This is a genomic window from Bacillota bacterium (genome assembly GCA_013178045.1).
Classification (GTDB): domain Bacteria; phylum Bacillota; class Ch66; order Ch66; family Ch66; genus Ch66.
The window spans coordinates 1-45,971 of record JABLXP010000014.1; the positions used below are offsets into that span (position 1 = coordinate 1).

Annotated in this window: 35 protein-coding genes and 1 riboswitch; of the genes, 31 read left to right on the top strand and 4 right to left on the bottom strand. The window is 50.9% G+C overall.

From position 1 onward, the window contains the following. Positions 1-411 precede the first annotated feature (411 nt). Positions 412-2,004 (top strand): PAS domain S-box protein, encoded by a 1,593-nt coding sequence (locus HPY81_07685; protein ID NPV27306.1) that lies wholly within the window; start codon positions 412-414, stop codon positions 2,002-2,004. Between the two features lie 49 nt (positions 2,005-2,053). Continuing rightward, a complete protein-coding gene (locus HPY81_07690; protein ID NPV27307.1) occupies positions 2,054-2,779 on the top strand; it encodes an N-acetylmuramoyl-L-alanine amidase in 726 nt (241 codons plus the stop codon). Here the strand turns inward: HPY81_07690 and HPY81_07695 are convergent. From HPY81_07695 to HPY81_07705, 3 genes are all read right to left on the bottom strand, one after another. Continuing rightward, complete coding sequence (locus HPY81_07695; GenBank protein NPV27308.1) at positions 2,776-3,555, bottom strand: PAS domain S-box protein; 780 nt, start codon at positions 3,553-3,555, stop codon at positions 2,776-2,778. The genes HPY81_07690 and HPY81_07695 overlap by 4 nt on opposite strands. A gap of 552 nt (positions 3,556-4,107) precedes the next feature. Next, entirely contained in the window at positions 4,108-4,650 is a 543-nt protein-coding gene (locus HPY81_07700) for a hypothetical protein (protein ID NPV27309.1), read from the bottom strand. A gap of 33 nt (positions 4,651-4,683) precedes the next feature. Then, complete coding sequence (locus HPY81_07705; protein ID NPV27310.1) at positions 4,684-5,811, bottom strand: HD-GYP domain-containing protein; 1,128 nt, start codon at positions 5,809-5,811, stop codon at positions 4,684-4,686. A gap of 200 nt (positions 5,812-6,011) precedes the next feature. Beyond that, positions 6,012-6,094: riboswitch (cyclic di-GMP riboswitch) on the top strand. Between the two features lie 38 nt (positions 6,095-6,132). On the opposite strand from HPY81_07705, the gene HPY81_07710 reads away from it, so the two are divergent. The 20 genes from HPY81_07710 (at position 6,133) to glmS (ending at position 31,123) form a co-directional block, all read left to right on the top strand. Further along, the gene (locus HPY81_07710; protein ID NPV27311.1) at positions 6,133-7,626 is read left to right on the top strand and encodes an HD domain-containing protein; all 1,494 of its coding nucleotides are present in this window, start codon (positions 6,133-6,135) and stop codon (positions 7,624-7,626) included. Positions 7,627-7,635: 9 nt separating this feature from the next. Continuing rightward, a complete protein-coding gene (locus HPY81_07715; protein NPV27312.1) occupies positions 7,636-7,785 on the top strand; it encodes a hypothetical protein in 150 nt (49 codons plus the stop codon). Between the two features lie 137 nt (positions 7,786-7,922). Then, positions 7,923-8,765 (top strand): diaminopimelate epimerase, encoded by an 843-nt coding sequence (locus HPY81_07720; GenBank protein ID NPV27313.1) that lies wholly within the window; start codon positions 7,923-7,925, stop codon positions 8,763-8,765. Positions 8,766-8,797: 32 nt separating this feature from the next. Then, positions 8,798-9,970 (top strand): LL-diaminopimelate aminotransferase, encoded by a 1,173-nt coding sequence (locus HPY81_07725; GenBank protein ID NPV27314.1) that lies wholly within the window; start codon positions 8,798-8,800, stop codon positions 9,968-9,970. Positions 9,971-10,014: 44 nt separating this feature from the next. Continuing rightward, the gene (locus tag HPY81_07730) at positions 10,015-12,096 is read left to right on the top strand and encodes a hypothetical protein (GenBank protein ID NPV27315.1); all 2,082 of its coding nucleotides are present in this window, start codon (positions 10,015-10,017) and stop codon (positions 12,094-12,096) included. A 450-nt stretch (positions 12,097-12,546) separates the two neighbouring features. Then, positions 12,547-13,431, top strand: coding sequence for a branched-chain-amino-acid transaminase (ilvE, locus tag HPY81_07735; GenBank protein ID NPV27316.1), 885 nt, complete (start codon positions 12,547-12,549; stop codon positions 13,429-13,431). Positions 13,432-13,492: 61 nt separating this feature from the next. Continuing rightward, entirely contained in the window at positions 13,493-15,154 is a 1,662-nt protein-coding gene (ilvD, locus tag HPY81_07740; GenBank protein NPV27317.1) for a dihydroxy-acid dehydratase, read from the top strand. A gap of 37 nt (positions 15,155-15,191) precedes the next feature. Beyond that, the gene (gene ilvB / locus HPY81_07745; GenBank protein NPV27318.1) at positions 15,192-16,865 is read left to right on the top strand and encodes a biosynthetic-type acetolactate synthase large subunit; all 1,674 of its coding nucleotides are present in this window, start codon (positions 15,192-15,194) and stop codon (positions 16,863-16,865) included. A gap of 4 nt (positions 16,866-16,869) precedes the next feature. Next, complete coding sequence (gene ilvN / locus HPY81_07750; protein NPV27319.1) at positions 16,870-17,358, top strand: acetolactate synthase small subunit; 489 nt, start codon at positions 16,870-16,872, stop codon at positions 17,356-17,358. A gap of 71 nt (positions 17,359-17,429) precedes the next feature. Next, positions 17,430-18,440: a ketol-acid reductoisomerase gene (gene ilvC / locus HPY81_07755; protein NPV27320.1), complete on the top strand. Its 1,011-nt coding sequence runs from the start codon at positions 17,430-17,432 to the stop codon at positions 18,438-18,440. A gap of 104 nt (positions 18,441-18,544) precedes the next feature. After that, a complete protein-coding gene (locus HPY81_07760) occupies positions 18,545-20,065 on the top strand; it encodes a 2-isopropylmalate synthase (protein ID NPV27321.1) in 1,521 nt (506 codons plus the stop codon). Positions 20,066-20,134: 69 nt separating this feature from the next. Then, positions 20,135-21,397: a 3-isopropylmalate dehydratase large subunit gene (gene leuC / locus HPY81_07765; protein NPV27322.1), complete on the top strand. Its 1,263-nt coding sequence runs from the start codon at positions 20,135-20,137 to the stop codon at positions 21,395-21,397. Next, on the top strand, positions 21,398-21,898 hold the full coding sequence (gene leuD, locus HPY81_07770) for a 3-isopropylmalate dehydratase small subunit (GenBank protein NPV27323.1): 501 nt from the start codon (positions 21,398-21,400) through the stop codon (positions 21,896-21,898). After that, positions 21,891-22,955 (top strand): 3-isopropylmalate dehydrogenase, encoded by a 1,065-nt coding sequence (leuB, locus tag HPY81_07775; protein NPV27324.1) that lies wholly within the window; start codon positions 21,891-21,893, stop codon positions 22,953-22,955. The genes leuD and leuB overlap by 8 nt, the downstream gene beginning before the upstream one ends. 130 nt (positions 22,956-23,085) lie before the next feature. Beyond that, entirely contained in the window at positions 23,086-23,667 is a 582-nt protein-coding gene (locus HPY81_07780) for a DUF3841 domain-containing protein (GenBank protein NPV27325.1), read from the top strand. Between the two features lie 90 nt (positions 23,668-23,757). Continuing rightward, a complete protein-coding gene (locus HPY81_07785; GenBank protein NPV27326.1) occupies positions 23,758-24,597 on the top strand; it encodes a TIGR00159 family protein in 840 nt (279 codons plus the stop codon). Then, positions 24,598-25,788, top strand: coding sequence for a hypothetical protein (locus tag HPY81_07790; GenBank protein NPV27327.1), 1,191 nt, complete (start codon positions 24,598-24,600; stop codon positions 25,786-25,788). A 29-nt stretch (positions 25,789-25,817) separates the two neighbouring features. Beyond that, positions 25,818-27,494, top strand: a complete 1,677-nt coding sequence (locus tag HPY81_07795) for a hypothetical protein (GenBank protein NPV27328.1) — start codon at positions 25,818-25,820, stop codon at positions 27,492-27,494. A gap of 49 nt (positions 27,495-27,543) precedes the next feature. Beyond that, positions 27,544-28,881 carry a phosphoglucosamine mutase gene (locus HPY81_07800; GenBank protein NPV27329.1) on the top strand — a complete coding sequence of 446 codons (1,338 nt, stop codon included), beginning with the start codon at positions 27,544-27,546 and terminating at the stop codon, positions 28,879-28,881. 409 nt (positions 28,882-29,290) lie between these two features. Beyond that, positions 29,291-31,123, top strand: a complete 1,833-nt coding sequence (gene glmS, locus HPY81_07805) for a glutamine--fructose-6-phosphate transaminase (isomerizing) (protein ID NPV27330.1) — start codon at positions 29,291-29,293, stop codon at positions 31,121-31,123. A gap of 819 nt (positions 31,124-31,942) precedes the next feature. On the opposite strand, the gene HPY81_07810 is transcribed toward glmS, so the two are convergent. Further along, complete coding sequence (locus HPY81_07810) at positions 31,943-33,742, bottom strand: sigma 54-interacting transcriptional regulator (protein NPV27331.1); 1,800 nt, start codon at positions 33,740-33,742, stop codon at positions 31,943-31,945. Positions 33,743-34,346: 604 nt separating this feature from the next. On the opposite strand from HPY81_07810, the gene HPY81_07815 reads away from it, so the two are divergent. The 9 genes from HPY81_07815 (at position 34,347) to HPY81_07855 (ending at position 45,809) form a co-directional block, all read left to right on the top strand. After that, positions 34,347-35,120 carry an SDR family oxidoreductase gene (locus tag HPY81_07815; protein NPV27332.1) on the top strand — a complete coding sequence of 258 codons (774 nt, stop codon included), beginning with the start codon at positions 34,347-34,349 and terminating at the stop codon, positions 35,118-35,120. A 209-nt stretch (positions 35,121-35,329) separates the two neighbouring features. After that, positions 35,330-35,524: a hypothetical protein gene (locus tag HPY81_07820; protein ID NPV27333.1), complete on the top strand. Its 195-nt coding sequence runs from the start codon at positions 35,330-35,332 to the stop codon at positions 35,522-35,524. 20 nt (positions 35,525-35,544) lie between these two features. Next, entirely contained in the window at positions 35,545-36,975 is a 1,431-nt protein-coding gene (locus HPY81_07825; GenBank protein NPV27334.1) for a sodium:solute symporter family protein, read from the top strand. 394 nt (positions 36,976-37,369) lie between these two features. Then, positions 37,370-38,803 (top strand): aromatic ring hydroxylase, encoded by a 1,434-nt coding sequence (locus tag HPY81_07830; protein NPV27335.1) that lies wholly within the window; start codon positions 37,370-37,372, stop codon positions 38,801-38,803. 135 nt (positions 38,804-38,938) lie between these two features. Then, complete coding sequence (locus HPY81_07835; protein ID NPV27336.1) at positions 38,939-40,276, top strand: butyryl-CoA:acetate CoA-transferase; 1,338 nt, start codon at positions 38,939-38,941, stop codon at positions 40,274-40,276. A 127-nt stretch (positions 40,277-40,403) separates the two neighbouring features. Beyond that, positions 40,404-42,794 (top strand): 3-hydroxyacyl-CoA dehydrogenase, encoded by a 2,391-nt coding sequence (locus HPY81_07840; GenBank protein NPV27337.1) that lies wholly within the window; start codon positions 40,404-40,406, stop codon positions 42,792-42,794. 38 nt (positions 42,795-42,832) lie between these two features. Next, on the top strand, positions 42,833-44,017 hold the full coding sequence (locus tag HPY81_07845) for a thiolase family protein (GenBank protein ID NPV27338.1): 1,185 nt from the start codon (positions 42,833-42,835) through the stop codon (positions 44,015-44,017). Between the two features lie 143 nt (positions 44,018-44,160). Next, positions 44,161-44,904 carry a 3-oxoacyl-ACP reductase FabG gene (gene fabG, locus HPY81_07850; GenBank protein ID NPV27339.1) on the top strand — a complete coding sequence of 248 codons (744 nt, stop codon included), beginning with the start codon at positions 44,161-44,163 and terminating at the stop codon, positions 44,902-44,904. A 110-nt stretch (positions 44,905-45,014) separates the two neighbouring features. Then, positions 45,015-45,809, top strand: coding sequence for an enoyl-CoA hydratase (locus HPY81_07855; protein NPV27340.1), 795 nt, complete (start codon positions 45,015-45,017; stop codon positions 45,807-45,809). Positions 45,810-45,971 lie beyond the last annotated feature (162 nt).

Consider the following 45,971-nt stretch of genomic DNA (forward strand, 5'->3'; position numbering starts at 1 on the left):
GTGACTTCACTCCTTTATGGGGTTTTCGGTTTGGTTACTTGAAAACTTCTCCAAATTGGGGTGAAGTCCTTTTTTATGGCCCTAAAATCCTTAGTAAATCAAGTGTTGGAAAATTGCAAAAGGCTCATACTAGATAAACCGTAACTTTGCAACTTCCAAGATGTCCTCCTTGAACCCAAGTGAGTATATGCAAAAGAATTTTACCATTCTACATACTTCGACCGTTAATTCACCCAAAGGCATGTTATTCTAAATTATGTGGAATTACCTGTCATTATACTTGATGGCCGCAAAGAATGAGCCTAGTGACAGCAAGGGAAGTGGATGAAAATGATGTTGGTCAATATCAGGAATAAAATTTTTTCTCTTTTGACCACCAGTCAAAGCATCTCTACAAAACAAACTGAACGAATGACTGTGAACTTAAGTCAGACGGAACCGCCAGCAAAACTGATTAGCGACGTCGAGCCGCAGAGCTATCTACTCGAACAGATCCTCTCTAAATTTTCCGACTGTATCTTTTTGTTTGACCACCATGGGACATGCCTTCATGCCAATGCCGCCGGTTCGCCGACGTTAAATCTAGCCGAAATGATCGGCAAAAATTGGCATGAATTTGACTTCCCGCCCAAAATGGCTGAGTCTTTTGCCCAGAGTTTTGCCGGGGGCAGCCGCGACAAACGAGTCTTGACCGGTGAAACCTGCGTTTCCTTTGTATTCAGCAACCGGTGTTTTGAGTATACCCTGTACCCAATTCATTCCTTGGATGGCAACCTCAGATTTGTGGTTACAACGATTAAAGACATTACTGCGCGTAAATGGAACGATGAGGAGTTAAAGGTTTACCGTGAGCAGCTGGAGGAACTGGTGAAAGGCCGTACTTATGATTTAATCAGGACCAATAACAAACTGCAGCAGGAAATTATTCAGCGCCGGCAAGCAGAAGAAGAGGCGCGGCGGAGTGAGGCTCGGCTGCGCCGGATTACCAATGCCATGCAGGATATGATCTGTCAGGTTGATCGCGCCGGGATTATCGAATACGCGAGTCCATCCTACCAGAGGGCGGTGGGATATGCGCCCGATTACATGATTGGTCAACCTTTTCTTGAGTTTGTCCATCCCGAAGATCAAGAAAAAGTAAAAAAGACTATGCAAGCTGCGCTTGAGACTCGGTTAGCGGGGAGCATTGAGTTTCGTCACCTTCACGCCAGTCAGGAATACTTGTGGGTGGAAACACTTGGTAATTACTTGTATGACGAGCAAGGGAAAATTGGCGGAATAATTTTCTGTACCCGTGACATCACCGAACGCAAGCGGTTGGAAAATGAGATGGCTAAACTTGATCGCATGAATCTGGTGGGAGAAATGGCGGCTAGTATCGCTCACGAGATCAGAAACCCGATGACCACGATTCGTGGTTTTCTGCAAGTTCTTAAGGTTAAAGATGGGTGTCGCCAATACCGGGAAAGCTTTGAACTAATGATTGAAGAGCTGGATCGGGCCAACGCGATCATTTCCGAATACCTTTCCCTGGCTAAAGGCAAGGTTGTCAACTTGGAAAAGCGTGATCTCAATGCCATAATTCATGCCCTGGCCCCACTGCTTCGGTCTGATGCCATCACCGCTGATAAGTATGTGCACATAAATTTGGGCCAAATTCCGGAATTGCTTCTGGATGAAAAGGAAATCCGACAACTGATCATTAATCTTGTCCGCAACGGATTGGAGGCTATGACGGCGGGTGGTAGCCTGACGATCCAAACATTTATGGATGGTAACGAGGCGGTTTTAGCCATTAAAGATGAGGGGACGGGGATTGCTCCGACGGTGCTGGAGAAATTAGGGACGCCTTTCTTTACCACGAAAGAAAATGGAAATGGTCTGGGGTTACCAGTTTGCTACAGCATTGCCGCGAGGCACAATGCCACTATTAAAGTTGAAACCGGGACTTCGGGAACAACCTTTTTTGTCCGGTTCGCTGTAAATCCTTCCAGAATGAATTGAACATTCGAGAATTGCCGCGAATATAATAAACGACAAAGGAGGGGTGTGGATGCGTATTATGCTAGACCCGGGGCATGGTGGTTACGATACCGGAGCGATTGGCCCGACCAGCCTCCAAGAAAAGGAGGTCACTTTAGCGGTGGCGAGCGTCGTGGGCAGGCTGCTGGTCTGCGCGGGGCAAGAGGTGCGTCTGACCCGGAATGGGGACGAGGTGAGTTGGCCGTCTGATCTATGGCAAGACCTCCAAATGCGCTGCGAACTGGCAAACAACTGGCCGGCTGACTATTTTGTGAGCATTCATTGTAATGCGGCGAGTGATCCAGCGGCCCACGGTACAGAAACCTACTGTTATAAATTTGGTGGTCAAGGTGAAAGGTTGGCCAGGGCCATTCAAGCCGAGTTGATTCAAACAACCGGATTGACTGACCGTGGCGTTAAAACAGCCAACTTTTATGTTTTACGGAACACGAAGATGCCAGCGGTGCTTACGGAAATTGCTTTCATCTCGAATTCCCAGGAAGAGCAACTCCTGGCTGATCCCGGTTTTCAGGAGACCTGTGCTGTGGCTATTGCCACGGGGATAGCGGCTTTTTTGGGGATACAATTGCCCCCCAGCCTGCCTCCCGATGGTGTTTGGATAAACATTGGGGACCATATAATTGAAGGGAGAATCATTGATGGACGTGCCTGGGGTCCAGTTCGCCAGGTGGCAGAACTGTTAGGGAAAACGGTTCGTTGGGTTGAGGAAGAAAGGACAGTCATTATTGAATCTTAATTGAAATTAGCTTTAAGAGTATTCAATATGGTGGCATTGGCATCTGGCTCTTTAGTGATGATCAATAAAAGATCATTTCCTGCAATTGTGCCAAGCACTTCCGGAAAGTGCATACTCTCGATCACTAATGCCAGCGCATGGGCATAGCCCGGCGCTGTTTTGATTGTTAGGAAGGCAGACTTGTCGCTGAGCAAAAACACCTTGTTGTTGAGCAGTTCACGCAACTGCAGCTCGGCCTGCTGCTTTTCTTGTTCGTAATTTTCTCCTTTACACTGAGTTTGTTGCAGCAACTTTTCCGCTTTCTTTTGTTCAGTAATATCCATAATTGAGGCCAGACTTTTTTTAGTTCCCGGAATCATCGCGACGGTCATAAGGACATCTTTGACGTTACCATTTTTATCCACAAGTTGGGCTTCGTAGTTTCTGGGGGCCGCATTGGGAGAAATTCTTCGCAATTGATGATAGGTCAGCATTTTACTCACAGATTCAGGGGTGAATAATTGCGGCCATTTCATCTTCCCTTCGACTTCTTCTTTAGAATAGCCGGTTATTTTTTCATGTTCTGCGTTGACCATTGATATTGTCGTGTCTTCCTCAATTATACTTGTGGAAGAGCCTGTGTTTTCGAAAATGGTTCGATACATTTCTTCAGTTTTCTGCATTTCGTCTTTTAACACTTGACACTGGTTGATTGATGCTTCCAGCTGGGCGACTAATTGCTGCATTTCCTTCAGTTCACGGATCAACTGCTCTTTTGATTTTTCTTCATCGTTCATTCCGTGCCCCTCCCCACCTATTTACCAAATTTTTTATTTTAATGATTAGACAAATACATTCAATATCCCTGCCACATTAAACAGATTTATTTTTCAAATATACTAAACAGAGGGGCAAATTATTGATGATAATAATCGCAAAAACTGGCGGTACATAATTCACAGGCTGGTGTTGGAGGAGAGATGAGTGGGGCGAAATCGCCCTCACACATAGTTTCGATCATTCACCGACCACCCCGGCGAGGAATATTGTTTTCCAAGAAAATCACCTCCGGTGGTATATTTGTCCCAGAGGAAAAAAATTATTCAGCCTAAATAAAGAGAAAACCCCGTGTGTGATGGACGGGGAGATTGACATACGAAGTTTTAGGGTTTTTGCCGGGCGCGAAACACAACTAAATAAACATTCTGGTAGAAGACGTAAACCACCGCACTGCCGATTAACAGAAAAAGCAAGAGCGCCAACAACTTAGTGGTAGACACTTTGAAGCTTCACCTCCTGGCTTTAGTGTAACCAGGAAGCGACTCTCTATAACGCAGGATGATCAGGAATTAATCGCGGGGCTTGCAGATAATTTCTTTGACCCGCGTATCAAAGAATTGATGCGAGTGAGCGGGTTGAATAACAACCGCTGCGTCAGCCCCGGTCGCTGTCCCACCGATGGAAATAATTTCCTGGCCATAGGGGATTAAACCGGCGTCCAGGGCCATCACCGCGATTTCGATGGCCACTTTTACTCCCTGACCAAAAATTCGCAGGGTTTGCGCCATGATTTCTGCTGGGTAGACCCCGCCAAACTTGTTGCGAATCGCCCGGTCAACTCCGGCGAACAAATGGGTGGTAGTCAAAATCTTAACCCCTTGTTCTAGTAATTTCTGGCGCACTGCGGGATCCATTTCGTCGATGCCGGGTCCAGCGTAACCCACGTGGTGAGTCACACAAACGACGTTTAAGCCCTGATTGAGTAGTTTTTCAGCGGTGGAGCCGGTGTTCGATGCCACCACGACGTGTTGAATGTTTAATTCTTTAGCTCTTTTAATGGCTAAATCAATTGTGGCCTCTGTATTCACTTTACCTTTCTTTTCCCAATACATGTGCTAAACCTCCTTTGGCTTAAATAGTTTTTATTATTCCCTGACGTTGGACAACTTTAATCCTTCCCGTAACTGTTTAATTAAGAAGTAAGATTGCTCTTCACTAAAGGCGCGGACAATGTATACGGTAGAGAACTTGTCCAGATCGATTTCCTGATGTTTGGTTGCCGGTTGATTGAAACGGTCCAACAGGATTTTAATAATCGGTCTGGTTTGAGCGTCCCGGTTGACATCAATGACCATGCCGATTTCGCCGGTGTTTAATTGGACCAGACTGCCCACGGGATACACCGCCACGTTTTCCAGAAGCGCGGCCACGATTCGTGCGTCGAACTCTTTTGCTGAACCTTCACACATTATACGCATGGCTTCTGCTGGATGAAAACCCTGTCGGTATGGGCGGTCGGCTGTCAGTGCGTCGTAGGCGTCAGCAACGGCGGTAATGCGTGCATACTCGTGAATCTCATTGTCTTTTAGTCCCCGTGGATAACCTTGCCCATTCAGCCGCTCGTGGTGTTGAAAAGCGACGTGGGCGGACAGGAGCGAAATTTCCCGGTAGGTACGCAGGATTTCAAAACCGGCGGTAGTATGTTCCTGAACTAAATTATACTCCGCCGGGGTAAGTTTTTCCGGCTTGTTTAATATGGACTTGGGGATTTGCGTTTTGCCGATATCGTGCAGAATGGCCCCGACAGCCAGATCGCGGAGCTGCAAACTGTTGTAGTGCAAGGAAATTCCCGTCATGATCGACAGAATACAGACATTTACCGAATGCGCAAAAGTATAGTCATCTTGGGTTCGAATATCGACCAGGTTCACCATGATGTCTTGGTTGGCCACGATTTCATCGATAATTTGATTAACCGTACCTTTGATGCGGTCAACATCAAGTTTGCGGGCTGTTTCCAATTGGTAAAAGGTTTCTTTCAAGGTCTTGACCGTGGCTATCCGTGTTTTTTCTGAAACCGGCTCAGGAATATCCAGTTCACCAATACTCTCATCTTTGATGTAAAGGCTGGGAACTCCTAACTTTTCCAGGCGGCTGAGATAAGAACTGGTCAGGGTCATTCCTGCGGCCAGCAGCACGCGGCCATCACCGTTGTATATGTTTTTGGCAATGATCATTCCTGGTGATGCATATCCAAGAGGTATACGTCTCATTGGTTTACTTCCTTTCTACGAACATGACCTGTTGAATACTATATTCCGGTGACGTACTAATAATTCTATTTAAAGGTAGATAATTCCTTCTCGGTAATTATTCAGAAGCAAAACATGATAATAGAGAGCAGGAATTGTTGTTTTAATGTCGAAATACCAATCTCAACAGATTCAGTAAATGGGAAAATAACCCTGGGAAATATACATGCAAAGGTGATGAATCTCCGCCTGGATCTGGTCACTTGGGCGGTGAGGAACCAGTAGTGAACCCACTGCATGTCGAGCGGTGGATTTTTTATTGGTTGATCAGGAGGCGCCCGAATGACGCGTCAAGGTTTAAGTGAATTATCCAATTTAACTAATCTGCTCATTGATTATGCGATTCAACAGTTAAACATTTCTCAGTGGAAAATCAAATATGTTGGCCGGGATACGGAAAATGATCCATATATTACGGCCCTGATCCGCCGTCATTTGATCGATGAGAAAGACGTTGTTCTAGGTGTTGATCAGTCGGGTGATATTCTGGTGCTCCCTGAACTGGAGCATATTCTTAAATCCAGCAATGTGTCAGAAATTCTTCTGCCTTTTGAAACCAACGGCGAGTTAGCCGGCATCATGACTATCGACCGTTCTGAGCTAACCGGCCTTCCGCCGGCGCGGGCTAAAGATCTGGGCCGCTGGGTAATCGAAAGGGTAGAAAAACAGCTGACCAATTTAATTAAAGAAACTGTTATAATTGATCCTGAAACTAAAGTCTATGAACGGACTTACTTTGAGGAGAAACTGCGGGGAGTCATCGCCCGTGCCACGCTGGCCAATACCCCTGTCAACTTGCTGGTATGCGGCGTGGAAGTCTACGGCCGGGACGGGACAATCGCGACCACGGAGCAAGTGAAAAGGGCGGTTGTGGCCACGGCACAGGTCATAAGTCAAACTTGTCGGGAGCTTGATGTGGTCGGACGGCTCTCCGAACAGGTTTTTGCGCTGGCCCTGATTGGTCTAAGTAGCCAAGAAGTTCGCTGTTTTGGCGAACAGCTACAGGCTAGGATCAAGCAATTGGATATTTCCCAACAACTATTTATTCTTCCCTCGATTGGTGTTGCTTCATTTCCCCGTGATTGTTTTACGGCCGAAAAACTGCTCGACCTGAGTTATTGGACCTATCTGTATGCCCGGGGACAGGAGGCGGGGTCGATTCAGTTTTTTAGCTCTTACCAGGAAGAAAACACTCCTTATGACCAGCTCAAAGAACAACTCCTGGTGCATTCAGTCGAAGCCCTGGCGGCGGCGGTTGATGCCCGGGACCACTACACCGCCAAACACTCCCGGTTTGTGGCCGAGCTGAGTTCGGCGATTGCCCAGGCCCTTGGTCTAGTCAAGGAAGAGGCGTTTCAGGTGGGTATGGCCGGCCTGGTCCATGACGTGGGGAAGATTGGTGTTTCCGACAGTATTCTGAATAAGCAGGGTCCTCTGACGGTGGAGGAGAGACAGATTATTCAAACTCACCCGATTGTAGGCGGTAATATTATGCGGGAATTGCGCAACTTAAACCGGCTGGAACCCGCGATCGTTCATCATCACGAGCGTTTCGATGGCAAGGGTTACCCGGCTGGCCTAGCTGGCCAGGGTATTCCTTTACCGGCTCGGATCCTGGCAGTGGCGGATGCCTACCATGCAATGATTTCGGACCGGCCCTATCGCCGGCGTTTAACGAAGAGAGCCGCCTTGGCGGAACTTGAGGCCAATAAAAATACTCAGTTTGATTCGCGCGTTGTGGACGCTTTACTCAAGATTGAGACTGGGGGAATTTAGCCCAAAGCGCTGGATGAATTATCCCGGGATGAACTGATCCAAGAAGCGTTGGGGCCACACATTTATCAGCGGTTCATGGAAGCCAAGACGATTGAGTGGAACCGCTACCGGACGCAGGTCCACCACTGGGAGATTGACGAATACCTGACCAGGTTTTAACAGCCGAAATGCAAAAGTTTCGTCAAGATTGAAAAGCAATTATCAAGGCAAGCTTGCCCTTAATAATTGCTTTTTCTCAATTTTAAAGTTATATTAAATGTAAAATGTAATAACATTGTTTAAGTAGGTGGCCAAGGATGGAATTTACGAAAATGCATGGTTTAGGCAATGACTTTGTCATCGTCAACGGGTGCCGTGAAACCATCCCCAGTGATTATTGCACATTGGCGAAAAAGGTGTGTGACCGTCATTTTGGGGTCGGTGCCGATGGCCTTGTTTTTATTCTGCCTTCTGAGCGGGCAGATGTCCGGATGCGCATCTTTAACTCCGATGGCAGCGAAGCCGAGATGTGTGGCAATGTCATTCGCTGTGTGGCCAAATACCTTTACGAGCGAGAGATAGTCAAGGGTGTTTTTATTCGGGTTGAGACTCTAGCGGGGATCATGATGCCTGAAGTAATCCTGGAAAATGGGCGGGTAACCGGAGCTAGAGTCGACATGGGTGAGCCGATCCTGGAACGCCAGTTGATCCCGATGTTGGGCGACCCGGGGCGGGCTGTCAATGAGCCGATTATCGTCAATGGAAAAGAGCTACGGATTACTGCGGTTTCTATGGGTAATCCCCACTGTTTGGTGTTTGTTCCCCAACTGGATAAGATTCCATTCCGTGTTTGGGGGCCCGAGATTGAACACCACCCGTTGTTTCCCCGCAAAACCAATGTCGAGTTTATCGAAGTCATTAACCCGAACGAAATTCGGGTTAAGGTCTGGGAACGCGGGGTGGGCGAAACCCTGGCCTGTGGCACCGGGGCCTGCGCTTGTGTGGTTGGCGGGGTATTAAATGGCAAGACCGGCCGGGAGGTGGTGGTTCACCTTCCCGGTGGACGACTGAACATCGAGTGGGCTAAGAATGGCCGAGTCTACATGACTGGACCGGCGACTGAAGTGTTTAGTGGCACGTTATTTCTCGAAAATCTATAATATAAGATTTATTATTCGAAGGAGGAGATTAAATGCGAGAAGCCGTTCAACTGCAGAAACTTCCCCCGTATTTGTTTGCTCGTATCGAGCAGAAGGTCGCGGAGGCCCGGGAAAAGGGGATTGATGTGATCAACCTGGGGATTGGTGATCCTGACCGGCCTACGCCGGCGCACATCGTGGCCAAAGCGATGGAACAGGTACAAAATCCGCCTAACCATCGATATCCCACCTCGGTTGGGCTGTTAGAATACCGTCAGGCGGTGGCTGATTGGTACCGGCGGCGTTTTGGGGTGGAACTGAATCCCCGCAGTGAAGTGGTCTCCCTCATTGGTTCAAAAGAGGGGATCGCACACATCGCCTTTTGTTACTTAAACCCGGGTGACCTGACCCTGGTCCCTGATCCCGGCTACCCGGTTTACGGAATTGGTACCTTATTGGCTAATGGTGAGCCCTACATAATGCCGCTACGGGCGGAAAACGGATTTTTGCCGGAGCTGGACGCCATTCCGGCGGAAGTAGCCCGGAAGGCAAAGATCATGTACCTCAATTATCCGAATAACCCGACCGGCGCCCTGGCTGATGCGGAGTTCTTTGAGCGGGTGGTGGCCTTTGCCCGTAAATATGATATTCTGGTCTGTCACGATGCAGCCTATTCAGAGATTGCTTTTGACGGGGTTAAACCCTTAAGTTTCTTACAGATCCCGGGAGCGAAAGAGGTGGGCATTGAGTTCCACTCCGTATCCAAAACATACAACATGACTGGCTGGCGGATCGGCTGGGCGGTGGGAAATCCGCAGGCGATCGAGGTGCTTAGCCGGTTTAAGTCCAATGTTGATTCCGGCGTATTCCAGGCCGTTCAGTATGCGGCCGTGGCTGCTCTGAATGGACCGCAGGATTGTGTGGATGAGATGCGGCGGGTCTACCAGGAGCGCCGGGATGTCTTGATTGATGGCCTTAACGCCATGGGTTGGCAACTGGAGAAACCCAAGGCGACTATTTACGTTTGGATTCCGGTACCGAAGGGATATAACTCTACCGAATTTGCCGAGTTGGTCCTGGAAAAAGCAGCGGTAGTGATTACGCCCGGCATTGGCTACGGTGCCTTTGGTGACCGCTATTTCCGGGTTGCCTTGACGGTGGAAAAGGAACGGATTCAGGAAGCCGTAGAACGGATGAAAGCCACCCTGGGACAGATTGAGTTATAGGGCATGATTTTAATAAATAATGGTAAGTGACTTGGAGAACAAGAATGGCCAGAAGACCTAGTCAGAGATCCAAAAATAAAAGTACGGTACCGAAACGCCTACTGCAAAGTCTGGCGCAAGATATCGTGGCCATGATGGAGACCGAAGAGGGATATCCGCTGGCCATGGAAATAATTGACCAATTGCCCGAAGAGGTTCAAGCTCTGTTTATTGAGAGCCTATCGTCAATCCACGACCCGAAACTGGGTAAATTTTTCTGGCTTCTAACCCAGGAGTATGACGGTGAGGTACAGCGGGCGGCACAACGATGTTTAGAGAAATTCCGTCTGGCTGGCATCGAGTTCGAGGTACCGGTCAAACCGACTACCACCTGGCCGGATGAGTGTTTCTTTATGGCCATGGCCTCAAAAACCCGACTGCTGGGTCAGGTTTCTCTGGTTATGGCCTGGGAGAAACCGAGCGGTAACCTGGATGCCAAGTATTTTATTCTCTGTTTTAACCAGGACGGGATCAAGGATTACTTTCGGGTGCTGGATATCTCCAAGGCGAACTTTTTCGCGGAAAGCCAACCAGCGCAAGTGGAACTTGTTCAACTATCTTTTCGTGAAGCCATCTACCTGCTCCGGTCCGCTTACACGCAGAATCTTTACCACCAGAAGCGGCCGGCGCGCGGTTTCTTGCAGTATGGCGATTTACTCAAACGACCTGTCAATCTGACCGAGGAAGAAGAAGCGCGGCTCTTTCAGCGTTTAGGCCAGAGCGAGCTCCGTCCAGACCAGGTGGTTAATGCTTATTTCGTGGCCCTGCGTAATTGTGATTGGGCTCTTATGTATAACTTGTTGAGCCCGAAATCAACTGCCCGACGGCGAACCCGGGCAGAGTACGTGGCGGCGAAAGTTAAGAAGGAGAGTAAACAGCCGGCTTTGTTTCTTAAAACGACGATAGTTGACCAGGTTGTCCGGAAGAAAACGGCCGAGATCAAAGCGAACCTGGTCAGTGATGAAGATGAACACCTGATGATCACGGAGTACCAGTTTAAACTGACCAGAGGAGATGCGGGCTGGCTGATTTCTGGTGTGCGGGTATTAAACCAGCGGGAAGTGGGACCAGAAGACGAGGAGAACCCGTTAAACTATCGGGTCTTTTGCGTGGTGTACGACGTTGGGTCTTTTACCAAGGTCGAGTCATTATTGGAATCTCTGCCAGAGGTTGAGACCTTTACCGAGTTTGATTACGGGGTTCATTACCGCTGGGGGCAGCACCCCAATCCGATCAGTGAAGGAATCAATGTCTCCGAAACCATTTTCGCTGAATTCATCTTAACTGATGAGGAATTGATTGTATTCTCCCGTGAACAGCTCAACCTGGATTCTGTGTGCAGCCTGTTGGAAGACCGGCTGGCGCCCAAATCGATTTCTTTTAAGCACCAGTATTACCTGGATGTGACCCTGGTCTACGCGATCCTCAGCGGTGAGTTTAACTGCTTCGAGGAGATGCTTAGTGAGCTGGCCGAAGAAGAGGATGAGGAAGCCGAGCCTCTGTATGCGGCGACTTATGAGATTGAAGATCTGGCGCGGGTCTTGAAAAAACTTCATACATTCAACGTGGTGGAGTTTGACACCCCAGAAGGGGTCAAGGTCTTTTATGAGTTCGAGAACCTGCAGACCAAAGAGGATGGTAGTCAGGCCGGGCAGGGGTTTATCGCCGAGTATCGGCTGACCAATGATTACTTAATGGTCAGTGCTTTTGGCCACGACTATCTGGCTATAGTCTGTTCCGAACTGGAGAAAGGGATTAAAAAAGCCATCCGTCTCGTTGATGTTCAGCAGCGTGAAGAAGACCTATCAATTTTCATGGCTGAAGGAATTGAGATACCGCAGGAAGTCATGGAGCGGCTGCGCAAAAAAGAACTGAGCCGCTGGCTGGAGACAGAGATGCCGGCTTTGCATGGCATGACCCCCCTGGAGGCGAAAAAATCTCTGGAAGGGCGCAAACTGCTGTGGGAATTATTCAAGTCAATGAAGGACTTGCAAAAGGAATTAATCCGGAAAGGGTTGCATCCCCAGCTTGATTATCGAGAATATATCAAGGCGATTGGCCTGGAGAAAGACGGCCAGGTTAACTAAAAAATCATTGACAGACCCTGGGGGATTTTCTATACTAATTAATATAACAATATTGAGTAGCTGTTATAGAATAAAGGCGATGACGGGAGTCTGTTATATATCGTCCCTGGGTACAGAGAACTGGGGTAGCTGAAAACCAGTCCCACTACGGTATATGTGCGTCTCTCCCCCGAGCTGCGATCCGAACGGCTTTAGCTCAAGTAGGTGATGCCGGATGTATAGCGTCCGTTAACATGCTGGTGCCGCATCGGCACGACAAAGGAGGCCGCCAAGGTGCGCGGCAAACAGGGTGGTACCGCGGGAATACCCTCTCGTCCCTGACAGAAGAGAGACTGTCTGGGCGGGGGGGTTTATTTGTTGGGTGGGAGGTGAAGAAATTTACTCCCGAGAGTGGGTTATTGGAACAGTTACTAACGTTAATAACACCAAGAATATGGAGGGAAAAGTACGATGGGTCTAATTATTTACCTGAACGGGCAATTTGTTCCCGAAGAAGAAGCGAAGGTTTCAGTTTTTGAGCATGGCTTTCTATATGGCGATGGTGTTTTCGAGGGAATTCGGGCGTATCACGGCCGGGTATTCCGTTTGCGAGAACATATTGATCGGCTGTACGATTCGGCTAAGGCTATCACCCTAAATATCCCTTTGACTAAGGAAGAAATGACAGAAGTGGTCTTGGAGACTTTACGCCGCAATAATCTTAGAGATGCTTACATACGGCTGGTTGTTTCACGAGGAAAAGGTGATTTAGGGCTTGACCCGCGGAAATGTCCCCAACCAACCATTGTTAATATCGCCTCTTCGATTACTCTGTACCCGCCAGAACTTTATGAAAAAGGGATGGAAGTCATTACGGTACCAACCCGGCGGAATATCCCGGAGGGAGTTAACCCCCGCATCAAGTCGCTGAACTACCTGAACAACATTATGGCCAAAATTGAAGCCAATCTGGCTGGGGTAGCGGAAGCGATTTTGCTCAATCACGAAGGTTTTGTGGCCGAGGCCACGGGTGATAACGTCTTCATCGTGAAGAACGGCGTGCTAAAGACCCCGGCTCCTTACTGCGGGCTGTTGGAAGGGATTACCCGCAATGCAGTCATCGAACTAGCTAAGAAACGGGCTATTCCGGTGGAAGAGACGGTGATCCCGCGTTATGAACTGTTCGTAGCCGACGAATGCTTCCTCACCGGCACCGCGGCAGAACTGATCCCGGTGATCAAGGTGGATGGCCGGGTGATCGGCGACGGTAAGCCTGGCCCGATCTTTAACCAGTTGCTGGCCGATTTCCACGAATTGACGAAGGTTGACGGTCCAGAGATTTACCCGAGTAAGTAAGCAACCTATAAACTGTAATGTGAAGAATCTAACCTTAATATATAGATTGGGGAGAGAAGCATTGAAAAGTGACACCATCAAGAGGGGAGTGGAAAAGGCTCCTCACCGGTCGCTGATGAAGGCCCTCGGCCTGACCAACGAAGAAATCAACCGGCCTCTGATCGGCATTGTTAACTCCCAGAACGAAGTTATTCCCGGCCACCTGCATCTGGACACCATTGCTGAGGCCGTCAAGGCCGGGGTGAGGATGGCTGGTGGCACGCCGCTGGAGTTTACCACCATCGGCGTGTGCGACGGGATCGCTATGAACCACATCGGCATGAAGTATTCCCTGGCCAGCCGGGAACTGATCGCCGACTCCATCGAGATTATGGCGACTGCCCATGCCTTTGACGCCCTGGTGTTTATCCCGAACTGTGACAAGATTATCCCCGGGATGCTGATGGCGGCGGCGCGCCTTAATTTACCTAGTATTTTTGTCAGCGGTGGTCCAATGTTGCCAGGGAAATTTCAGAACCGGCCAGCCACGGTCAGCACCGTGTTTGAAGCGGTCGGTAGGGTGAGTGCTGGGCAGATGACAATGGAAGAACTGGCTGAGTTAGAAGATACCGCCTGCCCGGGCTGTGGTTCTTGTGCGGGTATGTTTACGGCCAACTCCATGAACTGTCTGACCGAAGCCTTGGGGCTGGGGCTGCCTGGCAACGGGACGGTGCCGGCGGTGAGTGCGGCGCGCATCCGACTGGCGAAGCAGGCGGGGATGCAGATCATGAAACTCCTGGAGCAAAACATTAGAGCTCGCGATATTTTAACCCCAGCGGCTTTCCAGAACGCCCTGGCAGTCGATATGTCCCTGGGTTGCTCGACCAATACCGTCCTGCATTTGACAGCGATTGCCCATGAGGCCGGGGTTCCGTTTGATCTCGACCTAGTGAGTGCCGTGAATGCCCGGGTACCACAGTTGTGCAAACTTGACCCGGCCGGTGACCACTTCCTGGTTGATCTCGACGAAGCCGGCGGGATCCAGGCGATCATGGGTGAACTGTACCGCTACGGGGTCTTGCATGGGGAAGCGCTGACCGTGACCGGGAAGACGGTGGCTGCCAACGTCGCCAATCGCCCGGTCCGCCGCCGCGATGTGATCAGGTCCGTGGACGATGCTTACAGCCCGACGGGTGGGATCGCGATCTTGCGCGGTAACCTGGCACCCGACGGGGCCGTAGTCAAGAAAGGCGCGGTAGCCCCCGAAATGCTGGTCCACTCTGGCCCAGCGCGGGTTTTCAATTCCGAGGAGGCAGCAGTCGAGGCTATCCTGGGTGGCCGGATTAAACCAGGGGATGTCATTGTTATCCGTTACGAGGGCCCCAAGGGTGGACCCGGGATGCGGGAAATGCTGACTCCCACCTCGGCCATCGCTGGGATGGGGCTCGACAAAGATGTGGCTTTAATCACTGATGGACGGTTCTCCGGGGCGACCCGTGGTGCTTCTATCGGACACGTTTCCCCCGAAGCCGCTGAAGGTGGGCCGATCGCCCTGGTGCAGGAGGGGGACATCATCAAGATCAACATCAACCAAGGGCAGCTGATCCTGGAAGTTCCGGCAGAAGAACTCAACAGACGACGTCAGGAATGGTGTCCGCTTGAGCCTAAGGTCAAATCGGGTTATCTTGCTCGTTACGCTCAACTGGTTTCCTCCGCCTCGAGCGGTGCCGTGTTCAAGAAATAGACATGCCAAAGAGTACATTCCCAAAGGAGGCGATACCGTGAAAATGACTGGCGCTCAGATCCTCATCGAATGCTTGAAGCGCGAAGGCGTTGAGGTAATTTTTGGTTACCCCGGCGGAGCGGTTCTGACAATCTACGACGAACTCTACCGAGCTGACATTAAGCATGTACTAACGCGGCACGAGCAGGGGGCCGCCCATGCTGCCGACGGCTATGCCCGGGTCACTGGCCGGCCGGGGGTTTGCATTACCACTTCGGGTCCAGGGGCGACGAACGCGGTCACGGGTATCGCTACAGCCTATATGGATTCTGTTCCCCTGATTGTGATTACCGGGCAGGTGGCAGTAGGTTTCTTGGGTCGGGATTCCTTCCAAGAAGCCGATATTACGGGGATCACTCTACCGATCACCAAGCATAATTACTTGGTTAAAAGGGTCGAAGACCTGTCCCGGGTTGTCAAAGAGGCCTTTTACATCGCGACGACAGGCCGGCCGGGGCCGGTGGTCATTGACCTGCCCAAGGACGTTACCAACCAGGAATGTGAGTTTAACTATCCCGAAACGGTAAACCTGCGGGGCTATCGGGTCTTAAAATCAGTAAACGCGCTGCAGGTGACCCAGGCCGCCCGGGCGATCATGGCCGCAGAACGGCCGGTGATTTACGCGGGGGGCGGAGTGGTTATTTCTGGTGCTCACCAGGAGCTGTGGGAATTGGCGGAGCGCCGGCAGATTCCGGTAACTACCACGCTGATGGGGCTGGGTGCTTTTCCCACGGCGCATCCTTTGTCACTCGGGATGCTGGGGATGCACGGGACCCGTTACGCGAACTATGCTGTTTCGGACTGCGACTGCTTGATTGCCATTGGCGCCCGTTTTGATGACCGGGTCACCGGGCGGATTGAAGATTTCGCCCCTAAGGCCCAGGTGATTCACATTGATGTTGATCCTGCTGAGATCGGTAAGAATGTTAGCGCACACATCCCGATTGTGGGCGACGTTAAGCAGGTTCTAACTGAGTTGTTACGAAGATTGGATACTTGCGCTGGTGAAACCCCCTGGGTTCGGCAGATTAAAGAGTGGAAGGAAACGTATCCGTTGACTTACGAACGGAGCGGGGAATTGATTAAACCCCAGTACGTGGTAGAGCAGATCTGTGAGGTTACCAATGGTGAAGCGATTATTACTACTGAGGTGGGGCAGAACCAGATGTGGGCGGCCCAGTACTACAAGTTTAAACAACCACGCACGATGGTCACTTCCGGTGGGTTGGGGACGATGGGATTTGGGTTCCCCGCCGCAATTGGAGCTCAGATCGGCTGCCCTGAGGCTGTGGTTTTCGACATCGCCGGCGATGGGAGTTTTCAGATGAACTCCCAGGAACTGGCCACAGCCGTCGAGTATAAACTGCCGGTCAAGGTGGCGATTCTCAACAACCAGTACTTGGGAATGGTCCGCCAGTGGCAAGAATTTTTCTACGGTGGCCGTTATTCCTACTCAGATATCAGCTGTGCACCTGACTTTGTCAAGCTGGCTGAAGCCTACGGAGCGGTTGGTCTACGGGCGACCAGACCTGATGAGGTCAGGCCAGTTCTGGAGCAAGCCATGGCGGTGAAAGACCGGCCGGTAATCATCGATTTTGTGGTTGACCGGACGGAAAACGTTTGTCCAATGGTGCCGCCAGGTGGCTCACTGACCAACATGATGGGGGGTTAGGCCGATGAAACACACCTTAGCCGTACTGGTGCACAATCATCCGGGGGTACTGACGCGCGTAGCGGGACTGTTTAGCCGACGCGGTTACAATATCGAGAGTCTAACGGTTGGTGTTACGGAAAACCCGGAGTTTTCCCGGATGACCATTGTCGTTGATGGCGATGACCAGGTGATCGAACAGGTCACCAAGCAGTTGAACAAACTGATTGACGTGATCAAAATCAGTGATATCACCAATGAAGAAGCGGTAGAAAGAGAACTGATCCTGGTTAAGGTCAGGGCTAACCCTGAGGTCCGCGGTGAAATCATGCAGATCGTTGAGATTTTCCGGGCGCGGATCGTCGATATCGGCCGCCGCTCTCTGATTATTGAGGCGACCGGTGATGAAAACAAGATTAAAGCCATTGAAAGCTCCCTGCGACCCTTTGGCATCATGGAACTGGTCCGTACGGGCAAGATCGCCATGGTGCGCGGAACAAAGGACAAAGGTTAATTTTTCAAATAAATTACATCCCGAATGTGTACAATAAGTTCAAATCAAATTACATAAGGAGGTCGTAAGAAATGGCCAAAATCTACTACGATGAAGATGCCGATCTAAAACTACTGGAAGGGAAAACCATCGGGGTACTGGGTTATGGCAGCCAGGGGCACGCGCAAGCCCAAAACTTGAAGGATAGCGGATTAAAGGTCCTAGTCGGCCTACGGCCGCCTACCACTGAGGAAACCAAAGCGGAGTGGCAGCTAGCCGAGAGCGCCGGTTTAACGGTGAAGACGGTGGAAGAGGTGGCGCAGGAAGCTGATATCATCCAATTCCTGGTTCCCGACGAGACCCAGGCCTGGCTGTACCGGGAAAAGGTGGCTCCTTACCTAAAACCAGGTAAAGCCCTATGTTTCTCGCACGGTTTCAACATTCATTTTAAGCAGATCGTCCCGCCGGCTACGGTTGATGTCTTCATGATCGCGCCGAAGAGCCCTGGCCACCTGGTACGGCGGATGTACGAACAAGGGGTTGGTGTACCCGCGCTAGTGGCGGTCGAACAAGACTACACCGGGCAGGCACTAGCCTTGGCCCTAGCCTACGCCAAAGGGATCGGCTCCACCCGGGCGGGTGTTATTCTGACCACCTTTAAAGAAGAGACCGAGACCGACCTCTTTGGCGAGCAATGTGTGCTGTGTGGGGGGGTTTCTGAACTAATTCGGGCGGGTTTTGATACCCTGGTTGAAGCTGGTTATCAGCCGGAGATCGCCTATTTCGAATGTCTCCATGAAATGAAACTGATCGTTGACCTGATTTACGAAGGCGGGATCAGCATGATGCGCTATTCGGTCAGTGACACTGCTGAATATGGCGATCTAATGGTAGGGAAACGGATCATCAACGAATACACCCGCGAAGAAATGAAACAAGTTTTAGCCGAAATCCAAAGCGGTGAATTCGCTAAACAATGGCTGTTGGAAAATCAGGTTGGCCGGCCGATGTTCAACGCTCTGCGCAAAAAGGACGCGGAACATTTGATTGAAAAGGTTGGTAAGGAACTGCGGGCTATGATGAAGTGGCTCCAGAAGAAGTAGCCAACCGTTCGCGGCGCAAGTCCATGGTCTACCAGCGGCGGCAGACGGCGAATGTCTTCGTGTATTGTTAGCCGCCGTTTACATTTTAAAGGAGGGAAAAGCGAATGCATAATAACCGAGTCTATATATTTGACACCACCCTGCGGGATGGTGAACAGTCACCTGGCGTCAGTTTGAATGCTCAGGAAAAGCTGGAGATTGCTCAGCAACTGGCTAAACTCGGTGTAGACGTGATCGAAGCGGGCTTTCCGATCACTTCTCCAGGCGATTTTGAGGCGTGTCGGCTGATTTCCCGACAGGTCAAGGGGCCGACGATCGCCGCTCTGGCGCGGACGGCCGAGGCTGACATCGACCGGGCTTGGGAGGCGATTAAAGAGGCGGAGAGACCCCGCATTCACACTTTCATTGCCACATCTGACCTGCACTTGAAATACAAGCTGCAGATGTCGCGCGAGCAGGTGTTGGAAGCGGCGGTCGAAGCGGTGAAGCGAGCGAAGCGATACACTCCAGATGTGGAGTTTTCCTGTGAAGATGCTTCCCGCAGCGATCTGGACTACCTCTGCCAGGTCTTAACGGCGGTGATTGAGGCCGGGGCAACCGTCGTCAACATTCCCGACACCGTTGGTTATGCCACCCCAGATGAATTCGGAGATTTTATTGCCCAGATCCGTCGCCAGGTTCCCAATATCGACCAGACGATCGTCAGCGTGCACTGCCACAACGACCTGGGGCTGGCGGTGGCTAATTCACTGGCGGCCATCGTCAATGGAGCGCAGCAGGTAGAGTGCGCGGTGAACGGCATCGGCGAGCGGGCGGGCAATGCCTCTTTGGAAGAAATTGTCATGGCCCTCTACACCCGCCGGTCCTACTATCAGCGGGAATTGGCCATCAATTACAGCGAAATCTACCGGACCAGCCGTCTGGTCAGCCGTCTGACGGGGATGCCAGTGCAGCCGAATAAGGCTGTGGTGGGTAAAAACGCCTTCGCCCACGAATCGGGCATTCATCAGGACGGGGTGTTAAAGGAACGGACGACTTATGAGATCATGAACCCGAAATTGATCGGGATTAACCAGAACGGGATTGTCCTGGGGAAGCACTCGGGCCGCCACGCCCTGCGTGAGCGATTAGAGCAGTTAGGATTTATTCTCGATGATGCTGATTTGAACAAAGCGTTCGCCCGGTTTAAGGCCCTGGCGGATAAGAAGAAAGAGATCACCAGCCAGGACCTGGAGGCTATTATCAAGGAGGAAATCCGGTCTATCCCCGAAAAATACCGGCTTGATTATCTGCATATCTCCAGCGGGACGCGGATTATCCCCACGGCTACTATTGGCCTGTATATAGATAATGAGCTGGTGGAAGAAGCGGCCTGCGGTGATGGGCCGGTCGACGCCGCCTTTAAGGCGATTGATAAAATAACTGACCTGGGAGCGTCGCTGATTGAATACTCGCTCAACGCCATCACTGGTGGTAAGGACGCTTTGGGTGAAGTTACGGTAAGAGTACAGTGTGGTGATAAGATCTACATTGGGCGCGGTGTCAGCACCGATGTGATTGAAGCTAGTGTCAAAGGATACATCAACGCCCTGAACAAGGTAGCCTATGATCGCGCGCAAACCTAGGGGGGCTAGATTAAATTAGGCGGAAGAAAGAAGCGAGAGAGTCAATTTTGCAGGATGGGGGGAAGACAAATGGGAATGACGATCACAGAGAAAATACTGGCTGCCCACGCCGGTAAGGAGCGGGTGGAACCAGGCGAATTGATCAACTGTCGACTGGATGGCGTCCTAGCCAACGACATCACCGCACCGGTGGCGATCAAGGAGTTCGCCAAACTGGAAATCGACGAGGTATTCGACCGCGACAAGATTTTTCTGGTTCCCGACCATTTTTCACCGAACAAGGACATCAAGTCTGCTGAGCAGTGTAAGGAAATGCGGGATTTTGCCCGCCGGCAAGGGATCACCAACTATTTTGAGGTCGGCCGGATGGGGATTGAACACTGCCTGCTTCCCCAGGAGGGGCTGGTCCTCCCCGGGGATGTCATCATCGGGGCTGATTCGCACACCTGTACCTATGGGGCGCTGGGGGCTTTCGCCACCGGCGTCGGTAGTACCGACGTCGCGGCGGGGATGGCCCTGGGAGAAGCCTGGTTTAAGGTGCCGGAGTCGATTAAGTTTGTCTATAACGGTGAGCTTCAGCCGTGGGTGTCAGGCAAAGACCTGATCCTCTACACCATCGGTGACATCGGTGTGGACGGTGCTCTTTACCAGGCGATGGAGTTCACCGGCGAGACCATCGCCAACCTCTCCATGGATGGCCGTTTCACGATGTGTAACATGGCTATTGAGGCCGGCGGTAAGAACGGGATCATTGCCCCTGACCAGATTACCCTGGACTATGTAGCGACCCGGGCCAAGCGGCCTTTTCAGGTGTATCAGAGCGATGCGGACGCGAAGTACGCCCGGGTGATCGAATACGACGTCACCCGGATCGAGCCACAGGTGTCTTTCCCCCATTCACCCGAGAACACCCGGCCGGTCAGTGAGGTGGGAAATGTAGAGATCGACCAGGTGGTAATCGGTTCCTGTACGAACGGCCGGCTGGACGACCTGCGAGTTGCCGCCAAGATTATGCAGGGTAGGAAGGTTCACCCGCACGTCCGAGCTCTCATTTTCCCGGGGACCCAGGAGATCTACAAACAGGCCATTAAAGAAGGCCTGATCGATATCTTCATTGATGCGGGGGCGGTCGTCAGTACCCCAACCTGCGGTCCCTGCCTGGGCGGTTACATGGGTATCCTGGCCGCCGGGGAGCGGGCTGTTTCAACGACCAACCGCAACTTTGTGGGTCGGATGGGCCATCCGGAAAGCGAAGTTTATCTAGCGAGCCCAGCCGTGGCCGCTGCCTCAGCGATTCTGGGCCGGCTGGGCGGACCCGAGGAGGTGGAGTAAATGGAACTGCGTGGTCGAGTCTGGAAATTTGGTGCTGATATCGATACCGATCTAATTATTCCTGCCCGTTATTTGAACACGGCTGATCCCGGCGAACTGGCTAAACACTGTCTGGAAGACCTGGAACCTGACTTTTGTCAGAAGATCGCCCCTGGCGACATCATCGTGGCGGACAAAAACTTCGGCTGCGGGAGTTCCCGGGAGCATGCCCCCATTGCCATCAAGGCTGCTGGGATATCCTGTGTCATCGCGAAGTCGTTTGCCCGCATTTTCTACCGGAATGCGATCAATATCGGCTTGCCAATCTTTGAGTGCCCGGCGGCCGCGGAGGGGCTTCAGCCGGGTGATCAGGTTGAGGTTGATCCGAAGAGCGGTCAGATCAAAAATTTAACCACAGGCAAAACATACCAGGCGGCTCCCTTCCCAGAATTCATGCAGCAGATCATGGACCGGGGTGGACTGATCAATTACGTCAAGGGAAGGGTGAACCGACGTGTATAAGATCGCAGTTTTACCCGGCGACGGGATTGGGGTGGAGATCATCCCTGAGGCTTTGAAGGTGTTGCGGGTAGTGGGACAGAAGTTCGGGCACCAGTGGCAGTTTACGGAAGGGCTGTTTGCGGGAGCAGCGATCGACGTTGTGGGTCAGGCGTTGCCGCCAGAGACGCTGGAGTTGTGCCGCACAAGCGACGCCATTCTCCTGGGCGCTGTTGGCGGCCCCAAGTGGGACAGTTTACCGGCAGCCCAGCGACCGGAATCTGCCGGCCTGCTGCCTTTGAGAAAGCAGCTCGGTCTGTTTGCCAATATTCGGCCGGTGAAGGTTTACCCGGTTCTGGTTGAGGCTTCGACGCTGAAACCTGAAGTCGTGTCCGGCGTGGACCTGGTGGTCTTCCGTGAATTAACCGGGGGTTTGTACTTTGGGGAGAAGCGGCGGGAGAAGACAGCCACCGGCGAAAAGGCGATCGACACCCTGACTTACACGACCGAAGAGATCGAGCGGGTGGCCAGACTGGCCTTTGCCGCCGCCCAGAAACGACGCCGAAAAGTCACGTCGGTTGACAAGGCCAATGTCCTGGAAAGCTCCCGTCTGTGGCGGGAAACGGTTAATCGAATCGCCACGGATTATCCAGACGTTGAGTTAGAGCATCTCTACGTGGATAACTGCGCGATGCAGTTGGTCCGTAATCCTAAACAGTTTGACGTTATTCTTACGGAGAATATGTTTGGAGACATTCTGACCGATCAGGCCTCGATGCTGGCGGGATCCATCGGTTTGCTGCCTTCGGCCAGTCTGGGCGGCCAGGTGGCCCTCTACGAACCGGCCCACGGCTCTGCCCCCGATATCGCCGGTCAGAAAAAAGCAAATCCGCTGGCGACGATCCTTTCCGTGGCCATGATGCTCCGGTATTCATTCAACCTGGAGGCGGAAGCGCGGGCCGTTGAACAAGCCGTGGTGGCGGTGCTGGAAGCCGGTTACCGCACCCCGGACCTTGCCGGGCCCGGTAAGCAAATAGTGAACACGGAGGAGATGGGGACATTGGTGGCGGAACGTATCTAATTCAGTCATAATTCAGTCACTATTTTTTAGAATGAGACAACAGGCCTCAGCGGATCGCGGTGGGCCTGTTTTCATGTGTGCTGCCGCTAAAAACGGTAAAGACTAGATCTACACGACCATTATACCGGAGGTGTCCACCATTAAAGAAAAGTCTATCCATCTCTGGACGGTCCAGCGGCATGAAGCCTGGAAAGTTTTTCAGCGCCTGGGAGTCCTGCGGGGAGACGGCCGGCGGGTTGACCGGTCCTTTCTCCCTGCGTACCACTGGATGATGGAACAAATGAAAAAGCGTCTGCCTGCTTATAAAGGGCGATTCCCGGTGTGGTCATGGTACCAACCGAAACCGGATCTGCGCTGCAAGGGGTTTCTGCCGGCCGGCAGCCGGGGAGTTCGGATTGAATTCGCCAAACCCCGGGAACAGGTGCTACTTTCCGATTTTGGCTCCTGGCACTGTATTTTAGACAATCATTACCTGCCGTTGACGGAGGCTGAGCAGCAGGAGTGGGAAATGCGCCTCCGTGAACGGGGTAGGAACGGCGCAGTCGTTCCACCCGACCTGCAGGAGATGATCACCCGGAGCTGGGAGCGGATCTTTGACCTGGAGGCGATCAACGCTTCAGAAATGATGGGACCAGTAACGGAGATCCAGGCCGTAGTGGAGGAGATCCTTCTCGACGAGGTAATCCGGGTAACGGAGTTCATCGCTCGTTAGCCTTAATTTCTGGCTTGTCTGGTTCAGGTAGAAAAGTTATTATTATAGGTAATAATGTAACTGAAAAATATAATTATTGGAAGCGATACTATGTTTGAAAAACTACAGTTCCTGGTCCCGTTTAGAAATATAAATGTCTTCTCGCTTAATATGCTTTTTGCCATCCTGGACGTGGCCATTGTGGCCTATGTTCTTTATAAGTTCTTTATGCTGATCAAAGGCACCCGGGCGGTCCAGTTGATCAAGGGACTGGTTATCCTGATGGTGTTTTCGACCTTGAGCAACTGGTTGCACCTGCAAACGGTTCACTGGATAATGCAGAAGACGTGGACCATGCTGTTTGTGGCCCTGCCGGTGGTGTTTCAGCCGGAACTGCGCCGGGCGCTCGAACAGTTAGGGCGGGGTAAGTTTTTTGCTCAGTCCATCACTACCCTGGGCGAAGAGGAAATGCAGCAGGTGATTGGTGAGGTGACCCGGGCAGTGCAGGTATTGGCGCGCAATCGTATGGGGGCGCTGATTATCATTGAACGGGAAACGGGCCTGGAGGAACATATTCAGACCGGGGTAAAAATCGACGGGGTGATCTCCGCGGAGTTTTTGGTCAATATATTTATTCCAAAATCGCCTTTGCACGATGGGGCACTGATTATCCGGGGCGACCGGGTGATGGCCGCAGGGTGTTTCCTTCCGCTGACTGATGACCCGGACCTGAGCAAGGAGCTGGGGACCAGACACCGGGCGGCGCTCGGGATAACGGAGATGTCGGATGCGGTGGCGGTGGTGGTGTCCGAGGAAACTGGCGTAGTTTCGATCGCGGAAGAAGGACGGTTAACGCGCTACCTGGATGACAAGACCCTGCGCGACATGCTGACCAAGCTCCTTCGTCCGCGGGTTCAGCACCCCACCTTTCTGTGGAATTGGAGGTCGTAGGTGGTGCCGAAGGATGACCGGTACAATCTAATTTTTAAAATTGTTTCCATTTTGCTGGCGATCTTGATGTACGTGTTTGTGGCCAACGAACGCGGCACTGACCTGGAGCGGATTTTTGATAACATGACCGTGCAGGTGCGAGGCATGGGGTCGGATCTAGTCCTCGTGCAGAAACCAGGTAATGTGCAGGTGTCGCTGCGCGGTCCGGTAGATACGCTTTCCCCGCAGGATATTGGGGTCTACGTTGATCTGAGTGGGGCCAAGCCGGGTGAGCACCTGCTTCCCGTCCAGGTGTCTGTCCCGAACGGGGTAACGGTGCTGAACGTCAAACCCGGTCGGGTCAAGGTGAAGGTGGACAACCGGGACGAAAAACAGGTCCCGGTGCAGGTCAATCTTTTGGGTAGCCCGGCCAGCGGGTTTATTGCCCTTGATCCAGTGCTTAAACCGTCCCAGATCGTGGTCAAGGGTGGGGCGTCGGTTTTACAGAACATCCAGCGGGTCTACGTGAATATCGATCTCCGGGGAACCGACCACAACCTGAGCGAAAATCTCCCGGTGAAACTCCTGGATAAACAGGGTAATGTCATCACTGACCCATCATTATCAGTTATCCCAGCCTCGGTCGATGTCCTGATCCCGGTGGTCAAAGACCTGCCCGCGAAGACAGTCCCCGTCAAGGTGGATGTGCAGGGGACACCGGCCAAAGGATATCAGGTGGGTCAGGTGATTGCCGAGCCGGCGATGGTGAAGATCATGGCCCAGCTGGCCAGCCTGAAGCCAATCGAGTACGTTTTGACTGAACCAATCGATCTGAGCCAGGCGAAAACCAGTGTGGCCAAAGAGGTGCCCGTACGAGTCCCGGCCGGCGTCAACTGGGTTCAACCCACTACTGTGCAAGTCGTGGTGCAGATTGGACCAGGCCAGGGGGAAATGGAGATCGCTGACGTGCCAGTGACCCTGACCAATGTCCCGGGCGAGCTGCAGGCGGTCGCCTCGCCCGCATCCGTAAACCTGCGGGTGGCCGGGCCCGGCGAGGTTATGGCCAGACTAACCCCCAGGGATGTTCGCGCTTACGTGGATCTCAGCGGGTTGGGAAAAGGTACCCACACGGTGGAGGTCAAGGTACAGACCCCGGAAAGAACAACCGTGACCGGTATTACTCCAGCGTCTGTAACCATTACCTTGAATTGATTTAGCGGGGAGGCAACGACCCAAATCCAATGAAAATTAGAATCAGCAACCTGAAACTGCCGGTCGGGCACAATCCAGACGATGTGCTCAAACTGGCGGTGAAGAAAGCAAAACTTCCCCTGAAGGTGGTGGTTGACCACCGTCTGGTCCGGAAATCCATTGACGCCCGGCGTAAACCGGAGATTTATTTTGTTTACACTGTTGATCTCGAAATAACAGAGGCGACCTCTTTGGCTAATAACATCAAACGACACCCGGATATCAAAATAGTGGTCCCCACTCCGCCGCTGACGATTAAGCGTGGGGATACTCCGCTTACGCATCCACCGGTGGTGGTGGGGATGGGACCAGCCGGGCTGTTTGCAGCCCTGGCTCTGGCCGAATGGGGGTACCGGCCGATTGTGTTGGAGCGCGGTCAGGAGGTCAACCGTCGGACCGAGACCGTCGAACGCTTCTGGGCAGACGGGGAATTCGACCCGCAGTCCAATGTGCAGTTTGGCGAAGGCGGGGCGGGGACGTTTTCCGATGGGAAACTGACGACTCGTATCAACGACCCCCGGGTGGAGCAGGTGCTGGAGCGCCTGGTGCAGGCCGGCGCTCCCCCGGAGATCCTCTACCTCCACAAGCCGCACATCGGGACGGACAAGCTCAGGACAGTGGTGCAAAACTTGCGGCAGATGATTATCAAGCGGGGTGGGCGGGTCTTTTTCCGCAGTCAATTAACAGATCTGTATATCGAACAGCAGCGCCTGGTTGGGCTTCAGATTAATGACCGGTACGACCTGGCCACGGATATCATTGTTCTGGCCATCGGCCATAGCGCCCGGGACACCTATCAACTCCTGGCCAGGCGGGGCGTATATCTGGAGGCCAAACCGTTTGCGGTGGGGGTCAGGGTTGAGCATCCCCAGGGTTTGATTGACCAGGCCCAGTTTGGTGAACTGGCCGGCCATCCCGACCTCGGCCCAGCCGACTATCAACTGGTCTACAAGGATGAGACAACTCAGCGCGCCGCTTATACCTTCTGCATGTGCCCCGGCGGTTACGTGGTGGGGGCCGCTTCGGAGATTGGGGGTGTGGTTACCAACGGGATGAGTACTTTTGCCCGTGATTCCGGAGTGGCCAACAGCGCGGTTGTGGTTTCGGTTAGTCCTAACGATTTTCCTAGCCCGGAACCAACTGCCGGGATCGAGTTTCAGCGGGAATGGGAAAGACGGGCCTTTGAACTGGGCGGGCGCAACTGGCATGCCCCAGCACAGCTGGTGGTTGATTTCCTGGCCGATCAGCCCTCGAACTCGGTTAACCTGGGGGCGTACCCCACATATCGACCTGGGGTCACCCCGGCCAACCTGTGGAACTGTTTGCCGAAGTTTGTAGGAGAGACGCTGCGCAACGCTTTGGCCAACTTTGACCGGAAGCTGGCCGGGTTTGGCAGTCCGGCGGCGTGTCTGACTGGGGTGGAGACGCGCACCTCGGCACCTTTGCGCATCACCAGGGACAAGACATTTCAGTCAGTCAACACTAAAGGACTGTATCCGGCCGGTGAAGGAGCCGGTTATGCCGGGGGAATCGTCAGTGCTGCAGTTGATGGCCTGCGCATCGCAGAGGCGATTTACCAGAAGTATGCCTTACCAACTGTAGCAGACCAAGAAAATCCAGTGTTGAGGACACTTATCGAGAGCCAACACGATATTATTGGAATATAATGGTTAATAAGCCGCTAGTGCTGCCGTCAGGAAAGGAGTATTGACGAAAATGGGAGAGTTATTTGGAACCGATGGGGCAAGAGGGGTGGCCAATCAGGAGTTAACCCCGGAACTGGCTTTCCGCTTGGGGCGCGCTGGAGCTTATGTGCTCACCCGTGAAGCAAAACACCCGCGGATTGTGATCGGAAAAGATACCCGTATCTCCGGGGATATGTTAGAGGCGGCCTTGCTGGCCGGGATTTGCTCGGTCGGGGCGGACGCCCTGCGGGTTGGCATCTTACCAACCCCAGGCATTGCCTATTTGACCCGGGCACTGGAAGCTACGGCCGGCGTAGTCATCTCGGCTTCCCATAACCCGGTGGCGGATAATGGGATCAAGTTCTTCGCGGGGACGGGATACAAGCTGGATGACGACCTGGAGACCGAGATCGAGCGCCTGGTACTGGAAGATGATCAAGAAATACCCCGACCGATTGGCGAGGAAATTGGGAGAGTGTACGAAGTTGACGGAGCGGTTAACCGCTACGCGGAGTTTCTCAAGAGTACGGTGGCGATGGACTTAAGCGGGATGACCATCCTGGTTGACTGCGCGAACGGAGCGGCATACGAAACGGCCCCCCAGGTTTTGCGTGAATTGGGGGCGCGGGTGATCGCGATTAATGATCGGCCTAACGGGATTAACATCAATTACCACTGTGGTTCTACTTATCCCAGTACACTGCGGGCGGCGGTCCTTGAGCATAAGCCTGATCTGGGAATATCTTTTGATGGCGATGCCGACCGGGTGATTATGGTTGATGAATACGGTAACATTGTAGATGGAGATTTTATTATGGTGATCTGCGCCCTCCACCTGAGCCGGACCGGTCGACTTCCCGGCAACGCCATTGTGGCGACGGTAATGAGCAACTTGGGTCTACACCTGGCGCTCAAGCAAGAAGGGATTAGGGTCCATGAGACCAGGGTCGGTGACCGGTATGTTCTGGAGGAAATGTTGAAGACCGGGGCGATTCTGGGTGGGGAACAGTCCGGCCACATCATTTTTCTTAAATACAACACCACCGGTGATGGAATTTTGACGGCGCTTCAGTTGTTGTCTGTCCTCAAGGAGACAGGGAAATCCTTGTTCGAGCTGGCCCAGCAGATGCGGCGTCTGCCCCAGGTGTTGGTCAACGTCCGGGTCAAAGACAAGTCGAAGTTAGATACTTCCCCAGTGGTGGCGGCGGCGATCGAACGGGCCAAGCAACGGCTCGGTGACCGGGGACGGGTACTGGTCCGCCCGTCAGGTACGGAGCCATTGGTCCGGGTTATGGCTGAGGGATCCGACGAGGAGGAGTTAAAACAGGTGGTTGACGAGTTGGCGGCGGTGGTTTCGGCCCAGTTGTAAGACTGGGCCTTTTTTACTTGGGGGTAAAATATTAGTGGTATTCAGGTCTAATTTGCCGTATAATGAAAAACGGGTTATTTGTGGAAATATAACTTGAGGGGGGAAGCATAAGCGGGTTGAGGGTTAATAATTTCACATTGGCCACGGCAGCGAAGAATAGAGCGCCAGGACCGGGAAAACGGTTGACGAGGAAGGGGTTAATCGAAAGATTCGGCGGATGCCCCTCGGTGGGTCACCATCGTTAGCAGGGCTACAAAACCACCGAGTAATCGGTGGCACAAAGAGCACTGCCTGTGACGTTTAACGATCAATTTGCTTTTATCAAACCGTGGTCAACCGAGTCGTGGTTTTTTGCTTGTCAAAAAGGAAATTCTATGGGATGGTTAATTTAGACAGGGAGGAACACACCATGTGTGGTATTGTTGGATACATTGGCGATAAGCCAGCGGTGCCCGTGCTCATCGAAGGCTTAAAGAAACTGGAATACCGCGGCTATGATTCCGCGGGCCTGGCGGTGCTGGACGGGGGCGACCTGGTTGTTACCAAGAGCGCGGGGAAAATCAGCATTCTGGAAGAAATATTGTTTGAAGTAAACATGCCCCATAGCCGGATTGGCATCGGCCACACCCGGTGGGCAACTCATGGGCGGCCATCAGATATCAACTCCCATCCTCACACTGATTGTACGGGCAAGTTCGCCGTTGTCCACAATGGAATCATCGAAAACTTCCTGCCGCTCAAAGAATGGCTGCAGGGAGAGGGGCACGTTTTTGTTTCTGAGACTGATACCGAGGTTCTCCCACACCTGATCGAACATTTTTATCAGGGGAACCTTGAACAGGCGATGATGGAAGTGCTTGCGCGGGTTGAAGGCTCTTATGCTGTAGCTGTTTTTAGCGAACACGAACCGAACAAACTTGTGGCGGCCCGGAAGGACAGCCCGCTGGTGGTTGGTTTGAGTCAAGGGGAATATTTTATCGCCTCGGATATCCCGGCGATCCTCAACCATACCCGCCAGACCTACATCTTGAACGATGGCGAAATCGCGGTTCTGACCCGGGACGGTGTTCAGATCTTCAATCAAACTGGGCAGCCGGTCAAAAAGGAAATCTTTGAGGTGAAGTGGGATGCGGTCGCGGCTGAAAAGGGCGGCTATGAACACTTTATGCTCAAGGAGATCCACGAGCAACCTAAAGCCCTGCGGGATACCATGACCGGTCGAATCGCGGTTGATAATAAAAGCGTTATTCTTTCCGAGGTCAGCTTAACACCCGACGCGGTTCGCCAGTTGAAAAAGATCTCCATTGTGGCCTGCGGCACCGCTTATCACGCGGGGATCGTTGGCAAATACGTGATCGAAAAACTGGCCCGGATTCCTGTCGAGGTTGACATCGCCTCTGAGTTCCGCTACCGTAACCCGCTGCTTGACCAGTACACCCTGGTGGTGGCGATCAGTCAATCCGGGGAAACGGCTGATACTCTGGCCGCCCTGCGGGAAGCCAAAGCCAAAGGGGCAAGAGTAGTTGCGGTCACCAATGTGGTGGGAAGCTCTGTTTCCCGCGAAGCAGATGATGTCATCTATACCTGGGCTGGCCCCGAGATCGCAGTCGCTTCGACCAAGGCCTATACCACCCAGTTAGTCGGGATGTACCTCTTGGCCATTTATCTGGCTCAGCATCGGGGAACCTTGAAACCCGAAGAGATTGAACCGATCCTGGTGGCAATGCGGAACCTGCCTCAGCAGGCCCAGGCGATCCTGGACCGGGTGCGAGTGGTCAAGGAACTGACTGAGAAATACGCCCACTGTGACGATACCTTCTTCATCGGCCGTGGTTTAGATTACGCCGTGGCCCTGGAAGGCTCACTGAAACTGAAGGAAATTTCTTATATCCACGCCGAAGCTTACGCAGCCGGGGAACTTAAGCACGGCACCCTGGCTTTGATCGTAGAGGGAATTCCCGTGATTGCTCTAGCGACCCAGGAAGACCTGTACGACAAGATGATGAGCAATGTCAAGGAAGTCAAGGCCCGGGACGCGACGGTTATCGGGATCACCTTCGAAGGGAACCAAGAGATTGCTAAGTCGGTAGATGAAGTGATTTATCTGCCCAAGACCCTGCCCTTACTGGCGCCGATCCTCACTGTCATCCCGCTGCAGTTGCTGGCCTACTACGTAGCTGTCCAGCGTGGCTGCGATGTGGATAAGCCGAGAAACCTGGCCAAATCGGTTACGGTGGAGTAGGGGCGAGTCTATTTATCTATTTATTGTATTTCTCATTTATACCTTTTCCCCATGTGAAAAAAGTGGTTCTGAGTGGGAAGGGATAAGGGAAAAAGATTAAGGATTAAGTCTTTACAGAATAACGAAGGGATAAGTGGTAAGGCCTTGAAAAAGCAAGGTTTACGCCACTTATCCCTTTTTCCTTTTATCCATGAACCTGTCCTTTTGGAACAACTTTTTTCACAAAAATTAGAGTAGTATTTGGGAAATTATAGGAGAAATATTACTGCTTCACGGAAAAACTTTATTACCTCCCATAAAATCCATTTATGCGGGGTGGAGGGGAGGGGAAGGGTTTTTTAATTAACACCGTAAACTTCAATACAAATGAAGACTTCACAAGTTCTAAGAAGTTTGCGAAAATAATTTCAACAAATAAATAAATCAAACTGGAGGCCTGAATGAAACTGAGTGTGTATTAGGCGGGCTTAATCATACTTGCTCTTCTACTGTAAATTATTACGTTGTTTCTTGTCTACATGACGATAACCGATTACAAACCGAAAGACATTATATCCCTGACTGTCGAAAACAACCAGAACAGAATAATAGGGAAGGGTCTGCCCTTATCCCTCTTAACCTTTAATATCGGTTACTGTGGTCTGTCGGTTGAATGCAGATGGGGATTTCCAGCCGGACCAATTGATCGAGCTGATCCAGGCGAGCATACTGGACATGCTCCAATCTGTCCATGGGGTGATGAGTTTTCATAACCAGCTTTGTTCCCGCCGACACGCTTTCCTTGAATGGAAATTCGTTGAAATCGTGAGCAGGATGGACTTATTCGATGTTATATTCTTTCAAACGTCTGTACAAAGTTCGACGTGATATTCCCAGAGCCTTGGCGGTTTTGCTTTTATTATAGTTGTGTTTACCCAGACATTTTAAAATCATTTGTTTTTCTATGCAAGAGATGGTTAGATTTTCTTCGTCTTGTTTTGGTGTACTTTCTTCATTTGACCTAAGGTATTCCTGGATGTAATCATAAGAAATTGTGTTTCCCGAGGTGAGTTGAATCGCTGCTTCCAATACATTTTGCAGTTCTCTGACATTCCCCGGCCAGTTGTAATTCATAAATGCATTGACAACCTCAGGAGCCAGGGCCATGATTGGTTTGTTTAAGCGCTGGCTAATTGTTTCTAAGAAATGTTGGGCCAGCAACATGATGTCGTCTGGCCGTTCGCGGAGAGGGGGAATGGTGATCTTGATTACACCCAAGCGGTAATAGAGGTCACGTCGGAAACGGTTGTGGCTGATCTCTTCCTCCAGGTCCTTATTCGTGGCGGCAATTACCCTGACGTTGACGGGGATAAACTTGGTCCCGCCTAAGCGCATCACGCTTTTTTCCTCAAGCACCCTCAACAGGGAAGCCTGCAAATCAAGGGGTATATCGCCGATTTCATCAAGAAAGATCGTACCTTGATCGGCAAGTTCGAACTTACCAATCTGTCCACCCTTTCTTGCTCCCGTAAAAGCCCCTTCTTCATACCCAAAAAGCTCACTCGCAATCAGATCTCTTGGCAAGGCCGCGCAGTTTATGGCAATAAAAGGTTTATTCCTTCTCGCACTCGCGTTATGGATGGACTGGGCGATGACATCTTTACCCGTCCCGCTTTCTCCAAGGAGCAACACGTTCGAAGACGAATTGGCAGCTGCTTTAGCAATGTGGATGGCTTGTATGAATGTGGTGTTATTGCCTACTATGTCGTTAAACGTCATCTTAGGCAGGTTACCAATCTTTTTACTGACCAGGTGAATTGTTCGATTATTTTCCCTGAGGATTATCACCGAGCCAACCTGGGGCGATGCAAAATTACTAAGCGGGGTACAGGTGACGTTATAACGGATCTTTTCTTTCCCTACTTTAAGTAGTAATGGTTCTTCTTTGATGGTATTTCGGCCGGTTATCGTATTTATTAAGTACCGACTGTCAGGATCTTTTCCAAACAAGTCAGAGATATTCATGCCAATCAACATCCGATTGGGCTGTTGCAACATTCTTTCGCAATTTTCGTTCGTGAAGTTGATAATCCCGCTGCTGTCAACTACAAGAATCCCTTCAGGCATCGACTCCAATACAGCTTTCTGCAGCGTTGTGGTCCTTTCCTGGATGATTTTCAATTCGATTAATTTTGTGATTGCTGCTACCATCCCCAAAGTTTGACTACTTGCTCGGTTAACAGAAGCCAATATCGCGACGTTACCGATAATTTTTCCCTGATCAATAATTGGCGCGCAGAAACAGGAGCCGCAGTAAGCAAAAAGACAAAAATGCTCATACCCAATAACCGCGACTGGTTTGGTCAATGCCGCCATTAAACCACCAGCATTGGTGCCTACCAGCTTTTCTGACCACAAGGAACCTTCGTGAATATGAGCTCGTTTAGCCCAATCCAGGGCAGGCTTATCACCGATGATTTTTAGGATACAAAGCTTCTCATCGGCCAGAACAGTGATGGCAGAGAGTCCTGAAAGGTATTTCGTTAAGGACTTGATGATGGGGACAGAAATATCGACCAAATATCGTGATTTCTCCAGGGCCGATGTTAATTCGGCTTTGGTACAAACGTAGGGATTCATTTGTAGTGTGGGCGAAACTCCATAATGATAACTGCGTTCCCAGGAATTTCTGATTTCCGGGCGCAAATTTTCCCGTAGCTCAGGCTTTTCATGATACAGCTCCCACTTGCGCCTTAATTCGTTCCATAAAGCGCTATTGCTGATTTTATATCAACTCCTTTCGGTGTTTATCTATGTAAATGTGACTTCGTCGTAGGGCCATTTCGGCAAATATCGACATTTTACCCATGAAAATAATCTTCCGTTTTCGCCTTGGCTTAAATGCTAATTGTAGTTACTTTTCATACAAAAAAAGTAAAATTATAAATATTATTCCAATATTTAGTATATTCCATCATCTCATAGAAAACAATGGCCGCTTTTTGTAATATTATGGGTATTTTTGTCGCTGCATGTCGCTGTATATGGAGGAGGTCATTTTATCCTTAAAACGGGAGGAGAATAATGGAACAAATTTTGCATTAAAGCAGGACAATTAATTTATTCTTGATGTTTAATGTTTTTTCGGAACATATGAGAGTGAGGTGATCCTGGTTAGTTATTAACTAATACTTATGATTGGGTCGATATGATATTCCAATTTACAGACCGGGAGGGTTTAAATGTGCATGTGAAAGAAATGTTTGATTTGACGGGTAAGACAGCTGTAGTGACCGGTGGCTCTATTGGTTTAGGGGCCCAGATGGCCACGGCTCTGGCGGAAGCCGGCGCTAATCTAGTAGTAGCCGCACGCCGGGTGGAGCGGTGTGCTGAGTTGTGCGAGCAGTTGAAACAACTGGGAGTGAAAGCCATTCCCGCTGCCTGCGATGTGAGCAAGCCCGATGACTGTCAAAGATTGGTAGATTTGACAGTGAAAGAGTTTGGGACTTTAGATATCCTAGTTAATAACGCTGGCTTCACCTGGGGTGCAGACTCATTGAATTATCCTATGGATAAATGGCAACAAGTACTGGATGTTAATTTAACCGGTCTCTTTCAGTTATCAGCGATGGCGGCCCGGGTAATGAAGGAACAGGGAAGAGGTAAAATTATCAATATTGCTTCGGTTGCGGGTTTCATAGGTGCGTTTCCTGAATCACAGAATACAGTTGCCTATAATGCCAGTAAGGGGGCCGTCATTACCCTGACCAAAGACCTGGCCGTGAAATGGGCCCGTTACGGAATCTACGTAAATGCTATCGCTCCAGGATTTTTCCCTAGTCATATGAGTGAGGGAATTCTAAAAAAGATTGGCCATCTGGTGGTGGCCCGTGTGCCGTTGGGTCGGTTAGGGAATGATCAAGACCTGAAGGGTGCCATTGTCTTTTTAAGTTCGGCCGCTTCCGATTATATTACTGGCCATTGTTTGATCGTTGACGGTGGGAGGCTGGCTGTCTAGGTTTATCTAATTTTACTTGGTTAATGTTAAATGTCCCCAACTATTATTAAGTTGGGGATTTTTTATCACGGGATAATTACCTTCAATTTGTGACCTGACAGTGCCAGATTGTCACAGGTTGTGTCGGTACAATTTGACTATTTGGCACAAAGGACAAGTTCAACTGTGACAGAGTTATCGACTTTGAAAGGATAAGAGGGCTATTTTTTATGAATAAAATAACTTTGGTATTAGATTTGCAATTTGGAAAATTTCGAAAAGAAATAATTATTTGTCAAGCTGACAAAGATGGGCCTTTTGTAGGGGAGGTGAATTTGAAGGCAAAAAGTAAAGCGATTAGCTTAGCTGGAGGGGAACTGCTTACCTGGAAGATGAGTGAAAAGTTTTTTGAAAGGGTGATTTAAAAATGACCACAGCAGCAATTATGATGATTGCTTATCTGGTGTTGACAACAGCTATTGGTTTATATTTATACAAAACCAATAAGAGTGTCCAGGAATACTTTATCGCGAAAAGAGGCCTGGGCGTAGCTTTGATAATCCCGTTGCTGTTCGCGGAGACGATCGCCGGCGCAGGGACAGTTGGCAACGCGGCTGAAGCGTTTAAGGTCGGTATTTCTGCGGTCTGGGCTAACTGGATCTATGTGGGTGGGTATTTGGCTTATGTCATCTTTACGCTCAAATTTTTCCGGGTTTTAGGGACCAAGATGGGTATTATATCTGTTCCCGAGGCATATGAGTTAATGTTTGATAGGAAAACGCGCTTATTGATTATGGTTTTGATGTGTCTGGCGCTTGGAATTATTTTTGCTGTACAACCAGCGGCGGCAGGCGGGATCCTGGGGCCTATGTTTAAAATAAGTACAACTACTGCAGGCTGGATCGCAGGGATTATTTTTATCATTGTAACCTGTACCGGTGGGTTGAGGGGCGTTGCCTGGATGAATGTCGTCCATTCCTTAGCGATGTATCTTGGAATGGGGATTGTTGCCTGGTTTGCCCTCAGCCATATAGGTGGTTATTCACAGTTAAGTGCTACTCTGCCAGCACAGATGTTTGATTTTATCCAACCTGATGGTTGGACTGTTACTGCCTGGGTGCTCGGGACAGCTGTCACCTGCCTTACTTCCCCAGTACTGACGGCTGTGTGTTTGGGGGCTGATTCTTTGAAAACAGCCAGAAATGGAATAATTGTTGGTACCCTGCTAATTATTCCGTTTGCGTTTTTACCAGCCTTGATCGGGATGGCGGCCAAAGCACATTTACCTGCGACTGCAGGGAAGACCGCTCTCTTTTCGATGGCGGCGCACACTGGCCCATGGGCTGCGGGACTGGCCAGCATGGCAATCATCGCGGCGATATTTTCCACAGCACCAGCGCTGTTATTACTTATCGTTACTTCACTTACCAGGGATTTCTACAAAATCTTTAAACCTGAAGCAAATGATGCTGAGCAACTCAGGTTTTCCCAGATCAGCGCTGTTTTAGTCGGAGTCCTGGCTACTTTCCTGGGGATGAAGGCCAGTTCTATCTTGATGCAAATCTATGGGGCTTTGCAAATCCGTTCAGTAGCGAATGTGGTGTTACTTTTAGCTTTATGGTGGCCTCGAATTAATGCTACCGCGGCTTTTTGGTCGATCTTGTTTGGCGGCACAATTGCTGCGGTTTGGCACTTCGCCGGCAGTCCATACGGAATAGCTCCGTTGTGGCCATCGCTTGCTGTGGGGCTTCCGGTATTGGCAGTTTTGACTGCAATATATAACAAAGAACCAGTATCGGCGGGATACCAGAAATATCGCGAAGCCCTGCATGAATTTGAAGCAGAGGAAAGCCAAGGCAATCCTGTGAGTTGTTAGTAACATCTTCAACAAATTCACCGCGCCGTTCAGAATGATTAAGGGTACTATCTTCTTTATTTATGAGGATAGTACCTTTTTTTGAGTTCTGAATACAGGGTACATCATTATAAGGTCAATGTTGACACACTCTGTGCCAGGGAGATGTGACGATTTGACTCAAATAAGTGTGGCGATACGAAAAGAATTTGATTTCAGTGGGAATTGCCTAGGGACTTTATTAGGTAGGTCTATTTTTGGCATTAGATTTGCAATTTATTTAGCTTGGCAAAAGGGATTTTGCTGAAGGGGGGTAACCGTGAAGGACAAGGCAGAATCTCAGCCGGGCTACAGTGGGCTACAACTACCAGGGATGAGCAGCGGTGGAAAACGACACGACTGAGGAGGGAGTTTAGTGCGTACGGCTAGTGAATATTTGGAAAAACTGGCAACAATGCGCAAGAACATCTACTTAAACGGGGAGGTGATAGGTCGGAATGATCCCCGGATTGTACAGGCAAGTAAAGCCATCCGCATGACTTTTGACCTGGCAGAAGACCCCCAGTATAAGCAACTGGCAACAGCGACTTCCCACGTAACTGGCCAGACCATCAACCGGTTTACGCACATTCACCAGAACCCTGATGATTTACTGATCAAACAGGAAATGACCAGAAAGTTTTGCGGGATGGTGGGGGGTTGCATCCAGCGGTGCATGGGGTGTGATGTCATGAATGCCCTGTCAGTGACGACCAAGAACGCCGACTTGAAGTACGGGACCGACTACCACGAAAGGTGGCTAAAATATCTGAAATACTTCCAGGAGAATGATCTGGTTGCGGCTTGTGCCCAAACCGACGCCAAGGGAGACAGGAGGCTTAGACCAGGGGAACAACCCGATCCTGACCAGTATCTGCACGTGGTGGAAAGAAGGGTAGATGGTGTTGTTGTCCGCGGGGCCAAGCTGCACAATACCATGGCACCTTATGCCGATGAAATCATCGCCATTCCCACCCGGGCTCTGAAAAAGGATGAGAAGGACTACGCGATTGCTTTTGCTATTCCTGCGGATACTGAGGGAATCTATCTCATCGGACGGGGAAGTTGGTATCCCAAAAGAGAACCGGGGATGGAGGCGCCCATTGCAGAGATTGGGGATGTTGAAAGTTTTACCGTTTTTGATAATGTTTTTGTTCCCAACGAACGCATCTTCCTCAATGGGGAGACTGAGTTCGGCAGTGAAGTGGCGTTGCTCTTTGCCCTTTTTCACCGGCACAGCTATTGCGGCTGCAAACCGGGTACGGGTGATGTGCTGATGGGCGCGACAGCGTTGGTGGCTGATTATCTTGGGATCGAAAAAAAGAGCCATGTCCGGGAGAGACTGGCCGAAATGGTCAGCACGGCCGAACTGGTGTACGCGGCGGGGATCGCCTCGGCAGTAAAATCGATAAAAGCTCCGTCTGGCACGCAGATCCCGAACATTGTGTATGCCAATGTAGGGAGGAGACATGCGGGTCACAACATTTACCGTGAATTTAATATTCTGTGTGAAATCGCTGGTGGTCTGCCAGCTACTCTACCATTCTCTAAGGAATATACCAGCCCGATCGTCGGTGATTTTGTCCGGAAATACGTAACCAGGAGAGCGGGCGTTTCGCCGGAAAACCATTATCGGGCTTTCCATTTGGCCAGTGACCTGTTAACCTCAGATAATTCTTCGATCAAACAGGTGGCCGGGGTACACGGTGGAGGTTCACCGATCATGGAGGACATCGCGGTGCTGGCGACTTACGACCTTGAAAGCAAGAAAAACCTAGCTAAATACCTGGCGGGAATCAAAGAAGAATAAAGGAAAAAGGAGGTGGATAGTGCAAGGAAAAAGACGATTTGCGACTGAGAAACGGTAGTTATCAAAGGAGAACAAAGTTTATTATTTGCTGGGTGACGATCATATTGAGAGGAGGTCAGTACTGTGAGCGATCTGATGGAGATGTACCGGAGTAAGCTGGTATCTGCAGAGGAAGCGGTGAAAGTAGTTAAGTCGGGAGATTTTGTCCGTTATGGGTACAGCTTTACCAAGCCGACCGCGCTGGACATGGAGTTGGCGAAACGGAAGGACGAACTGTATGAGGTAAATATTGGTTGTGCCACCTGCCCGATGAAGTTCTATACTGTTGAGGCTGACCCGACTACCACCCATTTTCGGTATAACAGCGGCCACATGACTGCTCCCGAGCGCTACCTGCACGACAAGGGGTTGGCCTATTACGCACCATCTGCTTTTGGGCAGGCACCGGACTGGTATCGCATGGGGTACTCCAAGTCAGATGTAGTGATGATTGCGGTTTGTCCGATGGACAAACATGGGTATTTCAATTTTGGCCCCCAGGCGACGTATATTAAGGCTATCTGCGAAATGGCCAGAACGGTTATTGTTGAGATCAACCCGTCCATGCCGCGGGCACTCGGGGGTTTTGAAGAAGCGATTCATATTTCTGAAGTGGATATGATTGTGGAGGACCCACGGGCTGATGTACCATTACCGGATATCAAAAACCCCCCACCGACGCCGGAAGACACAAAAATTGCAGAACTGATCGTGGAGGAAATCCCTGATGGGGCTTGCATTCAACTGGGGATCGGGGCCATGCCGGCAGCCATTGGCGAGATGATTGCCCAGTCAGACCTGAAGGACCTGGGGATTCACAGCGAACAATTGTGTGAAGCGATGATGAACATGTATCTGGCAGGAAAAGTAACCGGGCGGAGAAAAGCCCTATTACCTGGCAAGATTACCTACACCTTCTCAATGGGTTCGAAACGCTTCTGGGAGTGGATTGATGACAACCCGGTTCTGGCTAACTGTCCCGTTTATTTCACCAACTATCCCCAGTACATCATGGCCAACGACAACTTTATTTCCATCAATAACACTCTGGAGGTCGACCTGACGGGCCAGGCTTGTTCGGAGAGCAAGGGTACGCGGATGATTTCCGGTTCAGGTGGGCAGTTGGAATTCGCCTACGGTTCTTTCTTTTCCAAGGGCGGTAAATCCTTCCTGGCGATGACATCTACCTACGAGAGAAAAGGCGTGCGGGCGTCCCGCATCGTGCCCACGCTGACCCCGGGAGCGGTAGTAACGACGCCGCGACCGATCGTGCATTACCTGGTAACAGAATATGGCAAAGTCATTCTGAAGGGCAAGTCCAACTGGCAGCGGGCGGAATTGCTCATCTCGATCGCTCATCCTGACTTCCGGGACGACCTGGTTAAAGAGGCGGAGAAGCTCGGTATCTGGCGCCGAACAGCGAAGATCGAATAAGGCAGACTGATTCGGAGGGCGGCATTTCAGTTGTTGATAGAAAGATGAGAGAAGAAGCGAATGCCGAGATGTTTAGTGGTGTGTTTTAACACATTTTTATGGTGAGCAAGGATTGGAGGTAAGCTTCGTGAAGAAAAGAATTAAACGAGTGGCAATACTCGGTTCGGGAACGATGGGAAGCGGTATTGCTGCACACCTGGCCAATGCCGGCATCCGCAGTTATTTGCTGGATATTGTGCCTACTGAACTTACGGAAGCAGATAAGTCGAAAGGCCTAACCCCTGAGAGCCCTGAGTTTAGAAACCAGATCGCGGAGAACAACAAACAGGCGCTTCTCAAGGCGCGCCCAGCGCAATTAATGAACAAAGAAGACATCGATCTGATCACGGCAGGGAACATGGAAGACAATCTGGCCTGGCTGTCCGAGTGTGATTGGATTGTCGAAGTGGTCCCGGAAAATCTGGAGGTCAAAAAGGCGGTATTGAAAAAAATACAGCCGTATATCAAACCGGGAACGATTGTGACAACCAACACCTCAGGTATTTCGGTGAACAGGATAGCGGAAGAGATGCCACTGGAATTTAGGCAATACTGGCTGGGTACACACTTCTTTAATCCTGTTCGCTACATGAAATTATTAGAAATTATTCCATGTAGAGACACTCTACCGGAAGTTGTTCGTTTCATGGCTGATTTTGGGGAAAAAGTGCTGGGGAAGGGGATTGTGTTTTGTAAAGATACCCCGAACTTTATCGCCAATCGCCTGGGGGTAAACAGTGGCTGTTCGATTGCTAATAAGACAGTGGAATTCGGCCTGACTGTTCCAGAGGTGGACGCCATTGCCGGTCCGGCGATGGGACGACCGTCAACAGCGTTTTTTGGGTTGATTGACCTGGTGGGGCTGGATATTGCCATTGCTTCCGGGGACACCGTGTACAACAATGTGGAAGACCCGGCCGAGAAGCAGTTGTTTGTCCGCCCCAACTTCTATTATGAAATGAGGAACCGGGGCCTGTTGGGGAACAAGACCAAAGCCGGTTTCTATAAAAAAGAGGGTAAGGAAAAATTAGCTATTGACCTCAATACTTTTGAATATAAACCGATTAAACCGGTGTCTTTCCCCAGTCTTGAGACGGCCAACAAAGAAAAGACCCTGGCCAGGAAATTAGAGGCCTTCTTTGAAGGCGATGACGTCGCAGCTAAATTTGTCTGGAAGCATATCAGAGACACTTTTGTGTATGCAGCTTCCAAGATTCCGGAGATCGCCGACAATATTCTCGACATCGACCGGGCGATGCGGTGGGGCTATAATTACGCCGCTGGTCCATTTGAAATGTGGACGGGGATGGATCTGCCCAAATATGTAGCCCGGATGGAGGCAGAAGGCGTAGTTGTTCCCGCCTGGGTGAAAGAGATGCTGGCGGCCGGGTTCAACTCGTTCTACAAGACTGAAGACGGCATTGAGTATTATTATTCCATCCCAGAGAAAAAATATGTTCCCATTCAACACAAGCCCGAGGTAATTGTCCTGGCGGAACTGAAAGCCAAAAACAAGGTGATCAAAGCCAATGAAGCGGGTACCATTTACGATATTGGCGACGGAGTGATTTGCCTGCAATTGCATACGCGCACCGGGGCGATCAATGCGGGAGTCATCGAGATCATAAAGCAGGCTCAGGAAGAACTGGCGCAGAACTGGGAGGGCCTGGTGATTACAGGGTCCGGCCGGAACTTCTGTGTCGGAGCTGACCTGAACTGGGTCATGGAACAGATTACCGCTAAGAACTGGGCCGAGATTGACCGGGGACTGAAGATGACGCAGGATGTTTACCTGGCCAATAAATATTCGGATAAGCCGGTTGTAGTCGCGCCCTTCGGGATGACGCTGGGCGGCGGGTGTGAAATGGCCATGCACAGTTCGGCCATCCAGGCTGCCGGGGAAACCTATTTCGGCCTGGTGGAGGTTGGTGTAGGGCTGATTCCAGCTGGCGGCGGCCTCAAGGAAATGACAATGCGGGCAATGGAAAGGATTAAGGGAACCAGCGCTTTCGCGATTGATTTCATTACACCTTATTTCCAAAATATCATGACGGCCAAGGTATCCACGAGCGGCAAAGAGGGTGTTGACCTCGGGTATATGCGGCCAACCGACCGGATTACTCTCAACAATGATTTCCTGATCGCTGATGCGAAGAAGAGGGTCCTGGAGTTGATTGACATCGGTTATACTCCACTGCTCAGCAAACCATTCCCGGCTGTTGGTCAGAATGGGCTGGGCTTGATAAAGAGCAGTACCAGACAGATGATGCATGCCGGTTATATGAGTGAGTACGACTGGCATATTGCTTGCAAAATTGTTGATGTCATGGCGGGAGGTCAGATCACCGCAGGAACCATGATTAATGAACAGTATCTCCTGGATCTGGAAAGAGAGGTTTTCCTCAGTCTGTGCGGTGAGCAAAAGACTCAGGACCGGATCGTCCACATGTTGACTAAAGGTAAACCTTTACGGAATTAGACCTGGCAAAAACAGTTTAATTTGGGGAGGGAATCCGATTGAGAGAAGCGGTAATTGTTTCAGCAGTGCGTACCGCCGGCGGTAGAGCGCCGCGAGGAACTTTAAGGGACACCAGGCCGGAGTTTTTGGGCAAGGTTTGTATTGAGGAAGCGATGAGAAGGATTGGCGGAGATTTCCAGCCCGCTATGATTGATGACGTGATCTGGGGTTGTGCCACCCCGGAACAGGCCTGCGGCGTGAATACCGCCAGAGTGACCGCTCTTTATGCTGGTATTCCGGAAACGGTTCCAGCTTGCACGATTAATCGTTTCTGTTCATCTGGCTTGCAGGCCATCGCTTTTGGCGCGGAGGCCATTATGTCTGGCCGTTGTGATATTGTGCTTGCTGGCGGCGTCGAACATATGACCATGGTGCCCATGGGTGGGGTACGTCGCCCGAACCCGGATATTGCCGTGCATCCTGAACTTGGGCTGATCTACACGCCCATGGGCCTGACGGCGGAGAACGTGGCCAAACGCTACGGGATCAGCCGGGAAGACCAGGACCTGTTTGGCCTGGCCAGTCACCAGAAAGCAGCGGCAGCCACAAAGAGTGGCAAGTTTAAAGAGGAAATTGTTCCCGTGCCGGTCAAGATTACCACCCTGAGACCGGACAACAAGCCGGTGACCAAGGAAATATTATTTGATAAGGATGAGGGTATCAGGTATGATGTCTCGCTGGAAGGGCTGGCCAAACTGAAACCGGTTTTTGTTCCCGGCGGGACGGTGACTGCGGGCAATGCCTCTCAGACCACCGACGGGGCAGCGGCAGTTATCCTGATGTCGGCTGATAAGGCCAAAGAATTAGGGGTTAAACCACGGCTCAAGTTCCTCGGCTTTGCAGTTGCGGGATGTCGTCCGGATGAAATGGGGATCGGGCCAGTATTTGCTGTCCCGAAGGTTCTTAAACAGGTTGGTCTGGATTTGAGTGACATCGGTTTGATCGAACTGAATGAGGCTTTTGCTTCCCAATCACTATACTGCATCAGAGAACTTGGCCTGAATCAGGAGATTGTTAATGTGAATGGCGGGGCAATCGCTTTAGGGCATCCCATGGGTTGTACGGGAGCCAAGCTGACGGCAACCTTGATGTATGAAATGGAGAGACGCCAGGTGAAATACGGCATGGTCACCATGTGCATTGGTGGTGGCCAGGGAGCGGCTGGCATTTTTGAACTATGTTAGCGGTGAGGCTGGACATGAGGCAGATTTAATATGTCCCAGTAGGAGTTGTTCAAACTCATTTGCCCAAAGTTGCGCAGACCCGGGCGCCGGCTCGGGTCTGCTGAATAACCTCTTAGGCTCGAGACATAAGGAGGTGAGGATACATGAACAGGCTAAATGGTAAGGTGGCGCTAGTAACCGGGGCTGGACGAGGGATAGGCGAAGCAACTGCGCGTAAGTTAGCGGCCGAAGGAGCAAAAGTGGCGGTAGTAGATATAGATGAGACCAACGCCCGGCGCGTGGCTAGCTCTATTGATCCCAGTGGGCATAACAGCCTTGGCTTGGCTTGTGATATAAGCGACTATGCAGCAGTGATGCAGATGGTGGAACAGGTCATGGCGAAATTTGGCCATATTGATATCCTGGTCAATAACGCTGGTATTACTAGTGACTCCTTGTTCCATAAGATGTCACTGGAGCAGTGGCAGCGGGTCATCGACGTTAATTTAACAGGTACCTTTAATGTTTGCCGTGCTGTGGTTCCATATATGCAAAAGCAACAGAGCGGCAGAATTGTTAATGTATCTTCTGTCTCAGCTTACGGAAATCCTGGGCAGGCCAATTATGCGGCTTCCAAAGCAGGAATTATTGGCTTGACCAAAAGTTTAGCCAAGGAATTGGGACGCTATAACATCACGGTCAACACTATTGAACCAGGGCTTACTGCCACTGACATGATCAAAACCATACCTGGACACATTTTGGAAGAAAAAGTTAAAAAGATACCACTAGGTCGGCCGGGGCAGCCGGAGGACCAGGCTAACGTCATCTGCTTCCTGGCTTCTGATGAGGCCAGTTTTATCACTGGTGTTGAGCTTCAGGTCTGCGGAGGTTCTCTGATCAATTAAACAGATCTTCAACCTTGAAAGCTATGACTTCATTGATGCCGAGAATAATTATCTCCTGGATCTGAAAAGTTTTTCCCGAAGAACTAGTAATGATAGGGAGGAGTGGTTTCATGTCCTACCGTGATAAGAAGTACAATACCATGCTGGTGACCATTGAAGACAATATTGCCATAATCCAATACAACCGTCCAGAGGCACTCAATGCGACCAATGAAGAGATGATCAATGAGCGCATCGAGATTTTTGCTGAGGTCGGAAAGGACCCTGAGATTAAGGCGGTCATCATTACGGGGGGAGAAAAGGTATTCTGCGCGGGGGGAGATCTGGTATCTTTTTCTAAGTTTGGAGTAGTTGAGGCCCGGCAGTTTGCCGACAAAGTCGTAGCCAGTCAGCGGCTTTTTGTCGATATGCCGAAACCGACGATCGCAGCGGTTGCGGGATACGCTTTTGGCGGTGGAATGGAAAGTGTGCTGGCGTGTGACCTGCGGATCGCGGCGGACAACGCCAGGTTTGCCCTGCCGGAGATCAACGTGGGAATTTTCCCCGGCGGCGGTGGAACCCAGCGACTGGTGCAAAATATCTCGATCTGCAAAGCCAAAGAAATGATTTTCTTCGGCGAACCGATTGATGCCCAGACGGCGTTGGAACTGGGAATCGTGAATAAAGTTGTACCGGTGAATGAATTAATGGATACTGCGAAAACCTGGGCCAAGAAACTGGCGAAAAAACCGCCGATCGCTCTGCGGATGGCGAAGATGGCGATCAATGCGGCTTGGAGTTGTGACCTTGAGACCGGTTTGAAGCTGGAAACGGATGCCTGGTCAATGCTCTATGGGACTGCGGACCAGAAAGAAGGCATGCGGGCCTTTATTGAAAAAAGAAAACCGGTGTTTAACGGTTGTTAACTAAAATAACTGGTATAACAAAAATATTTATTATTTGAGCCTTTTGCAATTTTCCAACACTTGATTTACTAAGGATTTTAGGGCCATAAAAAAGGACTTCACCCCAATTTGGAGAAGTTTTCAAGTAACCAAACCGAAAACCCCATAAAGGAGTGAAGTCAC

Excerpts from the sequence above, each read along its gene's own strand:
- HPY81_07685 (NPV27306.1), top strand. The coding sequence starts at position 412 with ATGACTGTGAACTTAAGTCAGACGGAACCGCCAGCAAAACTGATTAGC.
- HPY81_07690 (NPV27307.1), top strand. The coding sequence starts at position 2,054 with ATGCGTATTATGCTAGACCCGGGGCATGGTGGTTACGATACCGGAGCG.
- HPY81_07695 (NPV27308.1), bottom strand. The coding sequence starts at position 3,555 with ATGAACGATGAAGAAAAATCAAAAGAGCAGTTGATCCGTGAACTGAAG.
- HPY81_07700 (NPV27309.1), bottom strand. The coding sequence starts at position 4,650 with ATGTATTGGGAAAAGAAAGGTAAAGTGAATACAGAGGCCACAATTGAT.
- HPY81_07705 (NPV27310.1), bottom strand. The coding sequence starts at position 5,811 with ATGAGACGTATACCTCTTGGATATGCATCACCAGGAATGATCATTGCC.
- HPY81_07710 (NPV27311.1), top strand. The coding sequence starts at position 6,133 with ATGACGCGTCAAGGTTTAAGTGAATTATCCAATTTAACTAATCTGCTC.
- HPY81_07720 (NPV27313.1), top strand. The coding sequence starts at position 7,923 with ATGGAATTTACGAAAATGCATGGTTTAGGCAATGACTTTGTCATCGTC.
- HPY81_07725 (NPV27314.1), top strand. The coding sequence starts at position 8,798 with ATGCGAGAAGCCGTTCAACTGCAGAAACTTCCCCCGTATTTGTTTGCT.
- HPY81_07730 (NPV27315.1), top strand. The coding sequence starts at position 10,015 with ATGGCCAGAAGACCTAGTCAGAGATCCAAAAATAAAAGTACGGTACCG.
- ilvE (NPV27316.1), top strand. The coding sequence starts at position 12,547 with ATGGGTCTAATTATTTACCTGAACGGGCAATTTGTTCCCGAAGAAGAA.
- ilvN (NPV27319.1), top strand. The coding sequence starts at position 16,870 with ATGAAACACACCTTAGCCGTACTGGTGCACAATCATCCGGGGGTACTG.
- ilvC (NPV27320.1), top strand. The coding sequence starts at position 17,430 with ATGGCCAAAATCTACTACGATGAAGATGCCGATCTAAAACTACTGGAA.
- HPY81_07760 (NPV27321.1), top strand. The coding sequence starts at position 18,545 with ATGCATAATAACCGAGTCTATATATTTGACACCACCCTGCGGGATGGT.
- leuC (NPV27322.1), top strand. The coding sequence starts at position 20,135 with ATGGGAATGACGATCACAGAGAAAATACTGGCTGCCCACGCCGGTAAG.
- leuD (NPV27323.1), top strand. The coding sequence starts at position 21,398 with ATGGAACTGCGTGGTCGAGTCTGGAAATTTGGTGCTGATATCGATACC.
- HPY81_07785 (NPV27326.1), top strand. The coding sequence starts at position 23,758 with ATGTTTGAAAAACTACAGTTCCTGGTCCCGTTTAGAAATATAAATGTC.
- HPY81_07795 (NPV27328.1), top strand. The coding sequence starts at position 25,818 with ATGAAAATTAGAATCAGCAACCTGAAACTGCCGGTCGGGCACAATCCA.
- HPY81_07800 (NPV27329.1), top strand. The coding sequence starts at position 27,544 with ATGGGAGAGTTATTTGGAACCGATGGGGCAAGAGGGGTGGCCAATCAG.
- glmS (NPV27330.1), top strand. The coding sequence starts at position 29,291 with ATGTGTGGTATTGTTGGATACATTGGCGATAAGCCAGCGGTGCCCGTG.
- HPY81_07810 (NPV27331.1), bottom strand. The coding sequence starts at position 33,742 with ATGAATCCCTACGTTTGTACCAAAGCCGAATTAACATCGGCCCTGGAG.
- HPY81_07820 (NPV27333.1), top strand. The coding sequence starts at position 35,330 with ATGAATAAAATAACTTTGGTATTAGATTTGCAATTTGGAAAATTTCGA.
- HPY81_07825 (NPV27334.1), top strand. The coding sequence starts at position 35,545 with ATGATGATTGCTTATCTGGTGTTGACAACAGCTATTGGTTTATATTTA.
- HPY81_07835 (NPV27336.1), top strand. The coding sequence starts at position 38,939 with ATGGAGATGTACCGGAGTAAGCTGGTATCTGCAGAGGAAGCGGTGAAA.
- fabG (NPV27339.1), top strand. The coding sequence starts at position 44,161 with ATGAACAGGCTAAATGGTAAGGTGGCGCTAGTAACCGGGGCTGGACGA.
- HPY81_07855 (NPV27340.1), top strand. The coding sequence starts at position 45,015 with ATGTCCTACCGTGATAAGAAGTACAATACCATGCTGGTGACCATTGAA.